Raw genomic sequence first — 51,783 nt, 5'->3', positions numbered from 1 at the left:
GCCGCCGAGCATCGTCATCTGGCCGTTGTTGACCTTGTCGATCACCATCTGGCAGACGAACTGGAAGCCGGGGGTCGCGTTGTAGCAGCCCTGCTTGGGCGTCGACAGCTTGATGTAGCTCGCGACGGGGGTGTTGACGGCCTGGGAGTACTGGTCCTGCGTGATGTAGTGCTCGGACTTCATGAAGCCGAGGATCACGTCGCGACGCTGCTTGTTCGCGTCGTAGTTCTTGTCGGTGAAGAGCCCGCGCGTCGACGGATTCTGCACGATCGCGATGAGGCTCGCGGCCTGGGCGATGGAGAGGTTCGCGGAGGAGGTGCTGTAGTACTGCTGCGCGGCCGCCTCCACGCCGTAGGTGTTGCCGCCCATCCCGACGATGTTGAGGTAGGCGGCCAGGATGTCCTGTTTGGAGTACTTCTTCTCCAGGCCGATCGCGAGCTTCATCTCCTGGACCTTGCGACCGAGGTCGGGGTAGACGGCCGCTTTGATCGCCGCCTCGCGCTGCTTCTTCAGCTCGGGCGTGTTCTGCGGCAGCGCCGACGCCTCCTGGAAGCGGATGTTGCGGACCAGCTGCATCGTGATCGTCGAGGCGCCGCCGGCCTGGCCGCCGCCGATCGCCGCGCGCGCCACCGACGGGATGTCGATGCCGCCGTGCTGGTAGTAGCGCCGATCCTCACCGGCGACGGCGGCCTCCTTCAGGTAGTCGCTCATCTGGTCGAGCGCAACCGATTGGCGATTCTGATCGAAGACCGTCGCGATGTGGAACGGGGTGCCGTCGGGGTTGGTGGCGACGATCTCATTCGCCTCCCGCTGCTGGCTCAGCGTGATGTAGTCCGGCAGGGAGTCGAAGATGCCCACCGTGTTGTTCGTGGTGATGCCGCCCACGGCGACCGCGGGCGCCACCATGACCGCGGCGAGCAGCCCGGCGAGCGCGCTGAAACCGACGATCCCGAGGCCGGCGGTGAGCAGACTGCTGGCCGAGGATTTGGGGGCAGGCATAGGGTGAGGGTACGCCATGCCCTTTCCCGGCTAGCTGAACGGACACCTTGCGAATGCCCCAGTGGGAGTACATGACGACCCCGCTCATCATCCACAACACGACGGCGATCCTGAACAACTGGGGCGCGCAGGGGTGGGAGCTCGTGCAGGTCGTGACCGGACCCGAGGGCGGCCTCGTCGCCTACCTGAAGCGACCCAAGGAGGACGCGTGACCGTCGACCGTACCCCTGTGGCGGAGACGTTGGCCGGACTGGGGCTCGCGCTCCCGCCGGTGGCTCCGCCCGCCGGGGCCTACATCCCGGCCACCGTCTCCGGCAACCTGGTCTTCACCGCCGGCGCCCTGCCCTTCGTCGAGGGCGTGCTGCCCGAGACCGGCAAGGTCGGCGCGGGCGTCGACCCGGATGAGGCGGCCGCCTTCGCGCGCATCGCGGCGCTCAACGCGCTCGCCGCCGCGGAGTCGGCCATCGGCTCGCTCGATCGGGTCACGCGGGTCGTGAAGGTCGGCGTCTTCGTGGCCTCCGACCCGTCGTTCACCGGCCAGCCGGGCGTCGCGAACGGTGCGAGCGAGCTGCTCGGGCAGGTGTTCGGCGACGCCGGGCGCCACGCGCGCAGCGCCGTCGGCGTCGCGGTGCTCCCGCTCGACTCGCCGGTCGAGGTGGAGCTCACGCTCGAGTTCGCGTAGCGCCCGCGTCGCCTCAGTCCTCCGTCTTCGGCGCCGCCTGCAGGGTGTCGGAGATCGTCCGCATCACGTCCGCGTCCGAGAGCGTGGTCGTGTCGCCGATCGCGCGCCCCTCGGCGACGTCGCGCAGCAGACGCCGCATGATCTTGCCGGACCGGGTCTTGGGCAGCTCTGCGACGACGAACACCTGACGCGGGCGGGCGATCGCGCCGATCGAGGATGCCACGTGCGCGCGGAGCAGACCCGCAGCTTCCTCGGGGGTCTGGTCGCCGGCGTGCTCCGTGCGCAGGATCGTGAACGCCACGACCGCCTGACCGGTGGTCTCGTCGGTCGCGCCGACCACCGCCGCCTCGGCGACGATCGGGTGCGAGACGAGGGCCGACTCGATCTCGGCGGTGGACAGCCGGTGCCCCGAGACGTTCATGACGTCGTCGACCCGGCCGAGGAGCCACAGGTCGCCGTCCTCGTCCTTGCGCGCGCCGTCGCCGGCGAAGTAGTAGCCCTGCTCGGCGAACTTCGCCCAGTAGGTCTCGACGAACCGCTCGCGGTCGCCCCAGATGCCGCGTGCCATCGAGGGCCAGGGCTCGGTGACGACCAGCAGTCCGCCCTGACCGTCCGGCACCGGCCGGCCCTCGTCGTCGACGACGGCGATCGAGACGCCGGGCAGCGGTACCTGGGCGCTGCCGGGCTTCGTCGCGGTGACCCCGGGCAGCGGGCTGACCATGATCGCGCCGGTCTCGGTCTGCCACCACGTGTCGACGATGGGGGTGCGGCCGCCGCCGATCACGTCGCGGTACCAGATCCACGCCTCGGGGTTGATGGGCTCGCCGACGCTGCCGAGCACGCGCAGCGAGGAGAGGTCGAACGAGTCCGGGACCTGTCGTCCGCCCTTCATGAACGAACGGATCGCCGTCGGCGCCGAGTAGAAGAGGGAGACGCCGTATTTCTGCACGAGCTCCCACCACCGGCCCGGGTGCGGGGTGTCGGGGGTCCCCTCGTATATCACGCCGGTCGCCGCGTTCGCCAGCGGCCCATAGACGACGTAGCTGTGACCGGTGATCCAGCCGACATCGGCGGTGCACCAGTACACGTCGGTCTCCGGGTGGAGGTCGAACACGTTGCGGTGGGTGTAGCCGACTCCGGTGAGGTAGCCGCCGCTCGAGTGGACGATGCCCTTCGGCTTCCCGGTCGTGCCCGACGTGTAGAGGATGAAGAGCGGGTGCTCCGCCTCGAACGCCTCGGCGACATGCTCCGCGTCCGCTTTGGCCACCTCCTCCTCCCACCACAGGTCGCGGCCCTCGGTCCAGACGACCTCGTTGCCCCCGCGGCGGACGACGAGCACGTGCTCGACGCTCTCGGCGCCCTCGACCGCCTGGTCGACCGTCGGCTTCAGAGGGAAGACCTTCCCCTTGCGGTAGCCGCCGTCGGCGGTGATCACGACCTTCGCCTGCGCGTCGTCGATCCGGGAGCGCAGCGAATCCGGGCTGAACCCGCCGAACACGACCGAATGGATCGCCCCGATGCGGGCGCACGCGAGCATCGCGACGACGGCCTCCGGGATATGGGGCAGGTAGATCGCGACCCGGTCGCCCTTCACCACGCCCAGGTTCGCGAGGGCGTTGGCGGCGCGCTTCACCTCGGCTGTCAGCTCCGCGTAGGTGATCGTGCGCGTGTCACCGGGCTCCCCCTCGAAGTAGTAGGCGACGCGGTCGCCGAGGCCGGCCTCCACGTGCCGGTCGAGACAGTTGTAGGCGACGTTGAGCCGGCCGTCGCCGAACCAGCGCGCGAACGGGGGATCGTTCCAGTCGAGCGTCTCGGTGAAGGGATCGTGCCAGTGGAGTCGGCGCGCCTGCTCGGCCCAGAAGCCGAGGCGATCGCGGGCGGCCTGGTCGTAGAGCTCCGGCCCGGCGACCGCGTTCGCGACGAATTCGGGCGTCGGCGCGAACCGGCGGGACTCGTGGAGGAGGTTGTCGATCGATGACATGGACGGACGTCTCTCTGGGTCGATCCGCGTTCGTGCCTGGGGTTCGCGCGGCGGTGGGCGGTGGACGAGACCGATCCTAGAGCCGGCTCCGCGCGGCCCCCGTCCGGGGGTGACGCCATGTTGCGCAGATCTTGAGGGAATCCTGCGGAAAATCACCGCGCGGCCCCCGTTGCGGTGTCCTCCTTTCGGAGTACAGTGTGGGAATCCGAGCGCAAATCTCGGTCTTGCAGCGCAACGATTCCCCCCAATCACGCGCTGCTGTGGCGGCGCCCAACCCCCCAATGGGCGCCGCCCCTCTCCTTTTAACCGGGCTGTTCCGGGCGCCGTGCGGCGGAATCCGCCGCGAGGGGATGCGCCCGCGGGGCGGGCGGTCCTGGCGGCGGGCGGACCCGATGGGGGAGATCCCGTTGCGGCGGGAGGGCTCTGACGAGTCCACCCCATCTCGGGCGGCGCGTGGGTCGTCCCCACGTGGGGGTGCTCCGGCCTCCGGGCATCCGCCGCGCGTCACGCTCGTGTCATGGTCTTCGTCGCGCGTGCTCCCGCGGATGCTCTCGTGGTCCAGGGGTCGCGGGATGTCTCGGTGTTCGGGGTGCTCGCCGCGGTCGTCGGCGGCGCGGGGGTCACCGACGTCTTCGTCAACCCCGACGGGTCGGTGTGGGCTGACGCCGGATCGGGCGCGGTGGTCGTGGAGGGGATGCGTCTGCCGCCGGATGAGGCGCGGGAGCTCGCCGTGCGGCTCGTGTCGCACGGCGGGCGCCACATCGACGAGGCGACGCCGGCGATGGACGTGCGTCTCGGCGACGGGGTGCGCGTGCACGCGGTGCTGCCACCGGTGTCGCCGGGCGGCGCCGCCCTCTCGATCCGACTGCAGCGCACCCGCCCGCTCAGCGCGCGGGAGTTGGCGGAGGGCGGCATGTTCGCCGACGTCCCGCTCGACGGGGTCCGCCTCCTGGTCCGGCGCCGGGCCAACCTCCTGATCACTGGCGCCGGCGGCAGCGGCAAGACCACGCTGCTCGGTGCGCTCCTCGCCCTCGCACCGCCGCACGAGCGCATCGTCGTCGCGGAGGACGTGGCGGAGCTGCGCATCCGGCATCCCCACGTGGTGACGCTCGAAGCCCGGCAGCCCAACCTCGACGGAGCGGGCGCGATCGGCCTCGACCGTCTCGTGCGCGAGGCGCTCCGGATGCGGCCCGATCGTCTGGTGGTGGGCGAGGTGCGCGGCGCGGAGCTGCGCGAGCTGCTCGGAGCACTCAACACCGGCCACGACGGCGGCGCCGGCACGTTGCACGCCAACTCGCTCGCCGACGTCCCGGCGCGGCTCGAGGCGCTCGGCGCCTTGGCCGGGCTCGGCGCCGACGTGCTGGCGCGGCAGGCGGTGAGCGCGATCGACGCGGTGCTGCACGTCGAGAGGAGCGGCGGGGGCCGTCGGATCACGGCCAGAGGCGCGCTCGATGTCGATCGCCGCGGGCGGCTCGCGGTGGTCGTGACGTGAGGCCGTCCTGGCGGAGGGCGCCGCGCGTCGATCTCGCCGCCGCGGCCTCCACGGTCGACCGTCTCGCGGTCCTGCTGGATGCGGGCATCGCGCCGCCGTCCGCGTGGACGCACGTCGCCCGCAGCGGTGGGGTGGCGGCCGCGGTCGCGAGCGGCGCGCCTGTGGGCCACGAGCTCGCCGCCCGCCTCGTGTCGGCGGCGAGCAGCGCGCCGGCGGAGGAGAGCATCGCGTGGCGCTCGGTCGCAGCCGCCTGGCGCGTCGCGACCGAGGCGGGCGCCCCGCTCTCGCCGGCCCTCCGAGAGCTGGCCGCGACCCTCCGGGCGCTCGCCCAGACCGCTCGCGACGTGGAGGTCGCGCGAGCCGGACCGGTGGCGACCGCGCGGGTGGTGCTGCTGCTCCCGTTGGTCGGCATCGGGCTCGCAGCCCTCATCGGGGTCGACGCGCTCGGCACGTTGTTCACGACGCCGCCCGGGTGGGTCTGCCTGGTCGCGGGCGGAGCGCTGATCGCGTGCGGCGTGCGATGGATCGGGAGGATGGTTCGCGCGGCGTCGCGGCTCGATCCGACCCCCGGCCTCGGCCTCGACCTGCTCGCGATCGCGTTACGGGGTGGCGCGGGCGTCGACCGCGCGGCCGGTCTGGTCGATGCCGCGCTCGACGATGTCGACCTCGAGGCCGCTCGTCGCGGAGCCGTCGAGCAGGGGGCCGAGGTCCTGGCGTTCAGCCGGGCGGCCGGCGTGCCCGCCGCGGCGCTGCTGCGGGCCGAGGCGGAGGAGCTGCGGCGCATCGCCCGGGCCGATGCCGCCTCCCGCGCGGCCCGCCTCGAGACGCGCCTCCTCGCCCCGCTCGGGCTGTGCGTCCTGCCCGCGTTCGTCCTGCTGGGCGTCGCGCCGGTCCTGCTCGCTCTGCTCTCCTCCACCGCTGCCGTCCTGTGAATCCGATCCCCCGGACCGGCCGTGACGTGAGCGCTCGGGCGAACCGCAGACGATGCTGGACCCGTTCGTGCCCGAACCGAAGGCAGGAGCACATGACCCGATCCCTCTCCCTCCCCACCCGACGCGCCGCGCTCGCGGCTCGGCTGCGACGCCTGCCGGCCGACGCGGGCGCCGCCACCGCCGAATACGCCGTCGTGATCATGGCCGCGGTCGGCTTCGCCGGACTGCTCGTCGTGATCCTGAAGTCCGGTGCCGTGCAGGGCATGCTCACGGACCTCGTCCACCGTGCGCTCACGGTCGCGGGCTGACGCGGGCGCCGCGGCGGCGGAGTTCGCGGTCGCCATGCCGGCCGTCATGCTCGTGCTCGTCGCGGCGCTCGCCGGGGTCGGCGTCGCCGCCCTCCAGCTGCGCGCGCAGGACGCCGCCGCCGACGCGGCGCGCATCCTGGGCCGCGGCGAGGCGGGCGGCTCGGTCGCAGCGCACCTCGGCGCGCAGCTCCCGGGGGCGACCTGGGCGAGCAGCGAGCGTGACGGGCTGGTGTGCGTGCACGTGAGCGTCACGGGAGCCGGGCCGGCCGCGGCGTTCGGCACGGTCGGCGCCACGAGCTGCGCGCTCCGCAGCGGATGAGGCAGCCCGCCGGGGCGGACGCCCGCCGCGATGCCGGAGCGGGCGCCGCCGTCGCGATCGCCGTCCTCGCCGTCGTCGCGCTCGTCGCGACCGCGGCCGTCGCGCTGGGAGCCGGGCTCGCGGTCCGGCAGCGGGTCGTCGCGGCCGCCGATGCGGCCGCACTCGCCGCCGCCGATGCCGCGGCCGGCGCCGTCGCGGGAGACCCGTGCCCGACCGCGGGGCGGGTGGCCGAGGCGGACGGCGCGCAGCTCCTCTCGTGCACCGCGGACGGGCTCGTCCTCACCGTCGCGGTGGCGGCGAGCGTGGCCGGTGTGCCGCTCACGGCGCGTGCGACGGCGGGGCCGCCGCGGTGATCCGCCCGCCCGTGACGCCTTCGGCACCGTCAGCGCCTCCCACTGACCCATGTGTATGGTGTGCCTCGAACGGAAGGTGGAGTGTGACCGACAGCAAGAAGCTGGTCATCGTCGAGTCCCCGGCGAAGGCCAAGACGATCGCCCAGTACCTGGGCGACGGCTACGAGGTGCAGGCCTCGGTCGGGCACATCCGCGATCTCGTGGAGCCGAAGAACCTCCCGGCGGAGCTCAAGAAGGGGCTCATGGGACGGTTCTCGATCGACGTGGAGAACGGGTTCGTCCCCTATTACGTCGTCAGCGAAGAGAAGAAGAGGACGGTCTCCGAGCTCAAGAAGGCCCTCAAGGGCGCCGACGAGCTCTACCTCGCAACCGATGAGGACCGCGAGGGCGAGGCCATCGCGTGGCACCTCCTCGAGGTGCTGAACCCCAAGGTCCCGGTCAAGCGCATGGTGTTCCACGAGATCACCAAGGAGGCGATCCAGCGCGCCGAGCAGAACACGCGCCAGATCGACATGGCGCTCGTCGACGCCCAGGAGACCCGCCGCGCGCTCGACCGCATCTACGGCTACGAGGTGTCGCCGGTGCTGTGGCGCAAGGTCGGCCCGGGGCTCTCCGCGGGGCGCGTGCAGTCGGCCGCGACGCGCCTCGTCGTCGACCGCGAGCGGGAGCGGCTCGCCTTCGTCTCCGCGACGTACTGGGACCTGACGGCGCGGCTCGCCGCGCAGGGCGGCGGGCAGGCCTTCGAGGCGCGCCTCGCCCGGCTCGACGGCCGCCGCATCGCCAGCGGACGCGACTTCGACGACCGCGGCGCGATGAAAAGCGACGCCGTCGCGCTCGACGAGGAGTCGGCCACCCGTCTCGCCGATGCCCTCCGCGCCGACACCGCGCGCTGGACCGTCGCCTCCGTCGAGTCGAAGCCCTACACGCGCCGTCCGGCCGCGCCGTTCACGACCTCCACCCTCCAGCAGGAGGCCGCCCGCAAGCTCCGCTTCTCGGCCCGGCAGACCATGAGCGTCGCGCAGGGGCTGTACGAGAACGGCTACATCACCTACATGCGAACGGACTCGCCGAACCTGTCGCAGCAGGCGATCACCGCGGCGCGCACCCAGGCCGCGAAGCTCTACGGTCCGGAGACGGTGCCGGAGAAGCCGCGCATGTACGCCGGCAAGTCGAAGAACGCGCAGGAGGCGCACGAGGCGATCCGCCCCGCGGGCGACGTGTTCAAGACGCCCTCGGAGCTCGCGAGCACGCTCCGCGGCAACGACTTCAAGCTCTACGACCTGATCTGGAAGCGGACGGTCGCCTCGCAGATGGCCGACGCGCGCGGGTCGACCGCGACCGTGACGATCGCGGGTGCGACGGCGGACGCCGGGACGGCCGAGTTCACGGCATCCGGCACCGTCATCACGTTCAGGGGCTTCCTCTCGGCCTACCAGGAGGGCACCGACGAGACGCGCGAGGAGGCGGCGACCACCGACGGCGCCGACACCGAGGGCGCGAGCCTCCCGCCGCTGACGGAGGGCCAGGAGCTCGACGACCAGGAGGTCGAGGCGAAGGGTCACGAGACGAGCCCGCCGCCGCGCTACACCGAGGCGAGCCTCGTGAAGACGCTCGAGGAGCTCGGCATCGGCCGGCCCTCGACCTACGCGAGCATCATCTCGACGATCGTGGACCGCGGCTACGTCACCCCGCGCGGCCAGTCGCTCGTTCCGAACTGGATCGCGTTCAGCGTCGTGCGGCTGCTGGAGGACCACTTCTCGGACCTCGTCGCCTACGACTTCACCGCCTCCATGGAGGACGACCTCGACCGCATCGCCGACGGCGAGGCGGAGCGCGTCGGCTGGCTCACCGAGTTCTACTTCGGCGGCGACAAGCACCGCGGGTTGCAGCACGTGGTCGAGAACCTGGGCGAGATCGACGCGCGCGACATCAACTCGGTGCGCATCGCCGACGACATCACGCTGCGGATCGGCCGCTACGGCCCGTACCTCGAGGTGCCGGTCGAGGGATCCGACACCCCGCGCCGCGTGAACGTGCCCGACGACATGGCGCCCGACGAGCTCACCGAGGCCCGCGCCCGCGAGCTCATCGAGGCGCCGGAGGTCGGCGATCGCGTGCTCGGCGAGAACCCCGAGAACGGCCGGCAGATCGTGGCGAAGGACGGCCGCTACGGCCCCTACGTGACCGAGCTCCTGCCGGAGGCGCCGGAGGACGAGCCCGAGGTCGACCCCGCCACCGGCGAGGTGAAGAAGCCGAAGAAGAAGGCGGCGAAGAAGGACGCGCCCAAGCCGCGCACGGCCTCCCTCTTCAAGTCCATGGATCCGGCGGCCGTCGACCTCGAGACCGCGCTGAAGCTCCTGAGCCTCCCGCGCGTCGTCGGGTCCGACCCGGAGTCGGGCGAGGAGATCACCGCGCAGAACGGACGCTTCGGCCCGTATCTGAAGAAGGGCACCGACAGCCGGTCGCTCGAGTCGGAGCAGCAGATCTTCGACATCGAGCTGCCCGCCGCGCTCGAGATCTTCGCGCAGCCGAAGTACGGCGCCCGCCGCGCCTCGAGCGCGCTCAAGGAGTTCGAGGCCGACCCGGTGAGCGGCAAGCCCATCCGGATCCGCGACGGCCGGTTCGGCGCGTACGTGACCGACGGGGAGACCAACGCGACGATCCCGCGCGGCGAGGACGTGGAATCCGTCGACTTCGACCGGGCCGTCCAGCTGCTCGCCGACAAGCGCGCCAAGGGTCCGGCCAAGCCGAAGTCGGGCGCGAAGCGCACGACCACGCGACGCGCTCCCGCGAAGAAGTAGCCGGCATGTCGCAGGAGCCCGGTGCCGACGAGCGCGGCACCGACCGACCGCGCGGGCTGTTCGTCACCTTCGAGGGCGGCGACGGCTCGGGCAAGTCGACGCAGGCCGCGCTGCTCGAGGAGTGGCTGAGCGGGCAGGGGCGCACCGTCGTCCGCACCCGCGAACCCGGCGGCACCGACCTCGGCGCGGAGCTGCGCGAGATCGTCTTGCACCGTCGCGGCCACATCGCCCCCCGCGCCGAGGCCCTCCTCTACGCCGCCGACCGCGCGCACCACATCGCGACGCTCGTGCGCCCGGCGCTCGCGCGCGGCGAGGTCGTCATCCAGGACCGCTACCTGGACTCGTCGGTCGCCTACAAGGGCGCGGGCCGCGAGATCGACGGCGCCGAGATCCGCGACCTCTCGCTCTGGGCGGCCGAGGGGCTGCTGCCGGACCTCACGGTGCTCCTGGACCTCGACCCGGCGATCGGCCGTGCGCGCCTCGACGCGGCCCGCACGCGGTACGACCGGCTCGAGGCGGAGACCGCCGAGTTCCACGCGCGCGTCCGGGACGCCTACCTCGGGCTCGCCGCCGCGCAGCCGGAGCGCTTCCTCGTCCTCGACGCGACGCTCCCCGTCGACGAGCTCGCCGCCGCGATCCGCGCCCGGGTCGCCGAGCGCGGTCGCGAGCACGAACGCGTCGGCGGCGGTCGGTAGCCTCGACCCGTGGCGCTGTGGGATGAGCTGACCGGCCAGGCCGAGGCCATCGCCACCATGCGCGCCGCCACGGCCGACGACGCCGCGCTCGCGCACTCCTGGCTCATCACCGGTCCGCCGGGATCGGGTCGCTCCACCCTCGCGTACGCCTTCGCGGCGGCGCTGCTCTCGCGGGAGGGCGGCGACCCGGTGACCGACGGGCAGGTGCTCGCACGCACCCACCCCGACCTCGGCGTGCTCGCGACCGAAGGCGTCCAGATCCTCATCGAGCCGGTGCGCCGGCTCGTCGCCGCGAGCGCCTTCTCGCCGAGCGTCGGCCGCTACCGCGTCATGGTCATCGAGGATGCGGACCGGATGACCGAGCGCACCTCCAACGTGCTGCTCAAGGCGCTCGAGGAGCCGCCGCCGCGTACGGTCTGGATCCTCTGCGCGCCGAGCGAGGCCGACCTGCTGCCGACCATCCGATCCCGCGTGCGCACGGTACGGCTCCGCGTGCCGTCGGTCGCCGACGTCGCCGGTCTCATCGAACGCCGCGACGGTGTCAGCCGCCCCGAGGCGGAGCGCGCTGCGCGCGAATCGCAGTCGCACGTCGGCATGGCGCATCGCCTCGCGACGAGCGAGGAGGCCCGCCGCCGCCGCGCCCGGACCCTGCAGCTCGCGCTCGGCGTCCGCAGCGCCTCGGGCGCCGTGCTCGCGGCGGCCGCGCTTCTCGAGGTCGCCGGGGCCGACGCGAAGGCGATCACGACGGAGCGCGACGAGGAGGAGCGCGCGGCGACCCTGCGGTCCCTCGGCGTCGATCCGGGCGGCACGGTGCCGCCGGCGCTCCGCGGCCAGCTGAAGGCGCTCGAGGACGACCAGAAGCGGCGCGCGACCCGGAGCCTGCGCGACGGGCTCGACCGGATCCTCGTCGACCTGCTCTCGCTCTATCGCGACATCCTGCTGCTCCAGCTCGGGGTGGACTCGGAGCCGGTCAACCTCGCGATCTACGGCGAGCTGGAGGCGGCGGCCCGGTCGTCCGCGCCGGAGCAGACGCTCGCCACCCGCGATGCGATCGCCGCCGCGCGCGAACGGATCGCCGGCAACGTGGCCCCGGCGCTGGCCCTCGAGGCGGTCCTGGTCGCCGCGGTCCGGCGGCCGTAGGGCACTCGTTGTCATGATCGCGACGCTCAGCCGCGCCTGGAAGGATGTGCGGGTGACCCGCCGCCGCCTCCTCGCCGCGCTCGTCGTCGCGACGGCCGCTTCACTGCTGCTGAGCGGCTGCGTCTCCTGGTTCCAGCCGCCGCGCCCCGCCTCGACGGTGTCGACGCCCACGAAGGAGACGGTCGCGGCCGACCTGCAGCCGTTCTACTCGCAGGTGCTCCGCTGGCGCGCGTGCGACGGAGGTCTCCAGTGCGCGACCGCCAAGGCGCCGATGAACTGGCAGGACCCGGCGCAGGCCTCGATCGACCTCGCCCTCATCCGCCATCCCGCCACCCAGAAGCCACTCGGGTCACTCCTCGTGAACCCCGGCGGCCCGGGCGCGTCGGGGGTCGACTTCATCAAGACGAGCCTGAGCTACGCGGTCGACGGCCGGCTGCAGAAGAACTACGACATCGTCGGCTTCGACCCGCGCGGGGTCGGCTCCTCATCGGCCGTCGACTGCGGCGGCCCGAAGGTGCTCGACCAGTTCATCTACGGCATCGTGCCCGGAACGCCGGGGACGCCGTCGTGGATCGCGGCGACCGAGGCGGAGAACGGGAGCTTCGGGCAGAGCTGCCTCGAGCACACCGGCCCGCTGCTGCAGTACATCGACACCGACAGCGCCGCACGCGACCTCGACCTGCTCCGCGCGGTCCTCGGCGACAAGAAGCTCAACTACCTCGGCTACTCCTACGGCACGCTCCTCGGCGCGACCTACGCCGACCTCTACCCGAAGAAGACCGGGCGTCTCGTGCTCGACGGCGCCCTCGACCCGGCGACGTCCGACTTCGACGTGACGCTCACCCAGGCCAAGGGGTTCGAGAGCGCGTTCCGCGCCTACCTGAAGGACTGCCTCACGCGGAAGGGCTGCCCGTTCCACGGCTCGGTCGACCAGGGCATGACCGAGGTCCAGCGGATCCTGCAGCAGCTGCAGCAGAGCCCCCTCCCCGGCGACGACGGCCGGGAACTCGGCGCGAACACGATGTTCAGCGCGATCATCCTGCCGCTCTACAACCGCGACAACTGGTCCTATCTCGACAAGCTCTTCGACGACGTCCGGAAGGGGGGCACCTCCGTCGCGTTCACGCTCGCCGATTCCTACAACGACCGCAGCTCGAGCGGCACCTACAGCTCCAACGAGACCGAGGCGTTCACGGCGATCAACTGCCTCGACTACACGAGCGACGACAACATCGTCGACATGACGCAGCAGGCGGCCCAGCTCGCCGCGCAGGCGCCGGTCTTCGGACCCGTGATGTCATGGGGCGGCACATCGTGCGCGAAGTGGCCGTTCCCCGGCACCCGGGACCGGGTCGCGATCCACGCCGACGGATCCGCCCCGATCCTCGTCGTCGGCACGACCAACGACCCGGCGACCCCGTACGTCTGGGCCCGCAACCTCGCCAAGGAGCTGCAGAACGGTCACCTCGTCACCCGTAAGGGCGAGGGGCACACCGGCTACAACAAGGGCAACAGCTGCGTCGACTCGGCGGTCGACGACTTCTTCGTGAGCGGGAAGGTGCCGGCCTCCGACCCGATGTGCTGACACCGGTCACCGCGCGGGACCCGGCGACGCGGCGCGACGTCGGCGAGAATAGGAGCATGTCGGAGGTCGGGACCGCGGATCCGGCGGAACCCGGTCTCCGCGAGCGCAAGCGCATCGCGACCCGGCGCGCGATCCTCCTCGCCGCCCTGCAGCTCGTCAGCGAGAAGGGGCTGGAGTCGACCACCGTCGACGAGATCAGCCGCCTGGCCGACGTGTCGCCCCGCACCTTCTTCAACTACTTCCCGTCGAAGGAGGACGCCCTCGCCGGGGAGGCGCCGCAGATGCCGTCCGACGCCGCCGTCGAGCGCTTCATCGCCGCGCGCGGGCCGCTGATCGCCGACCTCGGGCACCTGTTCGACGCGACCGTCGACGACGTCGCGCACGACGTCGAGATGATCGCGGCGCGCAAGGAGGTGTTCCAGCGCTATCCGCACATCACGGCGCTGCGGATGGAGCACTTCCGCCACTTCGAGGCCGACCTCCTCGAGGTGGTCGAGCGCCGTCTCACGGCCGAGCACCCCGAGCAGCCGGAGGACGACCGCTCCCGTCGCGCCCGGCTCGCGGTCTTCGTCTGCATCGCGACCATGCGCCACGCCTGGATGACGTTCGCCGCCTCGGGCGAGCCGGCCGAGCGGATCGTCGACCGGATGCACGAGTCGTTTGCCGAGCTCACCGACCTGCTCGCGACCTCCGCTCCGCCGCCCCGCTGACCTCGGGTATGCTCGTCGAGGCTGCAGCGCGGCCGCGCCGCCTTAGCTCAGTCGGCAGAGCGTCTCACTCGTAATGATTGAATCGCGAGCTCGCAACTTCCGAAGAACCCCTGGTCAGCCGGGGGGTTTTTTGTTTCCCGGCCCGAGCGGATCCCGCCTCATGGGGCAGAAATGGGGCAACGGCCAGGATCCGGTAGGCTCGACGTCGGCCCCATGGGGCCACGGCCGCCGCCTTAGCTCAGTCGGCAGAGCGACGCTCTCGTAAAGCGTAGGTCGTGGGTTCGATTCCCACAGGCGGCTCCATCACCCCCTCGGGGGCTCGCCCGCGTCGTCGGCGCCCGCTACGCTGACCCGCATGGTAGGCGCAGTCATCGGCATCATCGTCGGCATCGTCATCCTCGGCGGCGCCGGCGCGCTGATCTGGGCTGGCGTCACCGGCTTCGGCAGCAAGGCGACCATCGGCGCCCGCGCGCGGCGCGTGGAGCGCAACCAGCGCGCCGCCCAGAAGCAACGCGACATCGACGCACGCGTGGGCGCCGAGCTCGAGCGCCGGGCCGCGGAGCGCGCCGCGCACTGATGAGCAGCGGCTTCTGGCATCCGGTCCAGGAGCTGCGGCGGCTGCCGGGCGGCTGGAAGATGCGCCGCACGCGGTTCGGCAACCCCGAGGGCGCCATCGTGCCCGCGGAGGACGGCCTCGAGGTCTGGCTGCGCCGCGGCGACGAAGCGGTCCCCATCGGGCGCACGACGTCGCTCAGGGACGCCGCGGTCGCGCTGTGGCGGTACGGGCGCGAGGACCAGTGGCCGGGCCCCACGCCCCGCCTGGCGCCGTTCTACGGCCAGTCGAGCGCGAGAGGACCGTTGCCGCAGTAGACGGGCGCCGAACTGCGCAGGCGGGTGTTCACGATGACGAGCTCGCCGGCGGAGGCGGCCGCCTCGACGGCGGCGTCCGCGGCGTCCGCGTCCTTGAAGTAGCTCTCGGCGATCTTGAGCAGGTCGGTGCCGCGGTTCGTCGAGTTGATCTTGAAGTCGTCGGCCGCGATCGAGTTGCCGGCGAGGGTCTGCTGCGTCGCGAGCGTCTTGACGAGGATCCCGCAGGCGCGCAGCAGGGAGCCGCCAGACGCGAGGAGCGCGACGCCGATCTTGCCGTCCGAGAAGAGGTAGGCGTTCGACGTCGGATCCGGCGTCTCGTCGCCGACGAGCTCGCGCACCTGCCCGATCGGGGTCTCGGGGTCGAGCAGTTCGCCGTTCGTCGGATCGGGGGTCGGGTCGGCCATGCAGCCAGCGTACAGCAAGCTCCCAGGATTGACGACGAGCTGGTCAAGCCCCCGGGCGGTTGATCCTCACGCCCGGGGGCCCGCTGTACGGGAGGAGGGAGCCGCGTACGCGTCCAGGCTACGTTCAGCGAGCATCCAGGTCCAATAGCTAGCTAATCCGACACGCCAAAGGGGCCCACCCGCCGCAGCGGATGAGCCCCTCGGTGTTGTGCCGGGCCCTAGTCGGACGTCGGGCGGGTGATCTGCCCGCCGGTGCCGTCCGACCAGATGATGTGGTACTCGTTCCAGAGCACGGCGCCCTTCACGACGCGGAGGCGGTACGCCAGCGAGTCGGTGTCGAAGGAGCCCTGGAACGGGGCGATCGCGCCGCCGCCGACGTACGAGCCGGTGAGGTTCTGCACGCGCAGCTCCGGCGTCTCGTAGCCGCGGAGGTTGAGGAACTCGATCACCGGACGGCGGGTCGAGCCCGGCGCCGGGACGAGGAACCACTCGCCCTCGTTGATCCGCTCGTGCTCGACGGGCGTGACCGAGGCCAGCGCGGTGACGTTGAAGCGGTCGCCCGCCTCGACGAACGAGCCGTTGTGGAACTCGAGCACACGCCGCTTGAGCATGAACTCCCACTCGTCCGCGCCGCCGATCGGGAGGAAGAGGTTGTAGCTCGTCGCCTTCCCGATCTTGTTGCCCTTGATCTTGCGGAGCGCGCGCTCCTTGATCGCCTGCTGGACGGCCTCCGGGGAGAGCACCGCCTTCGCCGGGATCACGGTGCCGTCGATCGCGGTGCCGCCCTGCAGCTGCGTGGCGTTGGTCACCGAGAGCAGCGCGTCGAAGAACTCCGCGATGGCCCCGTCGACCGTGACCGCCAGGAGCTCGCCCGGGAGCTGCTCGAAGAAGCCGACGGTGTCGTTGACCCGCGCCTCCCACGTCCAGTCGATCCGCAGACCGCGCTTGCGCAGCTTCTGGTAGTAGCCCTCGACGCCGCCCTGCATGGAGACCATCGGGTACGGCGCGCCCTCGGGCACGACGGGGAGGTCACCGTGCTCGTCGAGCACGTTGCCGCGGAGGTGCGACTCGTGGGTCGCGTCCTCGTCGCTCGTCTCGTCGCCCTCGCCCGTGTAGATCGAGTAGAGGAACGCCGGCCGGAAGTCCGGCACCGTGCGCGTGGTCGCCCAGGCGCCGAGCTGGTGGACCTCACGGTCGTACTGCGGGACGAACTCGAGGTTGATCGCGTGCGTGAGGTTGACGGAGGCGTCGGTCGACGTCACCGCCTCGCGCAGCTTGTAGTCGAGCTCGAGGTTGCCGGCCATGGCGCCCTTGAAGAGGCGCGCGGCCTCCTTGACCTTGCGGTCGGACACGCCCACCTGCGGGTGCAGGCGGCCGTCGAGGGTGAACGCGTTCTCGTAGACGCGCTCCTTGAACTCCTTCACGGGGCTCAGACTCCGATCTTGAACGGGAGGACCGTGCCGGACTGGCGGTAGCCCTCGGGGAAGTTGACGACGCCGGCCTTGACCGTGTTGTTGCCGTCGGCGGTCAGGGTGAGGGTGCCGTCCGCGATGACCAGGTACACCGGGGTGTTCTGGGCCGTGGTCGACTGGCCGCCGGTGACCGGCCCCTCGAAGGTGCCCGTGGTGTGCACCGTCGAGTGGAGCGGCGCCTGGCCGTTGTCGGGCAGCGGGATGCCGCTGATCTGGAAGCCGGTCGTGCCGAGCGCGATCGACTGGACCTGCCCCGGGGTGCCGGCGATGGTCACGCCGACGCGGCCGTTGACCGCGACGATCGTGTGACCCGGCGTGGCCGCGGGGAGCTTCCAGACCTCACGCGTCGACTCGATGTCGGCGAAGATCTGCTTGACCTTGGTGGTCTGCGCCATGTCAGGTCTCCTTACTTCGAGAAGAGGCCGACCGAGTACGACTCGGCGACGTGGGTGGTCGTGGTCTCGGAGCGGCGGCCGCCCGTGACCTCGGTGGACTCGGTGATGCGCGAGGCGTACTCGTCGCGGACCTTGATCGCCTCGGCCAGGGCCTCGGTGATGTCGTCGCCGTTCTCCGACGCCGCCAGGAGGCGCGCCGAGGCGGACTCCGAGAGCTCCGCGTCGTCGATCGCCTTCTTGTCGGCCAGGGCCTTGGCCACGGCCTCCTTGACGGTCGGCTCGGCGTCCTTGTTGGCGGTCTCCGCCTGACGACGGGCCTCCTCCGCGGCGCGCTGCTCGGTGACGAACGTCAGGACCGGAGCGAGGCTCTCCGCGAAGGCGCCCTTGAGGCCCTCCACGAGAGCAGCGATCTGCTCGGGGGTCATGCTGTTCTCCTTCTCGACCGACGAGACCGTCTCGGCGGTACGACTGGCTTCGAGGAGCGTCTGCGCTCGCTCGAAAATCTGGCTGCCGAGGCTCGAGCCCTCGAGGCCGCCGTAGCCGACCATGTCGACGCCGTTGGTCCGATGAGCGAGCAGCTCGGTGATGTTGCCGGCGTCGTCCTTCTTGCCCATGGCGAAGAGCGAGAGCGCGACGTGCGGCGCGACCTCCTCGACGAAGGCGCGCTTGCTCGGCAGGGGCTCGAGCTCCGAGACGAGCGCGCCGTCGACACCCTCATCCGGGTCGAACCAGGCACCGTCCGGGTAGTGGCCCAGGAGGTCGCGCGGATCGCGCTTCTCGTCGTGGGTCAGGTACGCCTTCATGCCGGCCGGGAAGGCCTTGGGGCCGTACTCCGCGAGCATCTCGCGCGAGTAGTTGCCCGAGCTGCCCTTGCCGGGGACGGCGAGGATGGCGCGCCACCGGCCGGTGGGCGTCTTCGTGGCGGTCTTCGCCTCCTCGCAGAGGAGCAGTTCCTGGGGCACGAGGCCACTCTATGGTGACTCCCAGGAAACGTCCAGAAAACGTCCAGCTAGGCGATTAGCTGGCTACTTCTTCGTGTCCGTGCGGATGTCGTTGCCCTTGTCGCCACCCTTGCCGGAAGCCTTGCTGCGGCCCTGCTCGGGCGAGGCGGTGGAGCTGGTGGCGCCCTTCCCCTGCGAGCCCGCGGCGTTGACGCCGGGGGTCTGGGTGGTGTCGCCGGCGGCGGGGTCCGTGGCGGGCGCCGGCGCGGCATCGGCCTTGATCTTGGCCTGTGCCTTGAGGGCCTTGAGGGTGTTCGGGTGGATCCAGTCGGTCGGCACGGTGTTGCCGGTGACCTCGAGCAGCTGAGAGATGCGGCGCTCGATCGGCTCCGGCTCGTACAGCCCGGAGTTGAGCGCGAGGATGAGCGCCTGCAGCTCGCGATAGACGTCGGCCTTGTCGTCGAGGGAGGAGAAGGTGACCTCGAGCTCGGGGGTGTTCTGGCCCTGGCCGGCGCCCATCCAGGTGAGCACGCGGTAGTCGAAGTCGACGTGGAGCTGACGGCGCGACTCCATGGCGAGGCGGGTGGGGAGGTCGAGCGTGGTGGCCGCAGCGGTCTGCCCCTCGGAGTCCGAGGCGAGGGAGACGAGCGAGACCTCGAGCGCCGAGGCGACGATCGCAAGGAGCGGCCGGCCGGCCGAGAAGTCGTAGGCCTTGCCGGTGGTGGCGAGCGGGACGAGCGTGTTGGCTCCGACGAGCGTGGCGCCGGCGTCCGAGGGCTCGGCCAGCCGAGCGGCCGCGGTATCGGTCTCCTTCTTGGTGCCGGTGGCGACCTGGAAGGCGAACTGCGCCATGGCGTCGGTGGTGACCTTGCCGTTCATCACGAAGTCGCGGTAGACCTTCGCCCACGCGTACGCCAGCAGGGAGTCGGGGACGCCGAGGGTCCAGCCGACCTGCGTGTTGACCATCTGGTCGAAGATCACGCGCTCGTCGGGGGCCGTCTCGCCCTGCTGCACCTTGACGCCGAAGCCGGCGCGGCCGCGGCGGCCGATGGCGAGGTCGGTGTAGTGCCACTCCTTGCGAGACACGGGCTCCGGGCCCGAGAAGTCCTGGTAGTCGTGGCGGTAGGCGATGATTTCGTCCGCACGCTTCGGGTTGTAGGCGATCGCGCCGATGTCCATGATCGAGATGGGCTCGAGGGACCAGTCGCTGGGGTCGCCCAGGACGAGGTAGATCCCGTCGGTGTAGAGCGCGGACTCGCGCTCGTCGTGGGCCTGCTTGCCGAAGAAGTTGCGCTGGTTGAGCGGGTCGCGCACGCGCTTGGCGGTCTGCTGGCCGCGCCCCGAGCCCTCCGGGAGGGCCTCCTTGTTGTAGTGGATGCCGCCCGACCAGATGTTGTTCGTGCGCAGCCGAAGGCCCTGCATCATGTGGACGTTGCCGAGCGCCTCGCGGAGCTTCTCCGCCCACTCCTTGGCCTGGACGAGGTCGGGTCCTTCGCGGGTGACGCCCCCGCCCGAGACGGCGGACCATCCCAGATCCTCGCCGGCGAGCATCGCGTTCCAGCGCACCTGCTCGAGGAGGCTCTGGTTGATGGTCTGCTGGTGGTCGAGCAGCTGCTCGAGCATCTCGACCTGGTCCTCGCGGAGCGCCATCGCGGTGGCGGTGCCCTCGTGGACGGGTTCGGCGGCTACAGGACTCACATTCGGGAGTTTACAGCCTGCATTCAGGATTTTCCCAGAAAGCGGGGCCGGCTACATGGGCGCGCCGGCGTAGTCGCGCTTCTGCCGGAGCATCGCCCACGGGTCCTGGAAGAAGGTGTCGCCCTTCTTCGCGCGGTTCAGCGGGGAGTCGATGCCCGGTAGGATCGCGGCGGCGTAGTAGCAGGTGTCGGCCGCGTCCGGCGACTTCACGCCGCGCTTGTGCATGGACTCCTTGGACTCGATCTGGATGGCGCCCTTCGGCGGACCCTCCTCGTAGAGGATGTCGCCCAGCTGCTCGAACAGCAGCGCGTCGGCGGGGTCGAGGTCGACGAGCCCCTGCTCCATGCGCTCGCGCAGCTTGTCGTACTGGAACGCACGGTCGTTGCGCCACACGTCGATGTTCGGGCTCGAGTGCGAGCCGAGCATGTTGACGATCGTGTACGGCCGCGGGCGCCCCTTGAGGTCGATCGAGAAGAGCGCGTCGATGAGGCCCTGGCCGATACCCGAGCCGTCGACGCGGACCTGGGAGACGCCGAGCTCCACGGCGTGCTGGTGGATGAGCGTCGCCTGGCCAATGATGCGGCGGGTGCCGCCGTTGGGGTCGTCTTCGATGCGGTCGGAGAACGGGCGGCCGCGGAAGGAGTCGACGAGGCGGATCTTGGTGCCCTGGCGCACCCCGACGGGGCCGAGCTCGCTGGTGACGTGGCCATCCTCGTGCTCGACGTCGACCCAGTCGTACATGAGCCCGTTGACCGCGTGGTAGACGAAGGTCGAGTCACCGGACTCGGCGCGGGCGACGTCGACGCCGAGGTAGCCGCCGGTCGGGTCCTCGACGAAGCACTCCGCGTCGCGGGCCTTGCCGAGGGCGTACTCGGTGAAGAGGTTGTTGCCGGCGTCGTAGGCGAACATGCCGAGCACGCGCGAGCGGTAGCGCGGCGAGTCCTCGCCGAACTCGATGCGCTTCTCCTCGACGTACGTGGGGCCCGAGAGCGCGCGCAGCGCCTCCTCGGACATGCCCAGGCCGAACGGCAGCTGGTCGTGCTCGACCTTGCGCTCGCAGTCGTCGGGGCAGCGGCCGGCGCCGTGGAAGTTGGGGCTGTCAAGCACGGAGATGGCGTGGAGGTCCCAGCTGGCGCCGTACTCCTCGCCCGTCTTGTCGTTGATCTTGCCGGAGAAGATCTGGCCGAGGCGGGATGCCGGGTTGGTCGGGTTGGCGATCAGCAGACGGCGCGAGGTGTCGTTCGAGGTGATGTTCGACAGCGAGTCGATCATGGCCTCGTTTAGCCCGACGGCCTCGTCGCCGATGGCGAGCACGTACTGGGCGTGGATGCCCTGGAAGGCGTCCTCCTTGTGGTCCGGCGGCTTGCGGCCCTGGGCGACGAGCACGCCGAGCGGCGTCTTCCACTCGTCGTTGCCGGTGATGTAGCCGGGGAGCGCGTGGTCGGGGTAGGCGCTGGCGTCCTTGCCGGCCTTCTGCAGGTGCAGGAACTCCTTGTGGCGCTCGACGGAGCGCTGGTGCAGAGTCCGAATCTCTCGCCAGAGGATGGCCTTCACCTGGGCCGCGGAGGGCGCCGTGGTGGCGACGAAGGCAGTGCCGAGCGGGTGCACGTCGATCCACCAGCACACGAGCACGGCGGAGAGGAAGCTCTTGCCGACACCGTGGCCGGCGCGCACGGCGACCGACTTCTTGTCGCCGCGGGCGATCGCGTAGGCGATGTCCTGCTGCTTCCACCACAGCTCGACGCCGAGGATGTCCTTGGCCCAAAGCACGGGGTCGGTGACGTACTTGGCCTTGCGCGCGTCCGCCTCGAGCCCGTCCATGACGAGCGGGAGGAGGTCAGGCAGGTAGCCCTGCAGGCCGCTCACGACTGCTCGATTCGCGCCTCGACGGTCTCGACGGCAGCCGGCAGTGCCAGCATGACCGTCTCGCGGACCTCGGTCGGCTCGACGCCGTACTGCGAAGCGAGCGTGCGCGACGCCTCGAGCATGGCCATCTGGATGGCCGAGAGCATGATGCGGGCCTGGCCTTCGCGGATGATGTTGGCGGCCTGCTCGGGCGAGATGCGGTTCTTGGCGAGGGTGTCGAGCTTGAGCTTGATGGCGCTCAGTGAGACCTTCACAGCGTCCAGCGAGCCCGCGTTGGCCATCGTGCGCAGCATTGTGAGCATCTCGTTGATGGACTCGAGCGCGAGCTGCTCCTGCTCGAAGAACGTCAGCCAGTTGCGGCTCTCGAGGAGGTCGCGGACGCGTTGGGCGGCCTCCTCGGGCGTGACGATGCCGCCCACGAGGCGCGAGAGCTCGCGGGGCGAGAGGCCGTCCGCGGCGCCGGCGAGGAGCTTGCGGTCGATGGGACCGTTGGCCAGCGGCCGGCTCAGCTCGGTGACGTCCTTCACGTCGCGAGGATACCGCGGCTCTCAGCAAACTCCCAGGAACCGTCCAGACCCAGATACACGAAACCCCCCGGTGCTGGAATACCGAGGGGCTTCGTACAACGTCCAACCGTTGCCGACACGGTACCCGCGAGGGCCCGTGATGACTGGTCTACGGTAGCCGTTCCAAGCTAGAACTAAGACTTGGTGGCACCGGCGTGTTCGCGCCGGGCGCGGGCGGTCTCGGGCCGCAGCTCAGCGTCCAGCTCGTCCTCGGTCATCTCCTCGACCGGCTTGACCGAGGCGGCCTTGGGCGCCGGCCGCGGAGCCTTGTCGAGGAAGGCCGGCTTGTCGATGGCCCACCCCACGAACTTCTCGACCACCTCGACCGCGTCCTGTCGGCGCGACGACGGGGCGCTCATGCCGGGCACGAACGCCGGCATGCCGATGCGCTCGAGCAGCAGCGAGTGCTCGTGGATCGGCACCTCGAGGTGCGGGGCGATCTTCTGGAAGAACTGCCCCACCATCTCGCGAGAGAAGGAGTGCTCGGTCGTCAGGTCGTGGTAGGTAGCCGCGAGGATCCGCCAGAAGACCGGGGAACCGAGCAGCGACTGCTCGCGCAGCTGGTCCGGGGTCATCTGGTTGTGCTCGATCGCGTAGAGCGGCGGGAACGACTCCTCGAGCAGCGCGAAGAAGTCGGCCGAGTTCTTCGCCACCTGGGCGTCGCTCAGCGTGGCCTCGACGCGCTTGCCGATGCGACCCTCATAGCCCACCGTCAGCGCGCGCACGGTCTCGATGACGTGCTTGGCCGTCGTGAGGTACGGGCTCTTCTTCGGGAGCCGGTCGGTCTCGGTCTCGACCCGGTTCGCAAGGAGCGGGAGGGCGAGGATCTGCTCGAGCGCTCGGTTCACGGCCTTGCGGGAGTCGAAGCGCGCGCGGACAGAGGCGGTGATGCCCTTGGCGTTCTCGGCGATGTCGTAGAAGGCCTGGCGGTACTTCTGCGGATCGCCCTCGACGATCACCTGGACCGGGATCGACTCGGTCTCGAAGCGCTTGGCCTGCCGGTCGAGCTCAGCGCGGCGCTCCTGGTAGTGGCGCACGCCGTTCTCGTCCTGGTTGCGGCGGGCGGCGGACATCAGCTCGTTGACCTTCTCGATGTCGGCCGCGATCTGGTCGAGCGCGACGTACATGCCGAGGATCCGGTGCTGACCGTCGAGGATGTGCAGCTCCGACGTGGGCGTGCGCTTGTAGGTGACGGCGCCGAACTGGACGCCGCCCTCGGGCGTCGCCGCGTCGAAGCCGAAGGGCTTCTCGACGCGCAGAATGATGCCCGGCACGACCCACTCCGGGGTCTTGCGCAGGTAGGTGGCGAAGTCGTTGGCGTGCTTGGCGTTGATGCGTCGGTTCCCGACCGTCGCGACCTCCGGGTTGGGGCGCGGTACGAGCGACAGGATCTGCAGCAGAGTGAGGTCGAGAAGGTAGTTCGTTCGTCCCCCCTGGACGAACCGCGTTCCGTAGTAGACCTCGGTGGTGCTGTAGCCGGTTGCCGCCGGCAGCGTGGAGAGGTCAAGTGACATGGGGGCATCCATTTCGTGTGATCGGTCGTTGTCGACCGGAATTAGCTAGCTGTTCTCGCGGGGCGAGGTGTGACCATATTGCCGGTGCTCACTAATCGTTGTCAATGTCAGTGGCTATGACCTACGGTAGACCTGCCTGTCTGCTGGAAGCTGGCGATACACCACATGTCCCCTGTTTGATCGTGAAAGAAGTACCAACGTGTCCAACCCGCACCCCTCTTCCTCGACCCCTCGCGTCGCCTCGATCGAGTCCACCGATGGCAGGCAGTTCGTGGCCTATCAGGCCGAGAACTCGGTGTTTCTCGAGGAGCTCCGCGAGGACGGCCGCCGCACCAAGCGGTCGGTGATCGAGTTCCCCATCGACGTCGTCGTCAGCCTCGCGTCGCGCATCGGGCTGCGCCCGACGGCGCCCGCTCCGGTCGTCCCCATCACTGGGGTCATGCCGATCATCAAGTCCGGGATCGCCTGAGACCGGATCGTTACGTAGCTAAACGCGAAGAGCCCCGCCCCCAGTTCGGGGGGCGGGGTTCTCGCTTTAGCGGGCTAAACCCTCACGCGATGATCGAAAGTCGGCTGCGCACGACGACGATCGGGCCGGTCGACCAGGACTCCACGATGGCGAGCTTCGGGTCGTCCGGCTGGACGTCGGCGAGGTCGACGACGACCGCTCCGTCGAGGAGCAGCTGCGTCCGGGCCGCGCGGCGCGCCGGCATCGTCTCGGCGAGCAGCGACGAAGCGTTCGAGTAGAGCGCCTCGAGCGTGCTGTCGTTGACGATGACCCGCTCGAAGTCCTCGTCGTAGACGCTGCTCTCGCTGGCGTGGGCCTGCGGCACCGTCGTGGTCAGCTCGTTGAGGTCGCGCACCGGCCGCGAGACCCACACCGTGAGGCCACCCAGCTCGTTGATGAGGTCGACCTCGTTGGGGAAGCGGGTGTCGGTGACGACGACGTCGTGGCCGGCGGCACGGAGCTCCTGGATGCGGCGGCGGGCGGCGTCGGCCCAGACGTTCTCGCCGAGGATCCGGCGGCCGACTTCGGTGCCGATGCGCTGCAGGAGCTGGCGCACCTCGGGGTTCTCCTTGGCCTGCTCGTAGCCGACCTCGTCGATGACGCGCGAGTAGCGGTGGTGCATGCCCTCGGAGACGAAGGAGCTGCCGGTGGGGCTCTTGGCGTTCGTCGGGATGAACGGGTCGAGGGCGAGCATCGCTTCGCGCAGCGGGTCGGCGAAGGCGACCTTGACGAAGCCGTGCTCGGCCACGAGGTGGGCGGCGACGGTGTCCTTGCCGGCGCGCATCTTGCCGCCGAGTCCGATGAGGCGTCCGGTCACTGGGGGTCTCCGATCAGGGTGAGGTGGGGGAGGAACTGCAGGGCGACTCGCCAGTTGGCGAGCGACGGGATGGAGAGCAGGCCGAGCCGCTCGTTGACGTTGTGCGGCTGCTCGATGAGGACCTGGGTCCAGCTGGCCTGTCGCCGGCGCGGAATCGAGCCCTTGTCGTCGAAGAGGATGTCGCCGCGGACGATGGTCTTGTCGTCGGTGATGACGACCTTGTGGCGCCAGTCGTTGCCGAGGTAGCGGGTGACCCAGGCGAGCTTGTCGCTGGCGCAGGTGGGGTTGCTCGACATCGGGCTGGTGACGATGTGGACGTCGTGGCCCTCGGCAGCCATCTCGCGGAGCGCCTCGAGGGCGCCCGGGATGGGCTCAAGAGAGGCGAACAAGCCTGACGTCGACATGGCTCGGCTGATGGCCTGCTGCTGGCTCCGCGGCCGGTCGGCGAGCAGGTCCCAGCGCGTGGTGCCGACGATCGGCGTCCAATCCTTCGGGATGCGCGGGTTCTGCTCCTCGACCAGGCGCTCGAGGCCGGGCAGGAAGGCGGCGATGACCTCGTCCTGGTCGACGAGGATGCGCAGCTGGGCGCTCATCGGGCGGCCGCCGTGGCGAGGACGGTCGCGGCCAGCGCGACGCCGACCCCGAGGGAGCCGAGCATCGAGCCGCCGATGACCCAGAGCAGCAAGTTGCCGGCGCTCGGCGGAACGTCGTCGAGGAGGTCCGCGATCGCGCCGACGATGAGCGTGCCGACGCTGAGGACGGCGATCGTCAGGAAGACGATGAGCAGGACGGCGAGGGCGATCACGCGGCCACCCCCGTCGCGTTGCCGTGATCGTCGCGGGACTGGCGCTTCGGTTCCTCGTCGCCCTCGAGCGTGACCTTGAAGGAGGTGCGAGCGGCGACGTGGTAGATGACGACGCCCTCGGGGCGCTCGAAGCCGGGCGCGGCGACGGAGCCGTGGCGACGGAGGCCGGCGATCGCGTCCTGGATCGCGCCTTCGTCGAACGGGCCGCTGTAGAGCTCCGGGACGAGGTCCAGCTGGCCTTCGAGGCCCTCAGCGGCGGCCATCATGTCGATGTCCGACTCGGACCACCTGGTCGTGTTGAACAGCGAGAAGGTCTTCTCGCCGCCGGTGCGGCCATAGGAGCGTTGGATGTTCGAGCCCCACCACTCGCCGAAGTGGCGTCCGGCGCCGAGGATGCGCACGAGCGCGCCGGCGTTGCGCTCGACCCAGCCGGCGAAGCCCATGTTGTCGCCCTGCTTGGTCGCGGTGATGAAGCGGGTGCGGGACTGAGCGAAGACGGCGTGGCCTTCGATGAGGGCGATCAGAGCGCTGTCCTTCTTGGCGCGCTCGAGGTCGTGGATGATGAGGGTGCCCGGCTCGGCGGTGGCGACGGCGACGGCGTCGCGGACCTCGACAGCCGGCACGATGAGCACGGCGGCGTTGGTGCCGTCGATCTTCTCGGTGACGACGATGTCCCGGTTGAGGCGGGCGATCTTCGGCCAGGGCTCGAACTGGGGCGTGCCCGGCTCGTTGATGGGGGTGGTCACTGGTCCTCCTGGGTGGTGGGGGTGAAGCGGGTGAGGTTCTCGAGGGGCTCCCACCGGCGGCGACTGGTGGTGCCGGAGATGAGCAGAGCGGTGGCGGCGACCTCTTGGCCGTCAATGATGGAGAGGTCGAGGACGATGGCCTTGATCTGCCAGGTCAGCGCGCCGCGGCGCGGGGAGCCGACCGTGACGTACTCGCCGACCTCAAGCGGCGCGGGGGCCGTCATAGGGTCCGTTCCCGTTGCCGCGGGCGGCGATCGCCAGGCAGGTGAGGGCGACGACCACGAGGACCAGGACGCCAGCGCCGCCGACGTTGCGCGCGTGGTCGGAGATGGCGTGTCCGGCGACGAGGGTGAGGTGGGCGAGCATCAGGACCCCTTCGGCTCGTTGGTGACCCAGCCGGAGCCGAGCAGGTAGGCGACGAGCTTGCGCACGAGGTTGCCGTGCTCCTCGTCGTCGAGGTCCGACTGCTCGTTGGCGATCAGCTCGTCGATGTCGCCGGTGAGCTGCTCGCGGATGCCCTCGGCGCGCTGCAGGGAGAAGCGCGGGTCGGTCGAGAAGAGGTGGGCGAAGCTCGGCGGGTTGCCGGCGGGGATGGTGGGCAGGGCGCCCGGGACCCAGCCGCCGCTGATGAGCGAGGGGTGGAACTCGCCGCTGGCGGGGCGCACGGCCGGGGGCACCTTGGGCGCCGGCGGGATGTGGGTGGTTCCAGTCATGCTGCGTCGTCTCCTTCGGGGTGGGGCGGGTTGATAGGCCTGAGCTCGATGACGCCGGTCTCGGCGTCGGTGTAGACGAGGTACAGACCGGGGGTCTCGGGGAGGAACTTGGTGAGGCTGACGCGGCCGCGGATGTCGGGCTGGACGGAGCCGCGGGGACCCTTCATGGCCATCAGACGTGCACCGGCCATTCCTTCGGGAGGATGAGGTTCGGCTCGCCGCCACCCTTGGGCTTGGGGCGGTGGAACCAGGCCTCGAGGTCGGTCTGCTGCTCGCGGCGCCAGATGACCTGGGCGTCGTGGAGGGCGGCGAAGTCGCGGTGGCTGACGTGCTTCTCGAGGACCGCCTGGACGATACGGCCGGAGGCGATGGCGTCGAAGGAGGAGTCGTGGGCCTGCTCCTCGGTCAGCTCGATGCCGTAGCGGGCGGCCGTGGGGGTGAGCTTGCGCTGCCCGGAGCCGCGGACGAAGCGGTTGAACTTCTTGTCGAGGACCGCGCTGTCGAGGACGCAGACGCCGGTGCTGCCGCCGAACGGGAACATCCCGGATCCGGCGCGGCGCAGGTGCGCCTGCAGCATCGTGAGGTCGAAGGCGAGGTTGTGGCCGGCGAGAGGCAGTCGCGGACCCTGCAGGTCGCCGCAGAGCGCCCAGATGAGGCCGGCAATCTCGCGCACGACATCGTCGAGGTCGCGGCGGGTGCGCGGGTCGGCGGCGAGGCGGTCGAGGGTCCAGCCGTGCACCTCGGCGGCGGCCGCGAGGTTGGTGCGGGTCATGTCGGCGCCGGCGTCGCCGTGCGCGACAGCCCAGGCGGTCGGGTCGACGAGCCACTCCTGGGAGCGGATGACCTCGCCGTCGGCGCCGAGGTGGCCGACGTAGGCGGTGACGATAAGGTCGCCGACCTCGTTGACGCCGGTGGTCTCGAGGTCGAAGACGGCCAGCTCCTGCAGATCGGTCACGCGTCCATCTCCTTGACGTAGTAGCTCTTGCGGCGGTCGGACCTGAGGTAGAGGTGCATGCACCGCTGGAAGCCGGCCTCGTAGTCGGCGGCGAACTCGACGACGCTGCCGGTCTTGAACTCGCGGATGGCGAAGCGGGGGTTGCTGTTCTTCACGCGGCCACCAGCTTCGGGAAGGCCTTGACCCAGTCGATGTACTCGCCGGTGGGGGCCTTGTCCTCGGCGAAGGCGGCCTCGATGACGGTCTTGGCGTTGTCCGTCGGCCAGGTGGTGCGGATGCGGAGCACCTTCTTGGTCTTCGGGTCGATGGCGCGCTGTCCGGCGGCGGTCATCGAGAGGGAGTCGTAGCCGTCGTCGTGGAACGAGTCGTCCTCGAGCACGTAGCCGGGGTGGATGCCGAAGTAGGCGAGGGCGTGGCAGGTCCGCGGGTAGCGGGTGTGCGCGGTCGGCGGGAACGTCGGGTCGAGGCTGGGGACCAGGTCGGCGACGTCAATAGCCGGCTGTTCGGGCGTGGTGTCGGTCACTCGGGGGATCCTTCGGGTCGGGTGGCGCGGCGGTGGGCGCGCTCGTCGAGGACGGTCTGGGGCGGGACGGAATCGCAGCGCGGGCAGGCGCTGGTCTGGCCGTCGAGCATCCGCGTCATGGGCGTGCCGCAGAGGCGGCAGCCGGGCGGCGGAGGGGTGATGCTCACCGGATGCGGCCGAAGGTCGCAGCTTCGAGGAGGTGGCTGGCGGCGGCCTTGAAGCCGAGGGCGAAGACGTCGCGGCGCAGCTGGGCGGCGACGTTCTCGGCGTTCATGGTGATGAACTCCTCGGGACCCTGCTTCGCGTCGCCGATCCGGTCGAGGGAGATGACGTTGAGCACCTGGTAGCCGACGGTGGCGCGCAGCTCGAGGGTGTGGCTGTGCTCGTCGACGCGGGCGTGCATGCGGGCGTTCTCGAGGGCTTCGCGGGCGATGCCGTCGAGGGTGAGGATGAGGCCGGGCTGGGCGACGAGGTCCCGGGTGAGCTTGATCTTGTCGGTCACAGTGGGCTCCTAGCTGGCGTCGATGTTGAGGGTGGTCCAGTCGCAGCCGACGACCTTGCCCCACTGCTCGACGCAGGGGAGGACGCGGCTGCCGCCGGCGGGGACGTACACGACGTGGGTGTCGTGGGTGCTCTGCAGGGTGCCGGTCTTGACGCCGACGATGATGAGGGCGACGAGGGCCAGCGCGAGCACGGCGAAGATGACGAGCGGCGCGATCGGGCGGCGGGCGCGCGCGGTGCGGCGGGTCATCGGGCGCTGCAGACGGGAGCGGCGGGGGCCTGGTTGCCGTAGCCGCCGAGCCAGATCGGCCACCACATCGGCCACCAGGTCGGGTAGATGCCCCACTGGTGCACGACGGTGGTGTGGTGCTCGGTGTGCGGCGCGGGGGCCGGCTTCGGGGTGGTGTTCTTCGGCTTGGTCGGCTTCGCGGGGGCGGGCTTGGCCGGCTTCGGCTTGGCGGGGGTGGTGACCTTGGGCGCCTTCGGGGCGGGCTTGGGGGTCGTGACCTTCGGGGCGACGGGCTTCGGAGCGGGCGCGGGCCTCGGCGCGACGGGGCGCGGGACGACGGGCGCGGGGCGCGGCGCCGGCGCGGGGATGCGCGGCGGGGTGTAGATGCTGGTCTCGTCCTGAGCCTGCGGAGTGCAGTTCTGGGTCTGCTGGGTGCAGCCGGTGATGACGGTCAGCAGGCACGCGGCGGCGACGATGACGCCGGCGATGCGGATGCGGCGGGCGATGTTCACGCGGCGGGCTCCTTGGTGAGGGTGACGGTCTCGCCGTCGATCTGGGCGTCGATGGTGTCGGGTGCGAGCCGGTCGAACTCGGCCTGCAGCTCGGGGGTGGCGGGCGTCGCGGTGGACGGGACGGGGGTGATGCCGAGCTGCTCGAGGATGCCGCTCGAGTTGATGCCGGCGATGGTGCGGCGGGCCTTCTCGATGCGGGCGTACTCGCGGGCGTCGGGGAGGACGCCGCGGCGGTTGAGGGTCTCGCGGCGGATGGCGTCGAGCTGGGTGCGGCGGGCGTTGGCCATGGCGTGGCGCTGGCCGGCGCGGCGGGAGCGGCGGTCGTTCGCGGGGGCGGGGTTGCCGAGCTTGCGGAGCTGCTCGGTGGCGTCCTCCATGCTGCCGCCGAGCTTGCGGAGGGTCTCGGCGGCTTCGTCGAGGCCGTCCTGCGGGATGCCGGCTTCGCGGAGCGACTGCAGGGCGGCGGTGAGGTTCGGGTTCTCCACGTCACGCCTCCTGGACGGTCGCGTCGGCCTCGGCCTGCTGCTTGGCGTGCTCGTCGGGGTCGATGGGGCCCTCGGCGTCGGCGATCGCGAAGATGCGGTGGAGGAGCTGGATGGCGGCGACGATGAGGGCGCTGGACTCGACGGGCTTGTTGAGGCGGGCGTACTCGACGGCCTGGTTGAGGAGGTGGAAGGGCCCGTGCTCGTCGTCGTGCTCCTGGGTGTAGCCGGCCTCGACCTGCAGGTTCCGCTCGATGCGGATGAGCTGGATCCACTCCTGCTGGGTCGGCTGGCTGATGACGCGCTCGGGGGTGAGGGCGTCGACCTCGAGGTGTCCGCGGTGGGCGGTGTGGGCGTCGACGATGCCGAGCTTCTCGGCCATGTCGATCTTGCCGTGGAGGAGGGCCTTGCCGGCGGCCTGGGGGTCCTGCGTGGTGTCGCTCACAGTGCTCCGGTTCATTTAGCGGGCTATTTGGGTATGTGGACAGAGTGGGGCAACCGGGGCAGGTTGTCCAGGAAGATAGCCAGCAAATTTCTGCCGGCGTGTCGCGCTAGCCGGTGACGCGTTGGGCGCCGGTGTTTCCGGGGCGGTCCTCGCGGATGTAGCGCTCGTGGACGTGGCGGTCGGCTTCCTGGTAGCAGAAGCGGTGCTCGCCGGCGGCGTACTCGGTGACCTCGACGGTCAGGCCGAGGCGCTGCGGGGTGCCGCCGGTCTCGCCGTGGGCGGTGCGGGTGTAGGTGCGGCTCATTCGCAGTCCCTCTCGTGGATGTCGGGCTCGGGCTTGGTGGGGGTGTAGAGGCTGACGTGCTTCATCTGGTCGACGGTCTTGCGGATCTGGGAGGCGAGGGGATCGCCGACGGTGATGAACTCCTCGTGATAGTGCTCGACGGCCTCCTCGGCGCAGGCGAGGTGGCTGCCGGCGGGGTAGCCGACCTTGGCGACGAGCGTGACGGGGCGGGTCATCGGGGGTCCTGCCTGATCGTGAAGCCGATGGGGAAGCTGCGGGTGCGGACGTGGACACCGGGCAGCTCGTCGCCGAGGTAGATATGCGGGTAGGACAGCTCGACCTGGGAGGCGGAGTCGCTGGCGTGGGTGGCGGCGGGCGGCGCGGGGATGGCCGGCTCTGCCGGCTGCTCCTTCTGCGCGGCATCGGCGGACGCCGGCTGCTTCTCGAGCAGCTCGAAGTACCTGGCCTTCCACTCGAGCCGGCCCTCGCGCTCGCGCCGGCGGTCGCGGGCGAGCAGGAAGGTCGTCCAGCCGAGCAGCAGGGCGGCGGCGCCGAGGTTGATCGCCAGGCCCTCAGCGAGGCTCACGGGTGCAGCTCGATCGTGCCCAGGGGGCAGCTGCGGCGGCGGGAGACCTCGACCTTGATGCTGATGTCGCGGCCGACGGCGACGGATCCGCCGAGGGACTCGAGGAGGCGCTGGGCGCCGTCGCGGAGGTCGGGGCCGAAGTCCCAGCCGTTGCCGAGGAGGGTGCAGGGGCCGCGTACGTTGTCGCGCCAGTCGATGATCGTGTAGGCGTACTCGCCCTTCGGGGCGAAGCCGGCCTGGTGGGTGGCGATGACGAAGCGGTCGCTGACGCCCTGCACCTCCCACCACCAGCGCTTGTCGGCGGTGCCGGTGTCGTGGAAGCGGATCTTGTCGCCGAGGGCGAGGGGGCGCTCGAGGGTGACGAGGATGCGGTGTCCGGGCTCGCCGGCGTCGGCGACGATCGGGGTGCTCACCGGCGGAACTCCGCGGGGATGCGGGTGGCGTTGCGCATGTAGCGGCTGACGTCGCGGTGCTGGCGCTTGGTGGCCCGCTCGGCGAGCTTGGTGGCCCGGGTCAGCGAGGAGCGGTAGCCGACGTACTCGTCGTCACCGCTGGGCGGGACGAGGAAGACGCGGAAGCCGCCATCGGGCGTCGCGCGGATGACGGGGCGGGCGTACTGGTCGTGGACGGACATGGAGGGGATGCTGGCACGGAGCGGCGCGATTAGCCAGCAACCTGTGGGGCAAGTGGGGCAGTGTTGCGACGATTAGGCGGAATTTTTTCGCACCAACGCCCCCGCCCAAAATCGCTATCTGGGGTGCTCGTGCGCGAGGTCTTTCTTCGCGCCCATCCCGCGCGCGCGTCCTCTGTGCGTTCCCGGCCCGTGTCCGCGGGGTGCGCGTCGTGGGTGTGCTCGTGCGCGCGCGTGATGCGTGTGCATGTGTGTGCGCGTTGCGCTCGCGTGTGATGTGTGCGCTATGTGCGCGTGAGTCTTTGCGATCATCAATTTCGCTAGCTAGCTTGCGCATTCGGCTAGTGCTGTGCCATGCTTAGGTCATCGCCGAACGGAGCACCTAGCCGGGAAGCGAAGCTCAACCGAATATCGCCCATGCTGACCTAGTGACGCATGGGGCATAGGGAATCACAGGTCATCCCCCATGGGGCCCTGACCAAGTGCGCCTCACGGCTAAATGCGAACGTCCCCACAACATGCCCCGCTAGCTGAACTTGACAAGCTGCTAGCGATATGAGAGAGTGAAACCCAGCAACAACCGGCCGAAAGGTCACAGTAGGCCCGGGCAACCGGGTATCCAACACGCTCACCAGCGAAAGCCGGGGGAGTAAGCGCGAATGGGCGGGTGCGCCACCTGCAAGTGGAGCCCACCCGATCGTGAGGCTGGACGTGGGACCTGATGCAAGCAGGCCCGTCCGGTCAGAGCCCTACAGGCTCGGATGTTCGCAGAACGGCCCGGGATTGCCCGGAGACGCACATGCTCAAGAGTCCGACCACCCGTAGGAGGACGACCGTCCAACAGCGGGCTGAGACGCCCACGATCGCCAGGCCCCTGGCGTAGAACTCAACAGCGGACCATAGCGGGCTAAATGCCAGCGCTACCGGCCTCATCCGGCCCACGTAGCGACGCCCGCCATAGGCAGGAATCCCGGCACGAGAGTGGCCACGGGAACCGATACGGATGCGTAGACCGGCAACGTGAGAACCGGTGCGACCGCGCCCCTTGTCAGGGCGCTGACGGTGTGAGCAATCGCACCCCGAATAGACGGGCACGCCATGCCCCGAACGGCTTGCAGGCCGACCTGACACTGACCGCCTGAACGTCAAGAGACGTGCCGCCCCCAGGGGCCGTGAGGCGGATACGACAACTCAACATGCACAACGAATCTTCAAGGCCTAGCCGAACGAACCCGCCAGGGTCGGGCTAGGGATCGCGCCGCGGATCACAGCGGCACAGCGCCCCCGGGATGCACGTACAGCGTGCTCACGGCCCGGACCCGCCCGGGGGCACGGCACACCGCCACACACCAACGCCCACGAGGAGGGCACCACCATGACCCGCAGCCGCTTGCTTCACCGCCCCGTCTTCACCGCCGACGACCGCTCCGCGGGCACCGTCGAGAAGGTGACGCATACCTTCGTGCGCACCAGCTCCGGCGAGACGTTCCCCCTCGCGGACCTCGACGAGACCTACACGGTGGTGCGCTGATGACCGCCCTCACCAAGCGCGAGACCCTCGCCCGCCAGGCCGCCCGCCGCATCAAGCGCGGGGGCACCCGGTGACCCGCGTCAGCCTGCTCATCGTCAGCATCGGCCTCGCCGCGGCCCTCATCGCCGACGCCATCCACAAGATCGTCCTCAGCCTCCCCGCTTGACGACCCCAGCCGTGGGTGTACTCTGCCCACTAAATCGCTACGCCCCCGAGTAGCGACCCCCAGCCCTGGCCTACCACCAGACAGCGCCGGCTCACGACCGACCAGGGCACGACCCGCGAATAGCGGGCTAACTCCCACACCGGAGGCACGACCATGAGCATCGACTTCTGCGCCACCCCCACCAGCTGCGACCACCAGTCGCCCCGCGTGGCCGCATTCTGCGACTCGACCGACCACGACGGTGCACTCGTCGAGGCCACCCACACCCTCAACGGCAGGCCTCTCTGCGCCTGGCACTTCGAGGGCCTGAACCCCAACCCCGCCGCCCACGGGCGCTGGTAACCGATCGGAGCACGACCATGCCCTACGCATTCGCTGACTGGCACGAGGCCAACGACCGTACCCTCTGGCACGAGACCGACGACCCCCGCATGGTCGCCGTCGTCACCCTCGACCCCGAGCCGTCCGCCCCCGACTACGACGCCACCGCCCCCACGCTCATCGGCTACGAGTGGGGCACCCGCGCCAACTTCACCGCGATCGGCTGGGCGCAGCCCGTCCCCGTCGGCGCGGACACCATCCAGGACGCCTGGCAGCGAGCCCGCGCCGAGCACCCCTACGGCGTCACCCGCACCGTGGACGCCGAGGAGTACGCCGACCGCTTCGTCCGCATCTTCCACGGCGCGACCGTCCACCACCTGCGCTCGACCGTGGACCAGTACACCTGGGCGGTCGTCTTCGACACCCCCGAGTGGCGCGAGGCCATGGGCATCGACCGTGACGCCACCCTCGACCGCGACAACCTCACTGCGGACGTCCAGGCCTACCTCGACGGCGACGTCTACGGCATCGGCTGGGCCGTCAACGACGCCCGCGTCGACGACGAGACCGACATCCCCGACGACCTCAGCGGATGGGACGAGACCATCGAGTGCTGGGGCTTCTACGGGCAGGAGTACGCCGCCGAGTCCGCCCTCGCTTTCGAGTACGGCCGCCCCACCCTTCACCCGCTCATGGCCGGGACGGCCCCCGCATGATGGACGACGAGCAGCTCGACGACTACCCCGCGTACAAGCCCGGCGACCGCTGCCGGTTCGGCCGCGAGCCCTACACCGTCGTCCACGCCGACGACTGCCCCGACTGGCCCGAGGGCACCGTGACCGACGTCCGCACCGGCCAGGTCATCCGCCCGTGATCGTCGCCACCCGCCCGACCGACGGCACCATCCGCGTCATCGGCACCGGCAGCATCCTCGACGCCCGCAAGAGCGCCGACCGCATCGTCACCAAGGGCGAGCACACCGGCGACGCCGTGCGCATCCCCCACGGCTTCACCTTCCCGATCATCCGAGAGGACGACGCAGCATGAGCAACCTCAAGTCCGCCGCGACCTACCACCCCGGCAGGCCCCGCCACCTCACCATCGTCGAGCCCGCCCAGCCCAAGCTCCGCTGGCTCCCCGACCCCGAGACCATCGCCGACCGCGCCACCCGCATCCGCGCCCGCCGCACCCAGACCGCGCTCCGCTTCGTCGCCCTCACCGCGACGGCCGGACTCGGTCTCCTCGTCATCTGGCTGGGGATCATCCTCGCCACCGCCGCATTCGACTCGATCATCGGAGCCTGACCATGAGCAGCTACATCAGCAACCGCGACATCATCAACGCCTGGGCCGCCCGAGCACACGGCGGCGACCGCGAGTTCACCCGCTCGCAGGAGGACAAGGCCCGCGTCGGCATCGCCGGAGACCGGATCCTCAGCTACGGCTGGTGGGAGATGGCCCGCATCGTCCGCGACCGCCACGGCTCCGCCCTCTTCTACCTCGTCAACGGCGACAACTACGGCACTGTCACCACGTCCAAGCACCAGAGCATGGTCCGCCAGGCCGTCAGCGACAACGGCATCCCCGTGCTCATCATCCCCTTCACCGTCCTCGACGAGGCAGGCATCCAGCGCGACACCATCCGCCCCCTCGACATCACCCCCGACACCTACACCACCACCGTCGTCACCGCCCCCGCCGACGACCCCAGCATCCGCGAGAGCACCGACTACTGGGGCAACACCGTCTACAGGTCCGGCCCCGGCGGGCGCACCACCTGGGACCGCCTCGAGGACGGCAGCTTCGAGCGCACCGTCTACCGCCACTGGCTCGGCGAGTCGCTCATCCAGGCCGCCATCCGCTACAGCACCACCGTCCGCTGCACCCGCTGCAAGGGCGCCGGCGTCTTCGGCGACGACACCCGCGGCGTCGCGCTCCCCACCTTCGGCCCGGAGCTCGACTACGGCCACGACGACTGGTACCGCCACCGCGTCGGCCACCACGAGACCTACCCCGTCCCGTCGTGCCAGCAGTGCGGAGGCCGCGGACGCACCGCCGTCACCCGCACCCGCACCGCCAAGTTCCTCTCCGGCTTCGACCGCGGCGAGACCCGCCCGTCGTACTTCTTCTGCGAGCTACCCCGCATGTCCGAGACCACGGTCACCGCGGCGTACGACGCGCTCAAACCGACCACCGTCCTCATGGCCGAGCGCATGGGCCGCGACATCTCCCGCCAGGGCGACATCTTCGCCGTCCCCATGCCCACCCTCAACCTCTCCCGGCTCCGCCACGACGGCGCGACCATCAGCAAGGGCGAGCACATCCTCGGCACCAACCACAAGGCGACCGAGGTCGCCATCATCCGATCCGGCCGCAAGACGCTCACCTACGCCCGCGGCACCCTCACCCACGACCCCGCCGGCCGCCGCCCCGACCACAAGCGCGTCACCATGGGCGACCGCAAGACCTGGCACCTCGTCGTCAAGAACACGGTCCCGGTGTCGGCGTGACCACCACGCCGCTGACATCGGGACCCACCAACCTCGGCGCCGCCGAGTTCACAGAGAGGAGCATGATGCTCACCGTCACCGCCCCCACCCCGGTCGCCACCCCGGCCCCGGCCACCACCACGGCGACCCCGCCCGCCGCGCTGACCGCCGAGCAGGAGGACAACCTGCTCACGATCGCCGCCTCGGTCGAGAAGCCGAACCGCGTCCCCACCGGACAGCGCCAGGCCGAGCCCCGCGCGTGGAGCCGCGGCGGGAACGTCGACTGATGGCACGAGCCGATCACCCCGCGGGTCGCGACTACACCGTCGCGGCCCTCGGGCCCGGTCCCAACGACCCCCCGGTCGTCATCGCCCAGGTCGAGCACCACGACCTCACCACGCCCGCCGAGCCGAGCCACGCGCCGATCCCCGACGGGTTCGACGTCGAGGCGCACCTACTCGACCACGCCGGTGCCTACTGGCCGTGGATCACCGACGTCTACGTCGAGCCCGACGGCGTCGTCACCATCATCCCCAGCGTGGACCCCGAGTACGAGGTCATCGACGGCCCCCTCGCCGGCGACGGGCACAGCTACACACCCCAGCAGGTGATCGACGCCATGCGCAAGCTCGTCGACGAGGACCGCTACGGCACCGACTACGACACCGGCTTCTACATCGGCACCCTCGCCGGGGAGTTCGACGACGTGGACGGCGACCAGAACACCGTGGACCTCGTCCTGCAGACGCTCCTCTGGGGCGAGCCGATCTTCGGCTGACCCCACCACCAGACCCCGCGAGAGGGGCTGTGCAGCGCACGCCGCTCGCCCCCCGACGGCCCCTCTCGCGGCCCCCACCGCCACCACCTACACGCTCACTCTCACTACCTGGCTATTCATGTACGTATAGAAGTAGCTAAAAGAGTAGAAGAGAGAAGATCCTTCCCCCGCCCTCCCCAGCATCCACGGGCCCAAGGGCGGACCCCCGAAACCGCGACATCGGACACGTAGCGCCCCAGAAAGCGCTACTTCCGAGAAGTTCGCTACCTGAAATAGCCCGCTAAAGTAGCGCGGTAGGTGTACGGTTCCGGGTAGCGAAAGCTCCGAATTAGCCAGCTACGTGTCCGACGTAGCGGTTCCCACCTCGACGCCCAAGGAGGGCACATGCCGACCACCCCGCGCACCACCCGCTACGCGCTCACGATCGAAGACCTCGACCGCCAGTCCGGCGCGACCGACAACCCGTGGACCGCCCAGCTGGCCACGGTCGACGAGCGCGGTCGCCGCGACGACTCGCTGGCGATCGCCTTCGGCGGGACGCCGATCGAGGCGCTGCGCAGCCTCATGGAGGAGGTCGAGCGCTGGCCCGAACACTACGACGGCGACGCCGACTACGAGGACGCCGAGGCGTTCGTCAAGGGCACCAAGGAGGACCAGGACCGATGAGCGCCGTGCTCACCATCCACTACCAGAGCCCCGCCGACGACGAGTTCAAGGTCCCGCGGCCGCACCGCTGGTACGCCGACACCAAGGTGACGGACGGCGGCGAAATCGGGCGGGTCACGCTGCTCGGCTTCTCCGTGACCTCGACGCCCGACGTCGACAACTGGGACGTGCTGACCCCCGAGGAGGCGGTCGAGGTGCTCGAACACGAGGGCGACGACTTGCACGGCTACTTCGCGCAGTTCTCGGACGCCGAGGGCATGTTCGGCTACCGCGCCCCGATCGACCGCGTGGAGGTGGAGCACCGATGACCACGAGCGAGATGATCCAGGCGCTCAGCAACCACGCCGCCTACATGAACTCGGCGGGCGAGCGCGGATCCCGCCTCTCGGGCGACGCGGCCGACGGCATCACGGGCCACCTGGTCCGCCTGCAGGCCCTCGCCGACGTGGACGACCTGCTCGACCAGATCGAGGCGTCCCGCGGCGAGTTCGACGAGGACGAGGACGACTTCCCCGACGTGCCGATGGACGACGTGTTCGCGGCCCGTGACGACGCCGGCGACCGCCTGGCCGCCTTCAAGGAGGCCCTGCGCTAGAGCAGGGCAGCTGTGACCAAATAGCAGGCTAAGGAGACCCGCATGACCGACACCGAAGACGGCCCCAAGGACGACACCATCGAGCCGAGCGCTCACTACCAGCGCATGCGGCAGGCCTACTGGTCCGCCGCCGACGCCTTCCGCGAGACCGCCATCGCGGAGGTCTGCGCCCTCATGCCCGAGGGCGTCCACGCGGTCCTCCTCGAGCTCAACGAGACCCCGCGCCTCGCGGTCACCGACCTCGTCGACTCGGACTTCAACAGCCTCATGGAGAAGTGGGACCCCAGCCCGGAGCTCGACGCGATCGACCACGTCTTCTTCGAGATGGAGCTGCACACCTGGGACGACGCCGACAACCTCCTCCGTCGCCACGGCGTGAACGGCTTCATCGTCGAGCACGGGGAGGACTGCTGATGGGCGCGCTCAACGGCTTCTGGGCCCACATCGACGACCAGCTCCGCCGCATCCGCGAGGAGAAGCCCGACACCTTCGAGAAGCTCAAGGAGGTGCTCGACCCGCCCTCGTCCGGCGACGCGTTCTTCGCCGGCTCCGGCGGCGACGACCAGCTCGGCGACGCGATGAGCGACGCGGGCTGGATGGTGCACTGGCAGGAGGGCGACTACCTCTGGGTCGCTCACCACCCGATCACCGGCGCCCAGATCGAGTACGTCGAGGGCGACGTGTACGACCGGACGCCGCGATGAGCAGCGCGATCATCCTCCGCTGCGACGTGCCGGGCTGCACCTCCGTCTACGGCGACCTCAGCATCTACCCGGCGAGCAGCCTCTACACGGAGCGCCGTGCCGCTCGGAAGAGGGGGTGGTCGGAGACCCGCGTGCCGAGCCCGTTCCTGACCCCCGAGTCCGAGCCGTGGGAGCTCAAGACGTTCGTGCTCGACCGCTGCCCGGCCCACAAGAAGGTGCTGATGCGGCTGGCCCTGGGCGACCGCCCCAACACGTACCGCATCCAGATCAAGGAGAAGTGACCATGCCCCACACGATGGACGAGGTCGAGGCGCGCATCCGCACCGCGGCCGCCGAGGACCCGCAGGCGCTCGTGCAGCTCCGCGGCTACCTCGACACCTGGATCCGCCACGCCGAGTTCCCGAAGCTCTTCGTCGTCGAGCCCGACACCACGGAGCTGACCGCGCGCCGCGAGCGCGTCGAGGAGGCCTTCAACGCCGCCAAGGGGCACGACGCCCTGGACCTCGCCGCCGAGCTGGACGTGATCGACGAGGAGCTCGCCCGCACGCCGTGGCTGCGCTGCCCGGTCTGCGGCGACGACGTCGACCCCGACTCGCTCTTCGCCGTCGACGAGGCGCTGCGGGAGACCGCGGCCACGCGCTACGACTCCGAGGGCTACCCGCTGGTCGAGTTCGACTACGACGGGGACGCCGACTTCGACGGCCTCTACTACCGCCACGGCGACACGCGCTCGGCGCACGCCGTGCGGCTCCCGGACGGGTGGCACGAGGCATGAGCATGACCCCCGCCCAGCGCACCGCGCTCAGCGACGCCGACGACAACGGCCGGCTCTGGGAGCGCGCCGCTGGCAAGGACCCGTCGCCCCACACGGCGACCGCCCGCGTGCTCAACTCCCTCGTCCGCCTCGGCAAGCTCATCCCCGAGACCGTGCGCGGCATGGGCCCGCAGAGCTACCTCGTCGCCGACTCCGCCGCGGGCCGCGCGACCAAGCAGCGCTTCACCGAGGCGGCCGACGCCGTCAAGGCGCAGCTGCGCCAGTCCGACACCCCGATCTACGACAGCCTCAAGAAGGAGACCCCGTGACCGACATCCGCGAGCTGCTGCGTCGCTACGACGCCCTGGCCGCCGAGCGCGCCGACTACAACGCCGCCGAGGAGACGGCCGAGCCGGCGACGGCGAGCGAGTGGGAGCGCAACGACGAGCAGTTCGTCCTCATCGCCGACGAGCTGGCGGCCGCCATCCGCGAGCACGCCGTCCTGACCCCGCAGGCCCTCGCCGACCTGCTCACCGACGCCGTCGACGACTGGAACGCGCCGGGCTCGCTCGCCGAGCGCGACGTCGATGACTGGGCCCGGAAGGTCGCCGCGCAGGCGATCGCCGGCGACGACATCGACACGGTCGAGGAGGACGAGGACTGATGCTCGACGACGCCCCCATGTTCACCACCCGCATCTCGACCTCCGACCCGCACCACGTCGAGTTCGTCAACGAGGCGGCCCCGCGCGGCCAGCGCGAGCAGGGCATCACGGTCACCGCCGGCATGAGCACGATCGACCCCGACGTGAAGCTCGTGATGATCGACACCCAGGAGGGCACCGGCCGCGTCCGGGTCGTTCTCAACGACGACACGCTCTACGACGGCGACCCGGAGACCACGCCCGACCGCACCCCGGAGGAGGTGGTCGGCGCGGTCCTGCAGCGGTGGGTCGACGGGGCCGAGCACGCCGAGACGCTCTACATCCCCGAGTCGCTCGAGGGTCGCGCCCGGTGGTTCGACCTCCCCGAGGACCAGCTGCCGCTGCTGCTCGACATCGCCCGCGAGGCCCTCCGATGACCGGGCTCGGCGACCGCTGGTCGCTCGGCTCCTTCGGGCGCACCACGATCGCCTGGCGCGAGGACCGCGTCGTCGAGTTCTTCGTCGGCGAGGAGGCCCAGCGCCAGGCCCGCGAGTACATCGACCGGCGCATTGACGCCGAGCCGGGCACCCGCTGGCACCCGTTCCACACCACGCTCGGCAAGAGCGCGACCTTCCTCGCCGCCGCAGCGTCGGAGGTGCGCGAGCAGTACCGCCGCGAGTGGGCGCGCGAGCCCGTCGGGATCTTCCCGCGGCTCTACGTGCACCCCGACCACGTCGACATGCTCGCCGAGCGCGTCGTCGTCAAGCCCGAAGGAGTCCTCGTCGCGTGACCCGCGTCATCACCCTCGTCCGCATCCCTTACACCGACCCGTCGGACCTGGGCTTCGGCGACATCACCTGGGGCTACGCCGGCACGCCGGCGGCCGAGGACGTCGCCGACGACTACGCCGCCGAGGCGCACGCCGAGCACCACGACCACGTCGCGACACACGTCTCCCGCCTCCTTGACCTCGACATCCAGGCCGACGACGATGCCGGGGCGATCACCGACGCCCTGCATGGCCTGCTGCCCTTCATCGAGGACGGCGCGTTCGACCACCCGAGCTACCTGCTCGCCAAGCACGACCCCCGGAGGATCCCGTGACCAAGCTCAGCACCGAGGCCCTCGCGGCCGTCGAGACCACCCGCCAGCGTTGGCGCCGCTTCAAGGACATCGAGTCAAGTGCCGAGGCGATCATCCGCGCCCGCGTCGCCGAGGAGCTGGGGGAGCAGATCCACCAGGCCAAGCTCGACCTGGCCAACTCGCTGCGCGACGCCATCGCCGTGCCGACCATGACGAAGGTCGCGCTGCGCAGCGTCACGACGAAGCACCCCGGCACGCTCGAGAAGTACCTCAGCTACGGCAGCGAGCCGGAGCGGGTGCTCACCGAGGCCGTCAGCTCGGTCGGGCTCAGCATCGAGTGGTGGGAGCGCGACGGGTCGCTGCTCATCGTGCTCGACCCGCGAACGATCGTCTCCACCACCGTCGACCGCGACGAGCCGCGCTTCTGGCACGGCCACTACACGGTCATCACCCGCCAGGCCGACGGCATGCGCTTCGTGCGCCCCGTCGACGACGAGTCGGACACCGGCGAGGGCATCACGGAGTGGCTGCGCGATCGCTCCCACACCGAGGTCGTGCTCGACTGGGTGGACGTCCACCCGCGGTAGCCAGCTAATCGAGAGGAGGTGGCGCATGACGCTCACCCAGGTACTATCACAACCCGTGGACAAGCTACGGGCCATCGCCGAGGCTGGCCGCGTCTGGCGGGCCAACATCGCCGACCTCGCCGAGATGCGAGAGCGCATCCGGGCCGAGGCCGAGCGCCAGATCGAGGAGGAGACCGCGCGCCGCCGCGCCGTGGCCGCCGCTGCGATCCACGAGGCGATCGAGTCGGGCGCGAGCAAGGCCGCGCTGCGCGCCGAGACCACGAAGGACCACTGGGACTTCGAGGCCTACGTCGACCTCGGCAAGGAGCTCGCCGAGGGCAACGTCGACGCCCAGTGGACGAGCCGGAAGCGGGTGACGAAGTGAGCTTCTTCCAGCGCATGGACGCCCTCGCCGCCGGCGCAAAGCCGCCCAAGAAGCCGCGGGCCAAGAAGCCCGCCCCCAAGCCGGAGCCGGAGGTCGTCGCCCCCGAGGCGGCCCCGGCTCCCGAGCCCCGTCGCCGCGCGAACCCCGTCAAGGCGACCCACGTCCGCATGCTCGTGCGGCACATCGCCTCGGACGACCACAAGCCGCGCCGCGACGGCCTCACGCCGTGCTGCTCGAAGGTCATGGGCCGCGTGGTCCCCGGCGCCACCCAGCACGACTGGGCCGACGCGATCAACGACCACCCCGAGGAGGCAACGATCGGATGAAGTACGGCCCCTTCGACCCCCGCTACCCCGACGGCTTCCTCGAGGATGGCGAGACGCCGTCCGGCACGATCCGCGAGGACCAGGAGTGGAAGATCCAGCGGGTCTGCTCCGAGCCCACCCGCGGCGCGCTGATCGCCGACGACATGGGCAAGGGGAAAACCCTGATGGCGACGGAAATTGCCCTCCGCAAGATGGCCGCGGGGGAGTGGCGGCGCGTGCTCATCGTCGGCATCCGCGACACCGGCAAGCAGTGGGCCGAGAGCTTCCGCGAGCAGTCCGATGGCCGCGTGCAGCTGCGCCTCATGCGCTCCGACGAGGAGGGCGAGAAGAACTGGAAGGCGTTCATCGAGGACGGCGCGCCCGGCGTCTACTTCGCCGGCATCCAGTGGCTCACCTCGCGGGACTGGTCGTCGATGGAGGTCATGGACCACAACGGCCGCCCGAAGCTGCAGATCGACAAGAAGACCAAGAAGCCGATCCCGGTCCTCGACAAGGCCACGGGCGAGCAGGCGGTCGACGACGCCGGCGACCCGGTGTGGAAGATCGAGACCCAGTCGGTGCACGACAACGTATTCCGGTTCCTCAAGGCGAAGAAGCGCCACCTCGACGCGATGATCTTCGATGAGGTGCACAAGATGCAGAACCGCCACTCGAACACGGCGCACACGATCACCTCGATCAAGAGCGACTGGCGCATCGGCCTCTCCGGCACCTTCATGGGCAACCTCTTCGAGGGCGCCTGGAAGGTGACGCGCTGGATCTGGCCGGACGTCGTCGACGCCTCCTTCGTGCGCTGGAAGCGGCAGTGGGCCACGCTCGTGAAGCCGGTCGACGCGAAGGGCCGCGAGATTCCCGACACGCTCTACGGCGACAACTCCAAGATCACCGGGGAGCTCGTCGAGGGCGCCTACGTCAAGCAGCTCCCCTGCTACATCCGCGACGAGCCCGAGCCCGTGCCGCCGCCGCGCGTCGTGAAGGTGCAGCTCACGCCCGAGCAGCGCGAGCAGTACCGCCAGCTCGAGAAGCTCTCGATGACCTGGCTCGAGGCCCGCTTCGGCGACCGAGAGCCGCTGATCGCGGACCTGCCGATCACCCAGCGGCAGCGCCTGCGCACGGCGACGCTCGGCGAGATGCGCTTCGACGAGGAGATGAAGGTCTCCTTCGACGTCGAGTGCGCCAGCTCGAAGCTCAACACCGCCGAGTTCGTGCTGCGCAACATCTGGAAGGAGCAGCCGGTCCTGATCGGCGTGCACTCGATGGCGTTCGCCAAGGTCGCGGCCGCCCGGCTGCAGGTCCGCGGGCTCGGCGCGCAGGTCTGGCACGGCCAGGTGCCGAAGAAGGAGCGCGACGCGCTCAAGGAGCGCTTCATCGCCCGCGACCCGAGCGTGCGCTACCTGGTCGCGACTATCCCCTCGATCGGCACCGGCGTCGACGGGCTGCAGAAGGCCTGCAGCAAGATCCTCTGGCTCGAGCGGAGCGAGAACCGCGCCGACAACCTGCAGTTCGTCAAGCGGATCTTCCGGCCGGGCATGACGCTGGACTTCGGCGCCTTCGAGCACGCCGAGCTGGTGGCCGAGGGGACGATCGACGAGGGCATCATCGTCCGGCAGGACGAGATGAACCGCAGCATGACGGCGTCGCTCCGCGTGGCGGCTTGACTCGAATTGCCCGCTAAATGGTACGGTGGCCCGACCCGGGGCCGCCCACGCCGCCGATACACCCGCCGCGCCCGTCAGATAGCTGGCTATCCGCGCAGAGCAAGGAGCACCCCGACCATGGATTGGAGAGTTCACGAAGTGTCCGCCACCGAGACCGCCCCCTCGCCGACCGAGGCCACCGTCACCGCGCTCGAGAACCGCGACAGCCCCCGCGTGAAGCGCGCCGGCGACACCCGCCGCGCCCGCCAGGAGCGCGCCGCCGAGCTGCGCAACGTCGAGCGCCAGCGCCGCGCCGCCCAGCGCGCGGCCGAGGGCTCGAAGCCGGCGCTGCGCTTCTCCGCCGCCCACGCCTGGGTGCTCATCACCCTGCTCGTGCTCGCGGCCTTCATGGCGATCGCGTCGTTCGTCGTCAGCTTCGACGGGCTCGCCGGCGCCGCCCTCTGGGCCGTCGGGGACACCTGGCTCCGCTTCGCGGTGCCGGCCATGTTCGACGTCGCCATCCTCGTCTTCACGCTCAAGCTCTTCCGCGACCGCGAGGAGGGCCGCAAGGTCCGGTGGTCGTGGTTCTGGATCGCCGTGCTGGCGACCGTGAGCGCCGGCGCGAACATCCTGCACACCATCTCGATCAGCCCCGCCCAGAACCAGTGGCAGCTGGCCGTCGGGTGCGTCATCGCCGGCGCCGCGCCGTTCCTGCTCGCGCTCGTCTCCGACGTCGCCGCCGACCAGGTCTTCCGCCGGCCCGATGAGGAGGCGACCGCGTGAGCACCAGGAAGGAGCTGCGCCAGAAGCTCCGCAACGCCAAGCGCGACCTGCGGGTGACCAAGCAGCTCCGCCTCGAGTGGATCGCCGACGGCCTCTTCGACCGCGCCGAGTACCTCGCCTCGGTGGTGGCCAGCATCCGGCTCGACATCGCGCGGATCCGCGACGAGCTGCGCACCAAGCCGATCCTCCGCCTGCCCATCCCCGACTTCCGCCCCGCGGCCTAGGAGCAACACCGTGCCCACCCCCGAGGACGAGCAGGTCGAGCTGCTCACCGGCTTCGCCGCCTGGTCGAAGAGCCAGCAAACGAAGGATCCCGACTCGTCGCCCCGCGCCTACATCGAGTACCGGCGCACTCAGGAGGCCCTCCTGGCGTACGGCGAGGCGTCGAACGGGATCGAGCAGGTGATGGACACGCTCCGCACGATCCTCGACCTCGAGCCCCCCGCCGACGCGGCCGCGTTCCGCGGGGCGTGCCGCATGGCCCTCGGAGAGCTCGAGCGGCTCCCGCTGGCCATCGAGACGGCCGGCTGATGGGCGTCGCCAAGAGGCGCGCCCAGAGCCACATCAGGAACCAGGCGGACCACGAGTTCGAGGAGGCGCACGCCGAATCCGTCGAGCTCAAGTGCCGCAAGGAGGAGAACTGGCGCTACTACGTCGGCTTCAAGCCGTCGGAGCGCCCGAGCCCGGAGGGTGCGCACCGGCTCTGCCACGGCGTGGCCGGCGCCTCCGAGCCCTGCCCGCTGATCGAGGCGTGCAAGGCGTTCGCGCACAACCTCCCCGCCGGCGTCGCTGACGGCGTATGGGGCGGTCAGGTGTGGATCGACGGGATCATCCAGACCGACTAGTCGGCCCCAGGAGTAACGACTCGTCGACCCCCATTACCTGATATCCAACTGAATAGCGAGAAATCCGCATTGCGATTTGCCCGCTAAATCAATTAGCTTGTTGGTCACAGGCGGTCACACCGACCGCCCCAGATTGGAGGCTCAAGTGATTCGGCACATCGCCCGTAGGAGGTGATCGGCTCCCCACGACAATGACGACGCGAGGGAGCTGCGCAGATCAGGACCACACCGCGAGCGGCCCGAGGAGCACGAACATCCTCGGGCCGCTGCCGGTATTCAACCCCAGCCCATCACCAGGAGGAAGCCACTGTGAGCATGACCCCAGACGAGATGAGGGACTTCACCGTCCGTCTCTTCAACCCGCGCACCGAGCGCGACGCGCAGGTCGAGGTCGGAGCCTCGAACCTGTCCAACCCCTGCGACCGCTGCCGCGCGTTCGAGATTGCCGGCACCGAGCGCAGCGACCGCATCATGGACGGCGCCTGGGGCGGCCGTGTGATCGGCACCTCCATCCACGGCCGACTCGACGGCAACGCCAAGACGGCGATCGAGACCGCCAACGAGCACGGCGACGACCTCGCGCAGCTCGGCTGGCTCTACCCCGGCATGCAGGCCGAGCGCAAGATGTGCCTCGGCGAGCTGCTCCCCGGCCGGCCGATCTGGTCGAGCACGGACCTCTACATCGAGTCGCGGGCCGTGCTCGTCGACTACAAGAACACCGACCTGCGCAAGCTCGCCTTCCTCGTCGACGCGCTCGGCATCGTGCGCGGCACGGGTCCGGTGTTCGGCCGCGACCACCAGATGGTCGTCGTGCTCGAGCCCAACGTCGTGAAGAGCGGCGCCAACAAGGGCTCGATCGTCTACCGCAAGGCCGTCGAGGGCGTCTCGGAGCGCGTCTACGCGGCCGAAATCGCCCACGCGCTCTACAAGATCGAGCGCTACTCCCGGCAGCTGCACCTCTACGGCATGGGCCTCGAGAACGAGGGCCTTCCCGTCGAGCAGCTCTTCCTCAACTTCATCGCCCGCGACTCCGCCATGACGGTCGACAACCGCCAGAGCGAGCGCTACATGGATGAGGCCGCACCGCGCGGTGTCCGCTCCATCGCCTTCGGCTACAGCCGCGACTACGCCGTCGGCATCTGGAAGGACGCGCAGGCGATGGCCAAGGCGCTCGAGGACGGCACGAAGACGCCGCTCGACTACGCCAGCCACCCGCACTGCGGGGTCTGCGCCGCCGAGGCCAAGAACGAGGCGAAGCTCGCCCCGGTCGCCGCGATCGATACGCCGGTTAGCCAGCAATCCGCCGGCGACCCGTGGGCCGCGCTGGCCGCCGAGAAGGCGGGGGTGGCGGCGTGAACTGCCTCGACTGCGGATCCGGCGACACGGAGGTCTATGAGGGCGAGTACCCCGGCGAGCCCGACGTGCTGCACTGCTACGACTGCGGCGCGGACGAGGAGCTGTGAGCGGCACCGCCGGCGGCCTCCTCGAGGTCGTCGAGACCACGCCCGTCGCCGCCCCGCGCGAGCCGGGCGACCACGACACCCTCGCCCACTACGCGCGCAAGGAGGCCATCCTCGAGGCGCGCGTGCTCGGGATCCCGTGCGAGGCCCTCTGCGGCAAGCTCTGGATCCCGTCGAGGGACGAGACCCAGTACCCGGTCTGCCCGGAGTGCAAGGACAAGTACGAGCAGCTGCTCGACGAGTGACGAAGGAGACCACCATGGAGAAGCTGAGCGACAAGCTCATCAACTGGGCCTCGATCCTCGAGCCCGACACCAAGGAGCAGGCGCTGCGCACCTCGCGGCTCCCGTTCGTGCAGCCGCACATGGCGCTCATGCCGGACGCCCACCTCGGGCTCGGCGCGACCGTCGGCTCCGTCATCCCGACGGAGCGCGCGATCATCCCGGCCGCCGTCGGCGTCGACATCGGCTGCGGCATGATCGCCGTGCGCACCCAGTGGACGGAGGACGAGCTGCGGTCGAAGATCGACCTCAGCTACCTGCGCCGCTCCATCGAGGCGCGCATCCCGCTGAGCGCCGGCAAGTACAACCAGCGCATCGAGTGGGACCCCGCGGCCAAGCGCGTCGCCTCGCTCGAGCTGCTGGCCGAGCGCAGCGGCCTCGACATCGACCAGGTCGCCGGCAACTGGCGCCTGCAGCTCGGCTCCCTCGGCTCCGGCAACCACTTCATCGAGGTGAGCGTCGACGAGGCGAGCCGCGTCTGGCTCTTCCTGCACTCGGGATCCCGCGGCGTCGGCAACAAGCTCGCCCAGCAGCACATCAAGGTCGCTCGTGACCTCGCCGAGCGCTACTACATCCCGCTCGAGGACCCCGACCTGGCCTACCTCGTCGAGGACACCGACGAGTTCTGGGCGTACATCCGCGCGCTCCGCTGGGCGCAGGACTTCGCGCTCAAGAACCGCGAGGAGATGATGGACCGCGTCATCGCCCAGCTCGAGCTGGCGACCGGCGAGGACGTCATCGAGGAGCAGCGCATCAACTGCCACCACAACTACACCGCGAAGGAGAAGCACTTCGGCCGCGACCTCTGGGTCTCCCGGAAGGGCGCGATCGACGCGCACCTCGGCGTGCCCGGCCTCATCCCCGGCTCCATGGGCACCCGCTCGTACGTCGTCGAGGGCAAGGGCAACCGCGCCGCGCTCTGCACCGCGCCCCACGGTGCCGGCCGCGAGTACAGCCGCTCGAAGGCCCGCAAGACCTTCACGATGGACCAGCTCGAGGAGGCGATGACCGGCATCGAGTGGAACCGCAGCGAGGCCTTCCTCGACGAGATTCCGTCGGCGTACAAGGACATCGACCAGGTCATGGCGGACGCCGACGACCTCGTCGACATCCAGCACGTCCTGCGGCAGATCGTCAACGTGAAGGGCGACTGATGTCCACCGCCGCCGAGCAGCGCGCCGCCCACGAGCGCTCGCCCTTCAAGGGCCTCACCCGCGACCCCCGCGACGTGCAGGCCCCGCCCGGATCCATCAACGCGCAGCTGCTCGAGCTGCCGGAGCAGCGCTTCTACACGCACGACGTGAAGGGCATGCTGCTCCTGCTCCCGCGTACCGGCCTGATCGTCGTGCCGTTCCAGGAAAGCGGCGACAGCCACTGGTCGTGCGTCGTCGTCGACGGCAGCGCGGTTACGAAGGAGGACGGCAGCCACCCGTACCCCCGAGGCGGCTACCACATCGACGTCTCGGAGCTCGAGCTGACCACCGCGATCGAGCTGACGGTCGTCCGCTGATGGCCGGCCGCAGGGCCGAGCTCAAGAAGATCCTCGACGGGCTCGCCGCTCAGGGGGCCACGATCCGCCGGAAGAACGACGACTCCTTCGTCGTCTACCCGCCGAACGGATCGCGGCCCCTGAGCCTGCACACCACCCCATCGGACAGGCGCGCGAACCTCAATGACCGCGCCATGTTCCGACGAGCGGGCTTCCACTGGCCGCTCGACCCCATCCCCGACCACTAGATGTGGGAGCGACACACCGACCCCACCACCAGGCTTGATTAGCCAGCAAATCGCAGATACCGTGACGAACCCAGGAGGAAATGACATGACCGACACCACCGCGGCCCCCGAGGCCGCCCCGAAGCTGAGCCTCGCTGCACTGGCTGACGTCCTCGGCGCCAAGACCAAGAACTCCGCCACGCTGGGGAAGCCCTCGTGCATGGCGTTCATGGGCGAGCCGGGCACCGGCAAGTCCACGCTGCTCGGCGGGATCATCAAGGTCCCCGCCTACAAGGACGCGAAGGTCGCCTACGTCGACGTCGAGAACGGCACCGACGTGTGGGCGCTCGACCCGCAGATCACGCACGCCGTCGAGACCGGCCAGATCCAGGTCATCAACATCGACAAGACCGACCCGATGACCTCGAAGCCGCTGCTCGACCAGCTCCTCGGCTACACCGACGCGAACGGCCAGAAGCACGTCGGCGCGCTGCTGTCCGACTCGGTCGACGTCGACGTCATCGCGCTCGACACCTTCTCGACCCTGCAGGAGATTGGCCTCGCGTACTTCATGGCCACCTGCAAGACCACGGACGGCCGCCAGGACCCGCTCGCCGCCTACGGGGCGCTCGCCACCTGGACGAACGACATCCTGTGGGCCCTGCAGAACGGCCGCCCGCTCGGCCTCGTCTCCTCGCACACGATGGAGAAGAAGGACAAGAAGACCGGCATCGACAAGATGACGATGAAGCTCGCGGGCTCCGCGAAGGACAACGTCGCCGCGATCCCGGACCTCGTCGCCCACATCGGGTGGGAGGAGCGCGAGGACGAGGAGCCCCGCTACTCGCACCTCGTCGCGAACATGAGCCAGAGCCCGTACATCACGGTGAAGAACCGCTACGGCTTCACGGAGCCGTTCTGGGACTTCTCGCTCCCGTCGCTCTTCGCCGCCATCGACGAGAAGATCGCCGGCACCCACGCCGTGATCGCCGCCGTCACCAAGTCCACCAGCAAGTAACCCACCAACAGGAGGAACAGCCACCATGGCTCTCTCGCAGGCAACGCTCGACGCCCTCAACAAGGGCAACGGCGGCGGCGGTCGACAGGCCGCGCTCCCGGACGGAACGAGGGTCCCCGTGACCATCGCGCCGTCGAAGAAGGACATCGGCTACATCGAGCGCGAGCCGCACGCCAAGTCCGGCCCGAACGCCCAGATCACCGCGATGCGGATGCGCTTCGTCGTCCCGGCGGGGCACCAGTACGCCAACCGCAACTTCTTCGCCAACGTGCCGACGTCGCTCGAGCAGTTCGGTCGCGACGGCAGCATCGTGCCGTCGTACCAGTCGATCGGCCTCATCAAGGCCCTCGGCTATGAGGTTGAGGACATCGACGAGGACACCCTCGCGAAGCTCACCGACCGCGAGCTGCTGAACAAGCCGCTCGAGCTGGTGCTCGGCGTCGAGGACGACCCGCGGTTCGACCGCACCAACGCCGACGAGGTGGCCAAGGAGGCGCAGAACCCGCTGTACGCCAAGCGCAACTTCGTCCGGTTCATCAACCGCCCGTCGTCGACCGCGCCCACCGCGGCCCCCGCCG

Annotated in this window: 81 protein-coding genes, 1 tRNA gene and 1 pseudogene (1 of these 83 only partly in view); 52 read left to right on the top strand and 31 right to left on the bottom strand. The window is 70.3% G+C overall.

Features of this window, described 5'->3' with window-relative positions; genetic code table 11:
* A protein-coding gene (locus tag ACTHM3_RS07820) for a transglycosylase domain-containing protein (protein WP_440405554.1) crosses the window boundary here: on the bottom strand, positions 1-999 show its start. 1,659 nt of this gene lie to the left of the window's left edge; only the first 999 of its 2,658 coding nucleotides appear in the window; it begins with the start codon at positions 997-999; its stop codon lies off the left edge, out of view.
* 53 nt (positions 1,000-1,052) lie between these two features.
* Between ACTHM3_RS07820 and ACTHM3_RS07815 the strand changes: the two genes are divergently transcribed.
* Both ACTHM3_RS07815 and ACTHM3_RS07810 read left to right on the top strand, forming a co-directional pair.
* A complete protein-coding gene (locus tag ACTHM3_RS07815; protein ID WP_440405553.1) occupies positions 1,053-1,211 on the top strand; it encodes a hypothetical protein in 159 nt (52 codons plus the stop codon).
* Complete coding sequence (locus tag ACTHM3_RS07810) at positions 1,208-1,681, top strand: RidA family protein (RefSeq protein ID WP_440405552.1); 474 nt, start codon at positions 1,208-1,210, stop codon at positions 1,679-1,681. The genes ACTHM3_RS07815 and ACTHM3_RS07810 overlap by 4 nt, the downstream gene beginning before the upstream one ends.
* A gap of 13 nt (positions 1,682-1,694) precedes the next feature.
* Here the strand turns inward: ACTHM3_RS07810 and acs are convergent, their stop codons facing one another.
* Positions 1,695-3,662 (bottom strand): acetate--CoA ligase, encoded by a 1,968-nt coding sequence (gene acs / locus ACTHM3_RS07805; RefSeq protein ID WP_440405551.1) that lies wholly within the window; start codon positions 3,660-3,662, stop codon positions 1,695-1,697.
* A gap of 517 nt (positions 3,663-4,179) precedes the next feature.
* Between acs and ACTHM3_RS07800 the strand changes: the two genes are divergently transcribed.
* From ACTHM3_RS07800 to ACTHM3_RS07740, 13 genes and pseudogenes are all read left to right on the top strand, one after another.
* Positions 4,180-5,154 (top strand): CpaF family protein, encoded by a 975-nt coding sequence (locus tag ACTHM3_RS07800; protein ID WP_440405550.1) that lies wholly within the window; start codon positions 4,180-4,182, stop codon positions 5,152-5,154.
* On the top strand, positions 5,151-6,086 hold the full coding sequence (locus ACTHM3_RS07795) for a type II secretion system F family protein (RefSeq protein ID WP_440405549.1): 936 nt from the start codon (positions 5,151-5,153) through the stop codon (positions 6,084-6,086). Before ACTHM3_RS07800 ends, ACTHM3_RS07795 begins: the two co-directional genes overlap by 4 nt.
* Positions 6,087-6,178: 92 nt before the next feature.
* On the top strand, positions 6,179-6,394 hold the full coding sequence (locus ACTHM3_RS07790; RefSeq protein WP_440405548.1) for a DUF4244 domain-containing protein: 216 nt from the start codon (positions 6,179-6,181) through the stop codon (positions 6,392-6,394).
* On the top strand, positions 6,372-6,713 hold the full coding sequence (locus tag ACTHM3_RS07785) for a TadE family type IV pilus minor pilin (RefSeq protein WP_440405547.1): 342 nt from the start codon (positions 6,372-6,374) through the stop codon (positions 6,711-6,713). The genes ACTHM3_RS07790 and ACTHM3_RS07785 overlap by 23 nt, the downstream gene beginning before the upstream one ends.
* Positions 6,710-7,066, top strand: a complete 357-nt coding sequence (locus ACTHM3_RS07780) for an Rv3654c family TadE-like protein (protein ID WP_440405546.1) — start codon at positions 6,710-6,712, stop codon at positions 7,064-7,066. Before ACTHM3_RS07785 ends, ACTHM3_RS07780 begins: the two co-directional genes overlap by 4 nt.
* An 83-nt stretch (positions 7,067-7,149) precedes the next feature.
* Positions 7,150-9,864, top strand: a pseudogene (gene topA / locus ACTHM3_RS07775) (type I DNA topoisomerase); the annotation flags it as partial.
* An 8-nt stretch (positions 9,865-9,872) separates the two neighbouring features.
* Positions 9,873-10,562 carry a dTMP kinase gene (gene tmk / locus ACTHM3_RS07770; protein ID WP_440405545.1) on the top strand — a complete coding sequence of 230 codons (690 nt, stop codon included), beginning with the start codon at positions 9,873-9,875 and terminating at the stop codon, positions 10,560-10,562.
* A gap of 9 nt (positions 10,563-10,571) precedes the next feature.
* Positions 10,572-11,702: a DNA polymerase III subunit delta' gene (locus ACTHM3_RS07765; protein WP_440405544.1), complete on the top strand. Its 1,131-nt coding sequence runs from the start codon at positions 10,572-10,574 to the stop codon at positions 11,700-11,702.
* A gap of 52 nt (positions 11,703-11,754) precedes the next feature.
* Entirely contained in the window at positions 11,755-13,287 is a 1,533-nt protein-coding gene (locus ACTHM3_RS07760; protein WP_440405543.1) for an alpha/beta hydrolase, read from the top strand.
* A gap of 56 nt (positions 13,288-13,343) precedes the next feature.
* Positions 13,344-13,997, top strand: coding sequence for a TetR/AcrR family transcriptional regulator (locus tag ACTHM3_RS07755; protein WP_440405542.1), 654 nt, complete (start codon positions 13,344-13,346; stop codon positions 13,995-13,997).
* 227 nt (positions 13,998-14,224) lie between these two features.
* Positions 14,225-14,300 (top strand) — tRNA-Thr (locus ACTHM3_RS07750).
* A 52-nt stretch (positions 14,301-14,352) separates the two neighbouring features.
* Positions 14,353-14,574: a hypothetical protein gene (locus ACTHM3_RS07745; RefSeq protein ID WP_440405541.1), complete on the top strand. Its 222-nt coding sequence runs from the start codon at positions 14,353-14,355 to the stop codon at positions 14,572-14,574.
* Positions 14,574-14,867: a hypothetical protein gene (locus ACTHM3_RS07740; protein ID WP_440405540.1), complete on the top strand. Its 294-nt coding sequence runs from the start codon at positions 14,574-14,576 to the stop codon at positions 14,865-14,867. The genes ACTHM3_RS07745 and ACTHM3_RS07740 overlap by 1 nt, the downstream gene beginning before the upstream one ends.
* On the opposite strand, the gene ACTHM3_RS07735 is transcribed toward ACTHM3_RS07740, so the two are convergent.
* From ACTHM3_RS07735 to ACTHM3_RS07700, 8 genes are all read right to left on the bottom strand, one after another.
* Positions 14,828-15,271 (bottom strand): hypothetical protein, encoded by a 444-nt coding sequence (locus tag ACTHM3_RS07735; RefSeq protein WP_440405539.1) that lies wholly within the window; start codon positions 15,269-15,271, stop codon positions 14,828-14,830. The two genes, ACTHM3_RS07740 and ACTHM3_RS07735, sit on opposite strands and share 40 nt — an antisense overlap.
* Before the next feature lie 218 nt (positions 15,272-15,489).
* Positions 15,490-16,695 carry a phage major capsid protein gene (locus ACTHM3_RS07730; protein WP_440405538.1) on the bottom strand — a complete coding sequence of 402 codons (1,206 nt, stop codon included), beginning with the start codon at positions 16,693-16,695 and terminating at the stop codon, positions 15,490-15,492.
* 5 nt (positions 16,696-16,700) lie between these two features.
* Complete coding sequence (locus tag ACTHM3_RS07725) at positions 16,701-17,138, bottom strand: hypothetical protein (RefSeq protein WP_440405537.1); 438 nt, start codon at positions 17,136-17,138, stop codon at positions 16,701-16,703.
* An 11-nt stretch (positions 17,139-17,149) separates the two neighbouring features.
* Positions 17,150-18,100 (bottom strand): hypothetical protein, encoded by a 951-nt coding sequence (locus ACTHM3_RS07720; protein WP_440405536.1) that lies wholly within the window; start codon positions 18,098-18,100, stop codon positions 17,150-17,152.
* A 63-nt stretch (positions 18,101-18,163) separates the two neighbouring features.
* A complete protein-coding gene (locus ACTHM3_RS07715) occupies positions 18,164-19,777 on the bottom strand; it encodes a hypothetical protein (protein WP_440405535.1) in 1,614 nt (537 codons plus the stop codon).
* Between the two features lie 51 nt (positions 19,778-19,828).
* Positions 19,829-21,643 (bottom strand): hypothetical protein, encoded by a 1,815-nt coding sequence (locus tag ACTHM3_RS07710; RefSeq protein ID WP_440405534.1) that lies wholly within the window; start codon positions 21,641-21,643, stop codon positions 19,829-19,831.
* Positions 21,640-22,170: a hypothetical protein gene (locus ACTHM3_RS07705; RefSeq protein WP_440405533.1), complete on the bottom strand. Its 531-nt coding sequence runs from the start codon at positions 22,168-22,170 to the stop codon at positions 21,640-21,642. Before ACTHM3_RS07705 ends, ACTHM3_RS07710 begins: the two co-directional genes overlap by 4 nt.
* Before the next feature lie 173 nt (positions 22,171-22,343).
* Positions 22,344-23,723: a DNA sulfur modification protein DndB gene (locus tag ACTHM3_RS07700; RefSeq protein WP_440405532.1), complete on the bottom strand. Its 1,380-nt coding sequence runs from the start codon at positions 23,721-23,723 to the stop codon at positions 22,344-22,346.
* A 271-nt stretch (positions 23,724-23,994) separates the two neighbouring features.
* On the opposite strand from ACTHM3_RS07700, the gene ACTHM3_RS07695 reads away from it, so the two are divergent.
* Positions 23,995-24,192: a hypothetical protein gene (locus ACTHM3_RS07695; RefSeq protein WP_440405531.1), complete on the top strand. Its 198-nt coding sequence runs from the start codon at positions 23,995-23,997 to the stop codon at positions 24,190-24,192.
* Positions 24,193-24,274: 82 nt separating this feature from the next.
* Here ACTHM3_RS07695 and ACTHM3_RS07690 read toward each other — a convergent pair whose 3' ends face one another.
* The 21 genes from ACTHM3_RS07690 to ACTHM3_RS07590 form a co-directional block, all read right to left on the bottom strand.
* Positions 24,275-25,048: a hypothetical protein gene (locus ACTHM3_RS07690; RefSeq protein ID WP_440405530.1), complete on the bottom strand. Its 774-nt coding sequence runs from the start codon at positions 25,046-25,048 to the stop codon at positions 24,275-24,277.
* Complete coding sequence (locus ACTHM3_RS07685) at positions 25,045-25,641, bottom strand: 5' nucleotidase, NT5C type (protein WP_440405529.1); 597 nt, start codon at positions 25,639-25,641, stop codon at positions 25,045-25,047. Before ACTHM3_RS07685 ends, ACTHM3_RS07690 begins: the two co-directional genes overlap by 4 nt.
* The gene (locus tag ACTHM3_RS07680; protein ID WP_440405528.1) at positions 25,638-25,853 is read right to left on the bottom strand and encodes a hypothetical protein; all 216 of its coding nucleotides are present in this window, start codon (positions 25,851-25,853) and stop codon (positions 25,638-25,640) included. The genes ACTHM3_RS07685 and ACTHM3_RS07680 overlap by 4 nt, the downstream gene beginning before the upstream one ends.
* Entirely contained in the window at positions 25,850-26,599 is a 750-nt protein-coding gene (locus ACTHM3_RS07675) for an RNA ligase family protein (RefSeq protein WP_440405527.1), read from the bottom strand. Before ACTHM3_RS07675 ends, ACTHM3_RS07680 begins: the two co-directional genes overlap by 4 nt.
* Complete coding sequence (locus tag ACTHM3_RS07670; protein ID WP_440405526.1) at positions 26,596-26,823, bottom strand: hypothetical protein; 228 nt, start codon at positions 26,821-26,823, stop codon at positions 26,596-26,598. Before ACTHM3_RS07670 ends, ACTHM3_RS07675 begins: the two co-directional genes overlap by 4 nt.
* A complete protein-coding gene (locus ACTHM3_RS07665; protein ID WP_440405525.1) occupies positions 26,801-26,965 on the bottom strand; it encodes a hypothetical protein in 165 nt (54 codons plus the stop codon). Before ACTHM3_RS07665 ends, ACTHM3_RS07670 begins: the two co-directional genes overlap by 23 nt.
* Entirely contained in the window at positions 26,965-27,312 is a 348-nt protein-coding gene (locus ACTHM3_RS07660) for a hypothetical protein (protein WP_440405524.1), read from the bottom strand. The genes ACTHM3_RS07665 and ACTHM3_RS07660 overlap by 1 nt, the downstream gene beginning before the upstream one ends.
* Positions 27,309-27,479, bottom strand: a complete 171-nt coding sequence (locus ACTHM3_RS07655) for a hypothetical protein (RefSeq protein ID WP_440405523.1) — start codon at positions 27,477-27,479, stop codon at positions 27,309-27,311. Before ACTHM3_RS07655 ends, ACTHM3_RS07660 begins: the two co-directional genes overlap by 4 nt.
* A 5-nt stretch (positions 27,480-27,484) precedes the next feature.
* On the bottom strand, positions 27,485-28,267 hold the full coding sequence (locus ACTHM3_RS07650) for a hypothetical protein (protein WP_440405522.1): 783 nt from the start codon (positions 28,265-28,267) through the stop codon (positions 27,485-27,487).
* On the bottom strand, positions 28,264-28,422 hold the full coding sequence (locus ACTHM3_RS07645; RefSeq protein WP_440405521.1) for a hypothetical protein: 159 nt from the start codon (positions 28,420-28,422) through the stop codon (positions 28,264-28,266). The genes ACTHM3_RS07650 and ACTHM3_RS07645 overlap by 4 nt, the downstream gene beginning before the upstream one ends.
* Positions 28,419-28,790 carry a hypothetical protein gene (locus ACTHM3_RS07640; RefSeq protein ID WP_440405520.1) on the bottom strand — a complete coding sequence of 124 codons (372 nt, stop codon included), beginning with the start codon at positions 28,788-28,790 and terminating at the stop codon, positions 28,419-28,421. Before ACTHM3_RS07640 ends, ACTHM3_RS07645 begins: the two co-directional genes overlap by 4 nt.
* A gap of 163 nt (positions 28,791-28,953) precedes the next feature.
* Positions 28,954-29,292, bottom strand: coding sequence for a hypothetical protein (locus tag ACTHM3_RS07635; RefSeq protein WP_440405519.1), 339 nt, complete (start codon positions 29,290-29,292; stop codon positions 28,954-28,956).
* A 9-nt stretch (positions 29,293-29,301) separates the two neighbouring features.
* Complete coding sequence (locus tag ACTHM3_RS07630; protein ID WP_440405518.1) at positions 29,302-29,541, bottom strand: hypothetical protein; 240 nt, start codon at positions 29,539-29,541, stop codon at positions 29,302-29,304.
* Positions 29,538-30,032: a hypothetical protein gene (locus tag ACTHM3_RS07625; RefSeq protein WP_440405517.1), complete on the bottom strand. Its 495-nt coding sequence runs from the start codon at positions 30,030-30,032 to the stop codon at positions 29,538-29,540. The genes ACTHM3_RS07630 and ACTHM3_RS07625 overlap by 4 nt, the downstream gene beginning before the upstream one ends.
* Positions 30,029-30,517: a hypothetical protein gene (locus ACTHM3_RS07620; RefSeq protein WP_440405516.1), complete on the bottom strand. Its 489-nt coding sequence runs from the start codon at positions 30,515-30,517 to the stop codon at positions 30,029-30,031. The genes ACTHM3_RS07625 and ACTHM3_RS07620 overlap by 4 nt, the downstream gene beginning before the upstream one ends.
* Before the next feature lies 1 nt (position 30,518).
* Positions 30,519-30,959, bottom strand: a complete 441-nt coding sequence (locus ACTHM3_RS07615) for a hypothetical protein (RefSeq protein ID WP_440405515.1) — start codon at positions 30,957-30,959, stop codon at positions 30,519-30,521.
* 106 nt (positions 30,960-31,065) lie between these two features.
* On the bottom strand, positions 31,066-31,263 hold the full coding sequence (locus ACTHM3_RS07610) for a hypothetical protein (protein WP_440405514.1): 198 nt from the start codon (positions 31,261-31,263) through the stop codon (positions 31,066-31,068).
* On the bottom strand, positions 31,260-31,478 hold the full coding sequence (locus ACTHM3_RS07605) for a hypothetical protein (RefSeq protein ID WP_440405513.1): 219 nt from the start codon (positions 31,476-31,478) through the stop codon (positions 31,260-31,262). The genes ACTHM3_RS07610 and ACTHM3_RS07605 overlap by 4 nt, the downstream gene beginning before the upstream one ends.
* On the bottom strand, positions 31,475-31,828 hold the full coding sequence (locus ACTHM3_RS07600; protein ID WP_440405512.1) for a hypothetical protein: 354 nt from the start codon (positions 31,826-31,828) through the stop codon (positions 31,475-31,477). The genes ACTHM3_RS07605 and ACTHM3_RS07600 overlap by 4 nt, the downstream gene beginning before the upstream one ends.
* Positions 31,825-32,241: a hypothetical protein gene (locus tag ACTHM3_RS07595; protein ID WP_440405511.1), complete on the bottom strand. Its 417-nt coding sequence runs from the start codon at positions 32,239-32,241 to the stop codon at positions 31,825-31,827. Before ACTHM3_RS07595 ends, ACTHM3_RS07600 begins: the two co-directional genes overlap by 4 nt.
* On the bottom strand, positions 32,238-32,462 hold the full coding sequence (locus tag ACTHM3_RS07590; protein ID WP_440405510.1) for a hypothetical protein: 225 nt from the start codon (positions 32,460-32,462) through the stop codon (positions 32,238-32,240). The genes ACTHM3_RS07595 and ACTHM3_RS07590 overlap by 4 nt, the downstream gene beginning before the upstream one ends.
* Positions 32,463-33,834: 1,372 nt before the next feature.
* Here ACTHM3_RS07590 and ACTHM3_RS07585 point away from each other — a divergent pair.
* From ACTHM3_RS07585 to ACTHM3_RS07410, 36 genes are all read left to right on the top strand, one after another.
* Positions 33,835-33,990, top strand: a complete 156-nt coding sequence (locus ACTHM3_RS07585) for a hypothetical protein (RefSeq protein WP_440405509.1) — start codon at positions 33,835-33,837, stop codon at positions 33,988-33,990.
* Positions 33,991-34,309: 319 nt separating this feature from the next.
* Positions 34,310-34,498 (top strand): hypothetical protein, encoded by a 189-nt coding sequence (locus tag ACTHM3_RS07580; RefSeq protein WP_440405508.1) that lies wholly within the window; start codon positions 34,310-34,312, stop codon positions 34,496-34,498.
* Positions 34,499-34,515: 17 nt separating this feature from the next.
* Positions 34,516-35,193, top strand: a complete 678-nt coding sequence (locus ACTHM3_RS07575; RefSeq protein ID WP_440405507.1) for a hypothetical protein — start codon at positions 34,516-34,518, stop codon at positions 35,191-35,193.
* Complete coding sequence (locus tag ACTHM3_RS07570) at positions 35,190-35,351, top strand: hypothetical protein (RefSeq protein WP_440405506.1); 162 nt, start codon at positions 35,190-35,192, stop codon at positions 35,349-35,351. The genes ACTHM3_RS07575 and ACTHM3_RS07570 overlap by 4 nt, the downstream gene beginning before the upstream one ends.
* A complete protein-coding gene (locus tag ACTHM3_RS07565) occupies positions 35,348-35,524 on the top strand; it encodes a hypothetical protein (protein WP_440405505.1) in 177 nt (58 codons plus the stop codon). The genes ACTHM3_RS07570 and ACTHM3_RS07565 overlap by 4 nt, the downstream gene beginning before the upstream one ends.
* Positions 35,521-35,781, top strand: a complete 261-nt coding sequence (locus ACTHM3_RS07560; RefSeq protein WP_440405504.1) for a hypothetical protein — start codon at positions 35,521-35,523, stop codon at positions 35,779-35,781. The genes ACTHM3_RS07565 and ACTHM3_RS07560 overlap by 4 nt, the downstream gene beginning before the upstream one ends.
* A gap of 2 nt (positions 35,782-35,783) precedes the next feature.
* Positions 35,784-36,986: a hypothetical protein gene (locus tag ACTHM3_RS07555; RefSeq protein WP_440405503.1), complete on the top strand. Its 1,203-nt coding sequence runs from the start codon at positions 35,784-35,786 to the stop codon at positions 36,984-36,986.
* Positions 36,983-37,252: a hypothetical protein gene (locus tag ACTHM3_RS07550; RefSeq protein WP_440405502.1), complete on the top strand. Its 270-nt coding sequence runs from the start codon at positions 36,983-36,985 to the stop codon at positions 37,250-37,252. The genes ACTHM3_RS07555 and ACTHM3_RS07550 overlap by 4 nt, the downstream gene beginning before the upstream one ends.
* Positions 37,252-37,743: a hypothetical protein gene (locus tag ACTHM3_RS07545; RefSeq protein ID WP_440405501.1), complete on the top strand. Its 492-nt coding sequence runs from the start codon at positions 37,252-37,254 to the stop codon at positions 37,741-37,743. The genes ACTHM3_RS07550 and ACTHM3_RS07545 overlap by 1 nt, the downstream gene beginning before the upstream one ends.
* A gap of 384 nt (positions 37,744-38,127) precedes the next feature.
* Positions 38,128-38,409, top strand: a complete 282-nt coding sequence (locus ACTHM3_RS07540) for a hypothetical protein (protein WP_440405500.1) — start codon at positions 38,128-38,130, stop codon at positions 38,407-38,409.
* Positions 38,406-38,717: a hypothetical protein gene (locus ACTHM3_RS07535; protein WP_440405499.1), complete on the top strand. Its 312-nt coding sequence runs from the start codon at positions 38,406-38,408 to the stop codon at positions 38,715-38,717. The genes ACTHM3_RS07540 and ACTHM3_RS07535 overlap by 4 nt, the downstream gene beginning before the upstream one ends.
* Positions 38,714-39,004 (top strand): hypothetical protein, encoded by a 291-nt coding sequence (locus tag ACTHM3_RS07530; protein ID WP_440405498.1) that lies wholly within the window; start codon positions 38,714-38,716, stop codon positions 39,002-39,004. The genes ACTHM3_RS07535 and ACTHM3_RS07530 overlap by 4 nt, the downstream gene beginning before the upstream one ends.
* Positions 39,005-39,046: 42 nt before the next feature.
* Positions 39,047-39,418, top strand: coding sequence for a hypothetical protein (locus ACTHM3_RS07525; RefSeq protein ID WP_440405497.1), 372 nt, complete (start codon positions 39,047-39,049; stop codon positions 39,416-39,418).
* Complete coding sequence (locus ACTHM3_RS07520) at positions 39,418-39,708, top strand: hypothetical protein (RefSeq protein WP_440405496.1); 291 nt, start codon at positions 39,418-39,420, stop codon at positions 39,706-39,708. The genes ACTHM3_RS07525 and ACTHM3_RS07520 overlap by 1 nt, the downstream gene beginning before the upstream one ends.
* On the top strand, positions 39,705-39,989 hold the full coding sequence (locus ACTHM3_RS07515) for a hypothetical protein (RefSeq protein ID WP_440405495.1): 285 nt from the start codon (positions 39,705-39,707) through the stop codon (positions 39,987-39,989). Before ACTHM3_RS07520 ends, ACTHM3_RS07515 begins: the two co-directional genes overlap by 4 nt.
* 2 nt (positions 39,990-39,991) lie before the next feature.
* A complete protein-coding gene (locus ACTHM3_RS07510; RefSeq protein WP_440405494.1) occupies positions 39,992-40,483 on the top strand; it encodes a hypothetical protein in 492 nt (163 codons plus the stop codon).
* A complete protein-coding gene (locus ACTHM3_RS07505; RefSeq protein ID WP_440405493.1) occupies positions 40,480-40,791 on the top strand; it encodes a hypothetical protein in 312 nt (103 codons plus the stop codon). The genes ACTHM3_RS07510 and ACTHM3_RS07505 overlap by 4 nt, the downstream gene beginning before the upstream one ends.
* Positions 40,788-41,126, top strand: a complete 339-nt coding sequence (locus ACTHM3_RS07500; RefSeq protein WP_440405492.1) for a hypothetical protein — start codon at positions 40,788-40,790, stop codon at positions 41,124-41,126. Before ACTHM3_RS07505 ends, ACTHM3_RS07500 begins: the two co-directional genes overlap by 4 nt.
* A complete protein-coding gene (locus ACTHM3_RS07495) occupies positions 41,126-41,542 on the top strand; it encodes a hypothetical protein (RefSeq protein ID WP_440405491.1) in 417 nt (138 codons plus the stop codon). The genes ACTHM3_RS07500 and ACTHM3_RS07495 overlap by 1 nt, the downstream gene beginning before the upstream one ends.
* The gene (locus tag ACTHM3_RS07490) at positions 41,539-41,895 is read left to right on the top strand and encodes a hypothetical protein (protein WP_440405490.1); all 357 of its coding nucleotides are present in this window, start codon (positions 41,539-41,541) and stop codon (positions 41,893-41,895) included. The genes ACTHM3_RS07495 and ACTHM3_RS07490 overlap by 4 nt, the downstream gene beginning before the upstream one ends.
* On the top strand, positions 41,892-42,209 hold the full coding sequence (locus ACTHM3_RS07485) for a hypothetical protein (RefSeq protein ID WP_440405489.1): 318 nt from the start codon (positions 41,892-41,894) through the stop codon (positions 42,207-42,209). The genes ACTHM3_RS07490 and ACTHM3_RS07485 overlap by 4 nt, the downstream gene beginning before the upstream one ends.
* Positions 42,206-42,775 (top strand): hypothetical protein, encoded by a 570-nt coding sequence (locus ACTHM3_RS07480; protein ID WP_440405488.1) that lies wholly within the window; start codon positions 42,206-42,208, stop codon positions 42,773-42,775. Before ACTHM3_RS07485 ends, ACTHM3_RS07480 begins: the two co-directional genes overlap by 4 nt.
* A 25-nt stretch (positions 42,776-42,800) precedes the next feature.
* A complete protein-coding gene (locus ACTHM3_RS07475; protein ID WP_440405487.1) occupies positions 42,801-43,139 on the top strand; it encodes a hypothetical protein in 339 nt (112 codons plus the stop codon).
* A complete protein-coding gene (locus ACTHM3_RS07470) occupies positions 43,136-43,465 on the top strand; it encodes a hypothetical protein (RefSeq protein WP_440405486.1) in 330 nt (109 codons plus the stop codon). The genes ACTHM3_RS07475 and ACTHM3_RS07470 overlap by 4 nt, the downstream gene beginning before the upstream one ends.
* Complete coding sequence (locus tag ACTHM3_RS07465; RefSeq protein WP_440405485.1) at positions 43,462-45,123, top strand: SNF2-related protein; 1,662 nt, start codon at positions 43,462-43,464, stop codon at positions 45,121-45,123. The genes ACTHM3_RS07470 and ACTHM3_RS07465 overlap by 4 nt, the downstream gene beginning before the upstream one ends.
* A gap of 138 nt (positions 45,124-45,261) precedes the next feature.
* Entirely contained in the window at positions 45,262-45,885 is a 624-nt protein-coding gene (locus ACTHM3_RS07460; RefSeq protein WP_440405484.1) for a DUF2637 domain-containing protein, read from the top strand.
* A complete protein-coding gene (locus tag ACTHM3_RS07455) occupies positions 45,882-46,109 on the top strand; it encodes a hypothetical protein (RefSeq protein WP_440405483.1) in 228 nt (75 codons plus the stop codon). Before ACTHM3_RS07460 ends, ACTHM3_RS07455 begins: the two co-directional genes overlap by 4 nt.
* A gap of 10 nt (positions 46,110-46,119) precedes the next feature.
* On the top strand, positions 46,120-46,416 hold the full coding sequence (locus tag ACTHM3_RS07450; RefSeq protein WP_440405482.1) for a hypothetical protein: 297 nt from the start codon (positions 46,120-46,122) through the stop codon (positions 46,414-46,416).
* On the top strand, positions 46,416-46,730 hold the full coding sequence (locus ACTHM3_RS07445) for a hypothetical protein (RefSeq protein ID WP_440405481.1): 315 nt from the start codon (positions 46,416-46,418) through the stop codon (positions 46,728-46,730). The genes ACTHM3_RS07450 and ACTHM3_RS07445 overlap by 1 nt, the downstream gene beginning before the upstream one ends.
* Positions 46,731-47,039: 309 nt before the next feature.
* Positions 47,040-48,086, top strand: a complete 1,047-nt coding sequence (locus ACTHM3_RS07440; protein ID WP_440405480.1) for a hypothetical protein — start codon at positions 47,040-47,042, stop codon at positions 48,084-48,086.
* A 103-nt stretch (positions 48,087-48,189) separates the two neighbouring features.
* Complete coding sequence (locus ACTHM3_RS07435) at positions 48,190-48,435, top strand: DUF3039 domain-containing protein (protein WP_440405479.1); 246 nt, start codon at positions 48,190-48,192, stop codon at positions 48,433-48,435.
* Between the two features lie 14 nt (positions 48,436-48,449).
* On the top strand, positions 48,450-49,625 hold the full coding sequence (locus tag ACTHM3_RS07430; RefSeq protein ID WP_440405478.1) for an RtcB family protein: 1,176 nt from the start codon (positions 48,450-48,452) through the stop codon (positions 49,623-49,625).
* Entirely contained in the window at positions 49,625-49,981 is a 357-nt protein-coding gene (locus ACTHM3_RS07425) for a hypothetical protein (RefSeq protein WP_440405477.1), read from the top strand. The genes ACTHM3_RS07430 and ACTHM3_RS07425 overlap by 1 nt, the downstream gene beginning before the upstream one ends.
* Complete coding sequence (locus ACTHM3_RS07420) at positions 49,981-50,208, top strand: hypothetical protein (RefSeq protein WP_440405476.1); 228 nt, start codon at positions 49,981-49,983, stop codon at positions 50,206-50,208. The genes ACTHM3_RS07425 and ACTHM3_RS07420 overlap by 1 nt, the downstream gene beginning before the upstream one ends.
* An 85-nt stretch (positions 50,209-50,293) precedes the next feature.
* The gene (locus ACTHM3_RS07415) at positions 50,294-51,205 is read left to right on the top strand and encodes an AAA family ATPase (protein WP_440405475.1); all 912 of its coding nucleotides are present in this window, start codon (positions 50,294-50,296) and stop codon (positions 51,203-51,205) included.
* A gap of 25 nt (positions 51,206-51,230) precedes the next feature.
* On the top strand, positions 51,231-51,783 hold a 553-nt coding region (locus ACTHM3_RS07410), incomplete at its 3' end, for a hypothetical protein (protein ID WP_440405474.1).

Source organism: Pseudolysinimonas sp. (genome assembly GCF_051954455.1).
Taxonomy (GTDB): Bacteria; Actinomycetota; Actinomycetes; order Actinomycetales; family Microbacteriaceae; genus Pseudolysinimonas.
This window is presented reverse-complemented; position numbering and strand designations above follow the sequence as displayed.

Excerpts from the sequence above, each read along its gene's own strand:
- ACTHM3_RS07815 (WP_440405553.1), top strand. The coding sequence starts at position 1,053 with ATGCCCCAGTGGGAGTACATGACGACCCCGCTCATCATCCACAACACG.
- acs (WP_440405551.1), bottom strand. The coding sequence starts at position 3,662 with ATGTCATCGATCGACAACCTCCTCCACGAGTCCCGCCGGTTCGCGCCG.
- ACTHM3_RS07800 (WP_440405550.1), top strand. The coding sequence starts at position 4,180 with ATGGTCTTCGTCGCGCGTGCTCCCGCGGATGCTCTCGTGGTCCAGGGG.
- ACTHM3_RS07790 (WP_440405548.1), top strand. The coding sequence starts at position 6,179 with ATGACCCGATCCCTCTCCCTCCCCACCCGACGCGCCGCGCTCGCGGCT.
- ACTHM3_RS07780 (WP_440405546.1), top strand. The coding sequence starts at position 6,710 with ATGAGGCAGCCCGCCGGGGCGGACGCCCGCCGCGATGCCGGAGCGGGC.
- tmk (WP_440405545.1), top strand. The coding sequence starts at position 9,873 with ATGTCGCAGGAGCCCGGTGCCGACGAGCGCGGCACCGACCGACCGCGC.
- ACTHM3_RS07755 (WP_440405542.1), top strand. The coding sequence starts at position 13,344 with ATGTCGGAGGTCGGGACCGCGGATCCGGCGGAACCCGGTCTCCGCGAG.
- ACTHM3_RS07745 (WP_440405541.1), top strand. The coding sequence starts at position 14,353 with ATGGTAGGCGCAGTCATCGGCATCATCGTCGGCATCGTCATCCTCGGC.
- ACTHM3_RS07740 (WP_440405540.1), top strand. The coding sequence starts at position 14,574 with ATGAGCAGCGGCTTCTGGCATCCGGTCCAGGAGCTGCGGCGGCTGCCG.
- ACTHM3_RS07735 (WP_440405539.1), bottom strand. The coding sequence starts at position 15,271 with ATGGCCGACCCGACCCCCGATCCGACGAACGGCGAACTGCTCGACCCC.
- ACTHM3_RS07725 (WP_440405537.1), bottom strand. The coding sequence starts at position 17,138 with ATGGCGCAGACCACCAAGGTCAAGCAGATCTTCGCCGACATCGAGTCG.
- ACTHM3_RS07700 (WP_440405532.1), bottom strand. The coding sequence starts at position 23,723 with ATGTCACTTGACCTCTCCACGCTGCCGGCGGCAACCGGCTACAGCACC.
- ACTHM3_RS07685 (WP_440405529.1), bottom strand. The coding sequence starts at position 25,641 with ATGAGCGCCCAGCTGCGCATCCTCGTCGACCAGGACGAGGTCATCGCC.
- ACTHM3_RS07670 (WP_440405526.1), bottom strand. The coding sequence starts at position 26,823 with ATGACGGCCCCCGCGCCGCTTGAGGTCGGCGAGTACGTCACGGTCGGC.
- ACTHM3_RS07665 (WP_440405525.1), bottom strand. The coding sequence starts at position 26,965 with ATGCTCGCCCACCTCACCCTCGTCGCCGGACACGCCATCTCCGACCAC.
- ACTHM3_RS07660 (WP_440405524.1), bottom strand. The coding sequence starts at position 27,312 with ATGACTGGAACCACCCACATCCCGCCGGCGCCCAAGGTGCCCCCGGCC.
- ACTHM3_RS07655 (WP_440405523.1), bottom strand. The coding sequence starts at position 27,479 with ATGAAGGGTCCCCGCGGCTCCGTCCAGCCCGACATCCGCGGCCGCGTC.
- ACTHM3_RS07630 (WP_440405518.1), bottom strand. The coding sequence starts at position 29,541 with ATGACCCGCCGCACCGCGCGCGCCCGCCGCCCGATCGCGCCGCTCGTC.
- ACTHM3_RS07610 (WP_440405514.1), bottom strand. The coding sequence starts at position 31,263 with ATGAGCCGCACCTACACCCGCACCGCCCACGGCGAGACCGGCGGCACC.
- ACTHM3_RS07605 (WP_440405513.1), bottom strand. The coding sequence starts at position 31,478 with ATGACCCGCCCCGTCACGCTCGTCGCCAAGGTCGGCTACCCCGCCGGC.
- ACTHM3_RS07590 (WP_440405510.1), bottom strand. The coding sequence starts at position 32,462 with ATGTCCGTCCACGACCAGTACGCCCGCCCCGTCATCCGCGCGACGCCC.
- ACTHM3_RS07585 (WP_440405509.1), top strand. The coding sequence starts at position 33,835 with ATGACCCGCAGCCGCTTGCTTCACCGCCCCGTCTTCACCGCCGACGAC.
- ACTHM3_RS07580 (WP_440405508.1), top strand. The coding sequence starts at position 34,310 with ATGAGCATCGACTTCTGCGCCACCCCCACCAGCTGCGACCACCAGTCG.
- ACTHM3_RS07575 (WP_440405507.1), top strand. The coding sequence starts at position 34,516 with ATGCCCTACGCATTCGCTGACTGGCACGAGGCCAACGACCGTACCCTC.
- ACTHM3_RS07570 (WP_440405506.1), top strand. The coding sequence starts at position 35,190 with ATGATGGACGACGAGCAGCTCGACGACTACCCCGCGTACAAGCCCGGC.
- ACTHM3_RS07560 (WP_440405504.1), top strand. The coding sequence starts at position 35,521 with ATGAGCAACCTCAAGTCCGCCGCGACCTACCACCCCGGCAGGCCCCGC.
- ACTHM3_RS07555 (WP_440405503.1), top strand. The coding sequence starts at position 35,784 with ATGAGCAGCTACATCAGCAACCGCGACATCATCAACGCCTGGGCCGCC.
- ACTHM3_RS07545 (WP_440405501.1), top strand. The coding sequence starts at position 37,252 with ATGGCACGAGCCGATCACCCCGCGGGTCGCGACTACACCGTCGCGGCC.
- ACTHM3_RS07540 (WP_440405500.1), top strand. The coding sequence starts at position 38,128 with ATGCCGACCACCCCGCGCACCACCCGCTACGCGCTCACGATCGAAGAC.
- ACTHM3_RS07535 (WP_440405499.1), top strand. The coding sequence starts at position 38,406 with ATGAGCGCCGTGCTCACCATCCACTACCAGAGCCCCGCCGACGACGAG.
- ACTHM3_RS07530 (WP_440405498.1), top strand. The coding sequence starts at position 38,714 with ATGACCACGAGCGAGATGATCCAGGCGCTCAGCAACCACGCCGCCTAC.
- ACTHM3_RS07525 (WP_440405497.1), top strand. The coding sequence starts at position 39,047 with ATGACCGACACCGAAGACGGCCCCAAGGACGACACCATCGAGCCGAGC.
- ACTHM3_RS07520 (WP_440405496.1), top strand. The coding sequence starts at position 39,418 with ATGGGCGCGCTCAACGGCTTCTGGGCCCACATCGACGACCAGCTCCGC.
- ACTHM3_RS07515 (WP_440405495.1), top strand. The coding sequence starts at position 39,705 with ATGAGCAGCGCGATCATCCTCCGCTGCGACGTGCCGGGCTGCACCTCC.
- ACTHM3_RS07510 (WP_440405494.1), top strand. The coding sequence starts at position 39,992 with ATGCCCCACACGATGGACGAGGTCGAGGCGCGCATCCGCACCGCGGCC.
- ACTHM3_RS07505 (WP_440405493.1), top strand. The coding sequence starts at position 40,480 with ATGAGCATGACCCCCGCCCAGCGCACCGCGCTCAGCGACGCCGACGAC.
- ACTHM3_RS07495 (WP_440405491.1), top strand. The coding sequence starts at position 41,126 with ATGCTCGACGACGCCCCCATGTTCACCACCCGCATCTCGACCTCCGAC.
- ACTHM3_RS07490 (WP_440405490.1), top strand. The coding sequence starts at position 41,539 with ATGACCGGGCTCGGCGACCGCTGGTCGCTCGGCTCCTTCGGGCGCACC.
- ACTHM3_RS07475 (WP_440405487.1), top strand. The coding sequence starts at position 42,801 with ATGACGCTCACCCAGGTACTATCACAACCCGTGGACAAGCTACGGGCC.
- ACTHM3_RS07465 (WP_440405485.1), top strand. The coding sequence starts at position 43,462 with ATGAAGTACGGCCCCTTCGACCCCCGCTACCCCGACGGCTTCCTCGAG.
- ACTHM3_RS07445 (WP_440405481.1), top strand. The coding sequence starts at position 46,416 with ATGGGCGTCGCCAAGAGGCGCGCCCAGAGCCACATCAGGAACCAGGCG.
- ACTHM3_RS07430 (WP_440405478.1), top strand. The coding sequence starts at position 48,450 with ATGGAGAAGCTGAGCGACAAGCTCATCAACTGGGCCTCGATCCTCGAG.
- ACTHM3_RS07425 (WP_440405477.1), top strand. The coding sequence starts at position 49,625 with ATGTCCACCGCCGCCGAGCAGCGCGCCGCCCACGAGCGCTCGCCCTTC.
- ACTHM3_RS07420 (WP_440405476.1), top strand. The coding sequence starts at position 49,981 with ATGGCCGGCCGCAGGGCCGAGCTCAAGAAGATCCTCGACGGGCTCGCC.
- ACTHM3_RS07415 (WP_440405475.1), top strand. The coding sequence starts at position 50,294 with ATGACCGACACCACCGCGGCCCCCGAGGCCGCCCCGAAGCTGAGCCTC.